Origin of the sequence: Acinetobacter sp. YH12126 (assembly GCF_013418745.1) — a bacterium.
Taxonomy (GTDB): domain Bacteria; phylum Pseudomonadota; class Gammaproteobacteria; order Pseudomonadales; family Moraxellaceae; genus Acinetobacter; species Acinetobacter amyesii.
Window position 1 is genome coordinate 403701 of record NZ_VPBM01000002.1, and the last position, 57671, is coordinate 461371.

At 42.4% G+C, this 57671-nt stretch carries 57 protein-coding genes and 1 pseudogene (1 of these 58 only partly in view); 31 read left to right on the plus strand and 27 right to left on the minus strand.

Annotation, left to right across the window (positions count from 1 at the left end; genetic code table 11):
• Positions 1–668, plus strand: the 3' end of a protein-coding gene (gene argS / locus FTU62_RS01935; RefSeq protein ID WP_180101688.1) for an arginine--tRNA ligase. Its footprint begins 1123 nt before the window's first position; 668 of the gene's 1791 nt are visible here — the last part of the coding sequence; its start codon lies beyond the left edge, outside the window; it ends in the stop codon at positions 666–668.
• A 245-nt stretch (positions 669–913) separates the two neighbouring features.
• Positions 914–1513, plus strand: coding sequence for an SPOR domain-containing protein (locus FTU62_RS01940; protein ID WP_078193250.1), 600 nt, complete (start codon positions 914–916; stop codon positions 1511–1513).
• Positions 1514–1658: 145 nt separating this feature from the next.
• Here FTU62_RS01940 and asd read toward each other — a convergent pair whose 3' ends face one another.
• From asd to FTU62_RS01965, 5 genes and pseudogenes are all read right to left on the minus strand, one after another.
• Entirely contained in the window at positions 1659–2510 is an 852-nt protein-coding gene (gene asd / locus FTU62_RS01945; RefSeq protein ID WP_078193251.1) for an archaetidylserine decarboxylase, read from the minus strand.
• Positions 2507–3355, minus strand: coding sequence for a sulfurtransferase (locus FTU62_RS01950; RefSeq protein ID WP_180008663.1), 849 nt, complete (start codon positions 3353–3355; stop codon positions 2507–2509). The genes asd and FTU62_RS01950 overlap by 4 nt, the downstream gene beginning before the upstream one ends.
• Before the next feature lie 153 nt (positions 3356–3508).
• Positions 3509–4717 (minus strand): nicotinate phosphoribosyltransferase, encoded by a 1209-nt coding sequence (pncB, locus tag FTU62_RS01955; RefSeq protein ID WP_180011649.1) that lies wholly within the window; start codon positions 4715–4717, stop codon positions 3509–3511.
• Positions 4718–4863: 146 nt separating this feature from the next.
• Positions 4864–5364: pseudogene (locus FTU62_RS01960) on the minus strand (ankyrin repeat domain-containing protein).
• A 181-nt stretch (positions 5365–5545) separates the two neighbouring features.
• The gene (locus tag FTU62_RS01965) at positions 5546–7063 is read right to left on the minus strand and encodes a catalase (RefSeq protein ID WP_180101689.1); all 1518 of its coding nucleotides are present in this window, start codon (positions 7061–7063) and stop codon (positions 5546–5548) included.
• Between the two features lie 229 nt (positions 7064–7292).
• Here FTU62_RS01965 and dtd point away from each other — a divergent pair, with 229 nt between their 5' ends.
• Complete coding sequence (dtd, locus tag FTU62_RS01970) at positions 7293–7733, plus strand: D-aminoacyl-tRNA deacylase (RefSeq protein WP_180101690.1); 441 nt, start codon at positions 7293–7295, stop codon at positions 7731–7733.
• Positions 7734–7812: 79 nt separating this feature from the next.
• Here dtd and FTU62_RS01975 read toward each other — a convergent pair whose 3' ends face one another.
• The 3 genes from FTU62_RS01975 to serB all read right to left on the minus strand — a co-directional run bounded on the left by FTU62_RS01975 (position 7813) and on the right by serB (position 10416).
• On the minus strand, positions 7813–8292 hold the full coding sequence (locus FTU62_RS01975) for an SCP2 sterol-binding domain-containing protein (RefSeq protein WP_078190615.1): 480 nt from the start codon (positions 8290–8292) through the stop codon (positions 7813–7815).
• Between the two features lie 156 nt (positions 8293–8448).
• Positions 8449–8781 (minus strand): AciT family ciprofloxacin tolerance protein, encoded by a 333-nt coding sequence (aciT, locus tag FTU62_RS01980; protein ID WP_078190616.1) that lies wholly within the window; start codon positions 8779–8781, stop codon positions 8449–8451.
• A gap of 414 nt (positions 8782–9195) precedes the next feature.
• Entirely contained in the window at positions 9196–10416 is a 1221-nt protein-coding gene (gene serB / locus FTU62_RS01985) for a phosphoserine phosphatase SerB (protein WP_111885109.1), read from the minus strand.
• 77 nt (positions 10417–10493) lie between these two features.
• Here serB and FTU62_RS01990 point away from each other — a divergent pair, with 77 nt between their 5' ends.
• Positions 10494–11750: a hypothetical protein gene (locus FTU62_RS01990; RefSeq protein ID WP_078190618.1), complete on the plus strand. Its 1257-nt coding sequence runs from the start codon at positions 10494–10496 to the stop codon at positions 11748–11750.
• 48 nt (positions 11751–11798) lie between these two features.
• Here the strand turns inward: FTU62_RS01990 and ppk1 are convergent, their stop codons facing one another.
• The 5 genes from ppk1 to mhpT form a co-directional block, all read right to left on the minus strand.
• Positions 11799–13862, minus strand: a complete 2064-nt coding sequence (gene ppk1 / locus FTU62_RS01995; RefSeq protein WP_180101691.1) for a polyphosphate kinase 1 — start codon at positions 13860–13862, stop codon at positions 11799–11801.
• Positions 13863–14064: 202 nt separating this feature from the next.
• Positions 14065–15030, minus strand: a complete 966-nt coding sequence (locus FTU62_RS02000) for a bile acid:sodium symporter family protein (RefSeq protein ID WP_180101692.1) — start codon at positions 15028–15030, stop codon at positions 14065–14067.
• Between the two features lie 73 nt (positions 15031–15103).
• Positions 15104–15754 (minus strand): bifunctional nicotinamidase/pyrazinamidase, encoded by a 651-nt coding sequence (pncA, locus tag FTU62_RS02005; RefSeq protein ID WP_180101734.1) that lies wholly within the window; start codon positions 15752–15754, stop codon positions 15104–15106.
• 70 nt (positions 15755–15824) lie between these two features.
• Complete coding sequence (locus tag FTU62_RS02010; RefSeq protein ID WP_180101693.1) at positions 15825–16214, minus strand: hypothetical protein; 390 nt, start codon at positions 16212–16214, stop codon at positions 15825–15827.
• Between the two features lie 151 nt (positions 16215–16365).
• Entirely contained in the window at positions 16366–17577 is a 1212-nt protein-coding gene (gene mhpT, locus FTU62_RS02015; RefSeq protein WP_180101694.1) for a 3-(3-hydroxy-phenyl)propionate transporter MhpT, read from the minus strand.
• 723 nt (positions 17578–18300) lie between these two features.
• Between mhpT and dapA the strand changes: the two genes are divergently transcribed.
• Genes dapA through purC form a run of 3 tightly spaced genes read left to right on the plus strand, consistent with a single transcriptional unit; the run spans position 18301 to position 20577 of the window.
• Complete coding sequence (gene dapA / locus FTU62_RS02020) at positions 18301–19200, plus strand: 4-hydroxy-tetrahydrodipicolinate synthase (RefSeq protein ID WP_078193262.1); 900 nt, start codon at positions 18301–18303, stop codon at positions 19198–19200.
• A 15-nt stretch (positions 19201–19215) separates the two neighbouring features.
• Positions 19216–19821: a lipoprotein-34 precursor (NlpB) gene (locus FTU62_RS02025; protein ID WP_078193263.1), complete on the plus strand. Its 606-nt coding sequence runs from the start codon at positions 19216–19218 to the stop codon at positions 19819–19821.
• Between the two features lie 36 nt (positions 19822–19857).
• The gene (gene purC / locus FTU62_RS02030; RefSeq protein ID WP_078190626.1) at positions 19858–20577 is read left to right on the plus strand and encodes a phosphoribosylaminoimidazolesuccinocarboxamide synthase; all 720 of its coding nucleotides are present in this window, start codon (positions 19858–19860) and stop codon (positions 20575–20577) included.
• Between the two features lie 336 nt (positions 20578–20913).
• Here purC and FTU62_RS02035 read toward each other — a convergent pair whose 3' ends face one another.
• Positions 20914–22185, minus strand: a complete 1272-nt coding sequence (locus FTU62_RS02035; protein WP_078193264.1) for a replication-associated recombination protein A — start codon at positions 22183–22185, stop codon at positions 20914–20916.
• A 252-nt stretch (positions 22186–22437) separates the two neighbouring features.
• On the opposite strand from FTU62_RS02035, the gene FTU62_RS02040 reads away from it, so the two are divergent.
• Both FTU62_RS02040 and FTU62_RS02045 read left to right on the plus strand, forming a co-directional pair.
• Positions 22438–24234, plus strand: coding sequence for an EAL domain-containing protein (locus tag FTU62_RS02040; protein ID WP_180101695.1), 1797 nt, complete (start codon positions 22438–22440; stop codon positions 24232–24234).
• A 20-nt stretch (positions 24235–24254) separates the two neighbouring features.
• A complete protein-coding gene (locus FTU62_RS02045; protein ID WP_078193265.1) occupies positions 24255–24731 on the plus strand; it encodes a DUF523 domain-containing protein in 477 nt (158 codons plus the stop codon).
• A gap of 27 nt (positions 24732–24758) precedes the next feature.
• On the opposite strand, the gene FTU62_RS02050 is transcribed toward FTU62_RS02045, so the two are convergent.
• Entirely contained in the window at positions 24759–25211 is a 453-nt protein-coding gene (locus tag FTU62_RS02050) for a YcgN family cysteine cluster protein (protein ID WP_180036044.1), read from the minus strand.
• Positions 25212–25378: 167 nt separating this feature from the next.
• Here FTU62_RS02050 and FTU62_RS02055 point away from each other — a divergent pair, with 167 nt between their 5' ends.
• Positions 25379–25537: a DUF1328 domain-containing protein gene (locus tag FTU62_RS02055; protein ID WP_005006601.1), complete on the plus strand. Its 159-nt coding sequence runs from the start codon at positions 25379–25381 to the stop codon at positions 25535–25537.
• Between the two features lie 164 nt (positions 25538–25701).
• Here FTU62_RS02055 and murJ read toward each other — a convergent pair whose 3' ends face one another.
• Together murJ and ampD are read right to left on the minus strand one after the other, a co-directional pair.
• Positions 25702–27243 carry a murein biosynthesis integral membrane protein MurJ gene (murJ, locus tag FTU62_RS02060; protein WP_180101696.1) on the minus strand — a complete coding sequence of 514 codons (1542 nt, stop codon included), beginning with the start codon at positions 27241–27243 and terminating at the stop codon, positions 25702–25704.
• 86 nt (positions 27244–27329) lie between these two features.
• A complete protein-coding gene (gene ampD / locus FTU62_RS02065) occupies positions 27330–27902 on the minus strand; it encodes a 1,6-anhydro-N-acetylmuramyl-L-alanine amidase AmpD (protein WP_180101697.1) in 573 nt (190 codons plus the stop codon).
• A gap of 198 nt (positions 27903–28100) precedes the next feature.
• Here ampD and nadC point away from each other — a divergent pair, with 198 nt between their 5' ends.
• Complete coding sequence (gene nadC / locus FTU62_RS02070) at positions 28101–28946, plus strand: carboxylating nicotinate-nucleotide diphosphorylase (RefSeq protein WP_180101698.1); 846 nt, start codon at positions 28101–28103, stop codon at positions 28944–28946.
• A 95-nt stretch (positions 28947–29041) separates the two neighbouring features.
• Here nadC and FTU62_RS02075 read toward each other — a convergent pair whose 3' ends face one another.
• Both FTU62_RS02075 and rph read right to left on the minus strand, forming a co-directional pair.
• On the minus strand, positions 29042–29251 hold the full coding sequence (locus FTU62_RS02075; protein WP_180101699.1) for a hypothetical protein: 210 nt from the start codon (positions 29249–29251) through the stop codon (positions 29042–29044).
• 150 nt (positions 29252–29401) lie between these two features.
• Positions 29402–30118: a ribonuclease PH gene (rph, locus tag FTU62_RS02080; protein ID WP_078193269.1), complete on the minus strand. Its 717-nt coding sequence runs from the start codon at positions 30116–30118 to the stop codon at positions 29402–29404.
• A 176-nt stretch (positions 30119–30294) separates the two neighbouring features.
• Between rph and FTU62_RS02085 the strand changes: the two genes are divergently transcribed.
• Positions 30295–30972, plus strand: a complete 678-nt coding sequence (locus FTU62_RS02085; RefSeq protein ID WP_111885098.1) for a TetR family transcriptional regulator — start codon at positions 30295–30297, stop codon at positions 30970–30972.
• A gap of 37 nt (positions 30973–31009) precedes the next feature.
• Here FTU62_RS02085 and FTU62_RS02090 read toward each other — a convergent pair whose 3' ends face one another.
• A complete protein-coding gene (locus FTU62_RS02090; RefSeq protein WP_078193271.1) occupies positions 31010–31627 on the minus strand; it encodes a thiol:disulfide interchange protein DsbA/DsbL in 618 nt (205 codons plus the stop codon).
• 182 nt (positions 31628–31809) lie between these two features.
• Between FTU62_RS02090 and ubiG the strand changes: the two genes are divergently transcribed.
• From ubiG to FTU62_RS02160, 14 genes are all read left to right on the plus strand, one after another.
• Positions 31810–32520: a bifunctional 2-polyprenyl-6-hydroxyphenol methylase/3-demethylubiquinol 3-O-methyltransferase UbiG gene (gene ubiG / locus FTU62_RS02095; protein ID WP_078190637.1), complete on the plus strand. Its 711-nt coding sequence runs from the start codon at positions 31810–31812 to the stop codon at positions 32518–32520.
• Positions 32520–33218: an HAD family hydrolase gene (locus FTU62_RS02100; RefSeq protein WP_078193272.1), complete on the plus strand. Its 699-nt coding sequence runs from the start codon at positions 32520–32522 to the stop codon at positions 33216–33218. The genes ubiG and FTU62_RS02100 overlap by 1 nt, the downstream gene beginning before the upstream one ends.
• Positions 33219–33254: 36 nt before the next feature.
• Complete coding sequence (locus FTU62_RS02105; protein WP_078190639.1) at positions 33255–34004, plus strand: YciK family oxidoreductase; 750 nt, start codon at positions 33255–33257, stop codon at positions 34002–34004.
• Positions 34005–34172: 168 nt separating this feature from the next.
• Positions 34173–34592 carry a hypothetical protein gene (locus FTU62_RS02110; protein ID WP_111885093.1) on the plus strand — a complete coding sequence of 140 codons (420 nt, stop codon included), beginning with the start codon at positions 34173–34175 and terminating at the stop codon, positions 34590–34592.
• 232 nt (positions 34593–34824) lie between these two features.
• Positions 34825–34980 carry a hypothetical protein gene (locus tag FTU62_RS02115; protein WP_180101700.1) on the plus strand — a complete coding sequence of 52 codons (156 nt, stop codon included), beginning with the start codon at positions 34825–34827 and terminating at the stop codon, positions 34978–34980.
• 311 nt (positions 34981–35291) lie between these two features.
• Positions 35292–35702, plus strand: a complete 411-nt coding sequence (locus FTU62_RS02120; protein ID WP_180022986.1) for an RcnB family protein — start codon at positions 35292–35294, stop codon at positions 35700–35702.
• A gap of 241 nt (positions 35703–35943) precedes the next feature.
• A complete protein-coding gene (locus FTU62_RS02125; protein ID WP_168379728.1) occupies positions 35944–36354 on the plus strand; it encodes an RcnB family protein in 411 nt (136 codons plus the stop codon).
• A 131-nt stretch (positions 36355–36485) separates the two neighbouring features.
• Positions 36486–37838, plus strand: coding sequence for an amino-acid N-acetyltransferase (gene argA / locus FTU62_RS02130; protein ID WP_180101701.1), 1353 nt, complete (start codon positions 36486–36488; stop codon positions 37836–37838).
• Between the two features lie 338 nt (positions 37839–38176).
• Positions 38177–39139, plus strand: a complete 963-nt coding sequence (locus FTU62_RS02135; RefSeq protein WP_180024668.1) for a sulfonate ABC transporter substrate-binding protein — start codon at positions 38177–38179, stop codon at positions 39137–39139.
• A 26-nt stretch (positions 39140–39165) separates the two neighbouring features.
• Positions 39166–40155: an aliphatic sulfonate ABC transporter substrate-binding protein gene (locus tag FTU62_RS02140; protein ID WP_180101702.1), complete on the plus strand. Its 990-nt coding sequence runs from the start codon at positions 39166–39168 to the stop codon at positions 40153–40155.
• Between the two features lie 33 nt (positions 40156–40188).
• Positions 40189–41364, plus strand: a complete 1176-nt coding sequence (gene ssuD / locus FTU62_RS02145; RefSeq protein WP_168379803.1) for an FMNH2-dependent alkanesulfonate monooxygenase — start codon at positions 40189–40191, stop codon at positions 41362–41364.
• On the plus strand, positions 41364–42179 hold the full coding sequence (gene ssuC / locus FTU62_RS02150; protein WP_180101703.1) for an aliphatic sulfonate ABC transporter permease SsuC: 816 nt from the start codon (positions 41364–41366) through the stop codon (positions 42177–42179). The genes ssuD and ssuC overlap by 1 nt, the downstream gene beginning before the upstream one ends.
• A gap of 10 nt (positions 42180–42189) precedes the next feature.
• Positions 42190–42996: an ABC transporter ATP-binding protein gene (locus FTU62_RS02155; RefSeq protein WP_180101704.1), complete on the plus strand. Its 807-nt coding sequence runs from the start codon at positions 42190–42192 to the stop codon at positions 42994–42996.
• Between the two features lie 347 nt (positions 42997–43343).
• Entirely contained in the window at positions 43344–43964 is a 621-nt protein-coding gene (locus FTU62_RS02160) for a TetR/AcrR family transcriptional regulator (RefSeq protein WP_078190649.1), read from the plus strand.
• A gap of 69 nt (positions 43965–44033) precedes the next feature.
• Here the strand turns inward: FTU62_RS02160 and FTU62_RS02165 are convergent, their stop codons facing one another.
• The 3 genes from FTU62_RS02165 to FTU62_RS02175 form a co-directional block, all read right to left on the minus strand.
• Entirely contained in the window at positions 44034–44600 is a 567-nt protein-coding gene (locus tag FTU62_RS02165) for a 5'-nucleosidase (RefSeq protein ID WP_111886021.1), read from the minus strand.
• Positions 44601–44717: 117 nt separating this feature from the next.
• Positions 44718–45794 carry an aromatic ring-hydroxylating dioxygenase subunit alpha gene (locus tag FTU62_RS02170; protein WP_180101705.1) on the minus strand — a complete coding sequence of 359 codons (1077 nt, stop codon included), beginning with the start codon at positions 45792–45794 and terminating at the stop codon, positions 44718–44720.
• Positions 45795–46053: 259 nt separating this feature from the next.
• Complete coding sequence (locus FTU62_RS02175) at positions 46054–47202, minus strand: TDT family transporter (protein ID WP_180101706.1); 1149 nt, start codon at positions 47200–47202, stop codon at positions 46054–46056.
• A gap of 208 nt (positions 47203–47410) precedes the next feature.
• Here FTU62_RS02175 and ribF point away from each other — a divergent pair, with 208 nt between their 5' ends.
• The 5 genes from ribF to FTU62_RS02200 all read left to right on the plus strand — a co-directional run bounded on the left by ribF (position 47411) and on the right by FTU62_RS02200 (position 53017).
• Positions 47411–48412 (plus strand): riboflavin biosynthesis protein RibF, encoded by a 1002-nt coding sequence (gene ribF, locus FTU62_RS02180; RefSeq protein ID WP_180101707.1) that lies wholly within the window; start codon positions 47411–47413, stop codon positions 48410–48412.
• Positions 48413–48475: 63 nt separating this feature from the next.
• The gene (gene ileS, locus FTU62_RS02185) at positions 48476–51322 is read left to right on the plus strand and encodes an isoleucine--tRNA ligase (RefSeq protein WP_180101708.1); all 2847 of its coding nucleotides are present in this window, start codon (positions 48476–48478) and stop codon (positions 51320–51322) included.
• Positions 51315–51854 carry a signal peptidase II gene (gene lspA / locus FTU62_RS02190; RefSeq protein ID WP_180084480.1) on the plus strand — a complete coding sequence of 180 codons (540 nt, stop codon included), beginning with the start codon at positions 51315–51317 and terminating at the stop codon, positions 51852–51854. Before ileS ends, lspA begins: the two co-directional genes overlap by 8 nt.
• Positions 51847–52329 (plus strand): peptidylprolyl isomerase, encoded by a 483-nt coding sequence (locus FTU62_RS02195; RefSeq protein WP_078190656.1) that lies wholly within the window; start codon positions 51847–51849, stop codon positions 52327–52329. The genes lspA and FTU62_RS02195 overlap by 8 nt, the downstream gene beginning before the upstream one ends.
• A gap of 145 nt (positions 52330–52474) precedes the next feature.
• On the plus strand, positions 52475–53017 hold the full coding sequence (locus FTU62_RS02200; RefSeq protein ID WP_180084481.1) for an NADPH-dependent FMN reductase: 543 nt from the start codon (positions 52475–52477) through the stop codon (positions 53015–53017).
• 299 nt (positions 53018–53316) lie between these two features.
• Here FTU62_RS02200 and FTU62_RS02205 read toward each other — a convergent pair whose 3' ends face one another.
• The 4 genes from FTU62_RS02205 to FTU62_RS02220 form a co-directional block, all read right to left on the minus strand.
• Positions 53317–54609, minus strand: a complete 1293-nt coding sequence (locus FTU62_RS02205) for a glutamate carboxypeptidase (protein ID WP_180101709.1) — start codon at positions 54607–54609, stop codon at positions 53317–53319.
• Positions 54610–55146: 537 nt separating this feature from the next.
• Complete coding sequence (locus FTU62_RS02210; protein WP_180101710.1) at positions 55147–56436, minus strand: glutamate carboxypeptidase; 1290 nt, start codon at positions 56434–56436, stop codon at positions 55147–55149.
• A 488-nt stretch (positions 56437–56924) separates the two neighbouring features.
• Positions 56925–57320 carry a tautomerase family protein gene (locus tag FTU62_RS02215; protein WP_078194522.1) on the minus strand — a complete coding sequence of 132 codons (396 nt, stop codon included), beginning with the start codon at positions 57318–57320 and terminating at the stop codon, positions 56925–56927.
• A 35-nt stretch (positions 57321–57355) separates the two neighbouring features.
• Positions 57356–57532, minus strand: coding sequence for a hypothetical protein (locus FTU62_RS02220; RefSeq protein ID WP_171263829.1), 177 nt, complete (start codon positions 57530–57532; stop codon positions 57356–57358).
• Positions 57533–57671 lie beyond the last annotated feature (139 nt).

The window sequence follows — 57671 nt, forward strand, 5'->3', positions numbered from 1 at the left end:
ATATCTGGGGTTCAGACCACCACGGTTATATCGCACGTGTGAAAGCAGCGATTGATGCGCTTGGCTATGATTCTAAAAAATTGACTGTGCTATTGGTTCAATTTGTGAGCCTATGGCGTGGCGGCGAGATGGTTCAAATGTCATCTCGTTCAGGTCAATTCGTGACTTTACGTGACTTACGTAAAGAAGTGGGCAACGATGCTGCTCGTTTCTACTACGTCATGCGTAAATCAGAACAACACATTGACTTCGACTTAGACCTTGCTGTGTCTCAAAGTAAAGACAATGCGGTGTACTACATCCAATACGCACACGCACGTATCTGCCGTATGCTCGAAAAAGCTGCTGCGACAGACGTTCAATTCTCTGCTGAAGCTGCACGTCAATTTGCAGCTAAACTTGAGTTAGAAGCTGAAACTGAAGTTCTTGCTAAACTTGCGGCTTACCCTGAAATTGTGATTCGTGCAGCAAACAGCTATGAACCACACCAAGTGGGTAACTACTTGAAAGAATTAGCGGCGTTGTTCCATGGTTGGTACAATGAAAATAAAGTCTTGGGTGATGATGCAGAACTGACTCAAGCACGCTTATTACTGTCTGTAAACGTACAGCAAGTTTTACGCAATGGTCTTGAATTATTGGGTGTGAGTGCGCCTGAATCAATGTAAGCCATTCTTAGTATACGTTAGAATCCGTCCATGTATGAACCATATACATTGACGCCTATACAGGCTCTTTATGAGCCTGTATTTTCATGGATATTCAGTCATCTTTAAATGAAAACTTGAAGATGTTGAAATTGTGAAAATTAAACATAAACAGCATGACAGTCATGTAATATATAATAATCAGAACTTGGTTTTGGGTCAGTTCCCACTAGGTTCGTAACAATTACAATTAAAGAGGTTTCCTCGTGTTTGGAAAAACGCAACGCGGTGTATCAGAGCGGCCAAATCAGCCTAAAAAACCATTGATTCCTGCATGGTTAGGTACACTTGTGATCATTTTAATCGTGTTGAGTTTCTTAGTGGCCTTGATGTTATGGAAACCATGGGAGCCGGTAAAACCGAAAGGTCAAATTACCTCTGAACACTACCAAGAAGAAACCAATAAAGATTACCGTTTTTATGATCTGTTGCCTCAGCAACAAGTCACCCCGATTCCAGATCAAGCTGTGCCTGAAACAGATACCAAAGAAACCGTGGTGATCGTTGAAGCACCTGAAACGGATACCACTACACCGACTGAGCCGGGTATTGAAGCCACAGAAACAACACCTGCCCCTGCAAGCTATATTTTGCAAGTGCGTAGCTATGATGACCCTGACCAAGCCGATGCCCGTCGTGCAGAAATTATTTTAAATGGCTTATCTGCCGATGTGATCCAAAGTAATGAGAATGGCAAAGTTTGGTATCGCGTCGTGTCTGGCCCCTATGATTCACAAGAAGCTGCTGTGATTGCACAGCAAACTTTACGTCATAGCAGTATCGACTCGATTGTCGTAAAACGCTAAATTTTGCAATAAAAAAAAGCGCCTGATGGCGCTTTTTTTTATTCATTCCTTTAATAAGGGGAGGTTAGAAGGGATTCTTTTTTGAATACATCAGCTTAGCTCAAAAACCTCTCCCTAACCCTCTGCTAAAAGGAGAGGGAATTCATTAAATGGTATGCCCTAAAGCTTCGCCCATCACCACAGTCGAGTTGGCTTTAAAGGTCGCATCCCATTGCATTTTGTTTTCTTCAAACAACACAACCGCTGTTGAACCTAAATAGAAACGGCCCAATTCTGCACCTTTTTCTAAGAATAAATCGTGTTGATTCAGTTCCAAACGCCCTGTCGGTTTAACTTTACCTGTAGCCACGGTTTCAATACCTGCCACGATCATTGCACCTACCAGTACGACCGCCATACGACCAACTTCTGTATCAAATAAGCAGACCATGCGTTCATTACGAGCGAATAAACCCGGAATATTTTCAGCAGTGGTTTGGTTTACAGAGAATAATTCACCCGGTACATACAAAGTTTCTGTCAATGTCCCTGCAAATGGCATATGTACACGGTGGTAGTCTTTTGGAGACAAATAGACCGTAGCAAACTGACCATTTTTAAACGGCTCAGCCAATTGTGGATCGGCAATCAGGTTTTCAACAGTGAACTTCTGCCCTTTGGCCTGAAATACATCACCATTTTCAATTTTACCCAGTTGAGAAATTGCACCATCTGCGGGTGAAACAACACTGTTGGCATTTGCATCAACTACACGTACGCCTTCTTTTAAAGAACGAGTGAAAAATTCATTGAATGATTTAAATTTTAAGGCATTGCTTTGCTCAGCAATCGACATGTCGATGCCATACTGTGCTTTAAATGCGGTAATCACAGCATTTTTCACCACAGGGTTTTCACTCGCAGCCAATTTACCGACGATACGTGATAATTTGTGCTGTGGAACAACACGCTGAGCTTGAATAAAAATTTGTTTTTTTAACTGAGATGTAAGGCTCAAGACGGCAACTCTCCGGTGATCACAGGACTATCGAGTCGGTTGCCCCACTCGCTCCACGCACCATCATAAGCTCGAATATTCCAACCGAGTAAACGTCCCAGTATATAAGCTAGGCCCGACCGATGATGGGACTGACAATATACCACCACAGGTTCGTTTAAATTGAATCCCAATTGTTCTAAGCGTTGTTGTGTGCGTTCTAAAGGATGCAATTTTAAATGATTTTCCCGGTTAAGGGCAGTACTCCATTCGAAATGTCGTGCCCCCGGAATGTGACCGCCGCGTCGCGCAGCCAAACGTAGGCCTGTATATTCATCTTCGGTACGGCAGTCCCATACTTGGATCTGCTCCTGCTGTACACGAGCCAATAGCTCATCATAATCTGTTTGATACTGAGCACGCGCCTCTGCACTTACTTCAACCAATGGGCTCACGGGTTCAAATTGCTCAATTTCAGACGAGGTCGGTAAGCCTGCCCCTAGCCAAGCATGGATGCCACCATTGAGGAGACTGGTATTTTCAAAACCGAGGCAATGTAAGTTCCAAATCAGTCGACCAGCCCATGCCCCACCTTCATCGTCATACACTACTACATGATGTTCTGGACTGATATTCAGATAGCTGATGAGCTGTTCTAAACCGGCTTGGTCAGGTAAAAGCCCCATCGCTTGTTCTTCTTGGCGCACTAACAGTTTCGGCTGCACATGCAGTGCATGTGGAATATGCAATTGGTCATAAACCGAACGACGACTCAAATCGACGATCCGTAGTTTTTCATTACCAAGATGTGGAACCAATTCTTCCGCTTCAATCAGCAGACCAAAATTCAGTGTAGATGCTGTCATCGTTGTTCGTGTTGTATTTTGTGCGATTAAATTCGATCTTAGCATAAGTCATTTTCACTATTATTCTGAATTTTTGCATTCCTTTAGCAATATTTTAGATATAAAAAAGCCGAATCATTGATTCGGCTTTTTTATTTTTATCTAATGCTGTGTTTAAGCGCTAACTTCAGAGATGTCAAACACCTGACGTAGATACGCTAAGAAAGTATCATTATCCGTCATGGTTTTACCCGGACTGTCGGAAATTTTTGCCACAGATTGACCATTACATTCAACCAACTTCAGCACGATATTCAGTGCAGTTTGTCCCATATCATTGGTCAAGTTGGTGCCAATACCAAAACTCACTTGGAAACGGTCTTTAAAGTAATTGTGTAAATCCCAAGCTTTTTCAATGTTCAAGCCATCACTAAAAGTCAGCATTTTGGTTTTACTGTCAATTTTAAGCTTTTTGTAATGTGCATAGGCTTTATCGCCCCATTCATACGGGTCGCCACTGTCATGACGTAAACCGTCGAATAATTTGGCAAAGTACAAATCGAAGTCACGTAGGAACGCATCCATACCGACAACGTCCGTTAAGGCTATTCCTAAGTCACCGCGGTATTCCTGCACCCATGTTTCTAGCGCAGACTTCTGGAAGTTACGTAGACGAACATCAAGCGCTTGGAATGCTTGTAGGAACTCATGCGCCATCGTACCAATTGGAGTAATGTTCAAGTCTTTGGCAATCAGAACATTACTTGTACCGCGGAAAATATACGGTGAAGCCTGATTTAATTCTTCAATTACATGCTTTTGCCATGCATAACTATAACGACGACGCGTGCCAAAATCAGAGACCAAGAATGGTGGATCGTTTGGATTTTGCCGTGCTTCATACTGCTTCAGCAAGGCAATCTTATGTTGCAAACGGCGCTCACCTTCGGCTAAAACTTCGGGTGTACGAATACGTTGGAAATATAATTCATTGACGATGGCTAAAACAAAGATTTCAAACATCATCGCTTGAACCATTGGGCCTTCTACCCAAATGTCGAGTCGACCTTCATCATCAATACCCGCTTTAATAAAACGGCGTTTAAGCTGAAATAATTCAAGATAATCAACAAAATCGCTTTTAATAAAACGTAAACTGCGTAAATACTGCAATTCATCTTCTTTAAACTTCAACTGACAAAGCATGTCGAGCTGCATGTTTAAATCATCCAAAATTTCAACCAGTGGATAGGCTGTATCGTCCAAGTTACGGCAGCGAAAGTGATACACACTATGGGTTTGCGGAAATTTGTGTAACACCACCTGAAGCATGGTGAATTTATACAGATCTGTGTCTAATAAGGATTGGATGATTGGAGACATAAAGACTTTCAGTTTTTATCAACTCTTTGCATTAAAGCATACTTTATTGATAAAAAGCCGATTGATTTAGTGGAATAACTTATAAATCACCGCGATTCATCGACTTTTTTCATTTTTTTTGCTGAAGCTGAGCGCGATCAAGCTCACTATTTTTTGAGTAACTGTCGATATTTTTCTTCTTGACCAAATTCACGCGCAAACTGTTCTGCAGTCTTTTGCCCCATTTTTTTGGCATTTGCATCGCAATCCACTTGGCGTAATTGCTTTGCAATCGCCCATTCTAATTTAAACATGGCACCCATCAATGCGGTGTTGCCTTTATTGTCACGTGCGCAGCGGTCTGCACCTTGTTCCAGCAAACGAGTCACAATATTTTGATGACCATAATAGGTCGCCATCATCAGTGGTGTAAAACCCGAAGCATTGCGCACATCGACCGGAAAACCGTGCTTAAGAAATTCATTGATGACTTCTTCATTGCCAGTTTTGGCTGCAGCAAAGAAAATTGCGATCAATTCCTATTGTGAGGTCATCTGATCGCTTGCAGTTGCTTTAGCGGGGGAGATATCTTCCGCGATTGCCACGTTTGCGAATGCGGAACCAAACGCTAGAAGACTGGCTAAAGTCAAATGTTGCATAACTTTCATGATGAACTCCAACAGAAATCGAATGTAGAATTGAATTAGAAATAATTCATTTCATAAAAATGAATATTTAAGGAGTGCCTATGAAACTCCCCCTAGGGTGCAGGAAAGGTATGGAGCTTCATAGGACTTTTTTGAGGTAACGTTCTAGACCCTAGTTACCAATCCTTAAGACTGATCGAAATTAGTCTTTCAGTTGTGCTGCTTTAGCTTTTACAGTTGCAAGGTTACCGTTTACTGCTTTAGTCATACGCATACCGTAGTCTGCATCTGCTTTGTAGAAGTAAGACAACATGATGTGCTTGGTTTCAGAATCTTTTACGTTGCCAAGATCCGCAGCCAAGTTCATGATTAAATCGTCTTTTTCTTTAGCAGAGTATGAACGGTAAAGCTCACCCGCTTGCTTGAAGTTTTGCTCTTTGGTACCGATCTGTTGAACTGTGCCTGTCAGCGGAGTTTGAACAGCGCGTGCTTTCTCAGTGGCAGCTTTAGGCACTTTACGGCTTGGCTCGTAGTTCACGTCAGAATCACGCTCGCTAACATTCATGTAGCCATCTTGGTTGTTGTTGTTTACAGCAACTAATGGACGGTTGACTGGAATTTGCTGGTGGTTCGCGCCTAAACGGTACATTTGAGTATCTGAGTAAGAGAAGATACGACCTTGTAATAGACGGTCTTCTGAAGGCTCGATACCTGGAACTAAGTTACCTGGAGCCAATGCCACTTGTTCAGTTTCATTGAAGAAGTTTTTCGGCATACGGTTCAGCGTTAACGTACCGACTTTAGTTTCTGGAACTAGGTTCGTCGGCCAGATTTTTGTTGGATCAAGCGGGTCAAAATCAAAGCTGTTTAAATCTTTAGGATCTAACACTTGGATATAAAGATCCCATTTCGGGAATTTGCCCGCGTTGATGTTGTTATAAAGATCGTTAGTCAAGTGATTAAAATCTTTACCTTGTTGCTCAGCAGCTTCTTTAACGTTCAGACCTTTCACGCCTTGTTTAGAGCGGAAGTTGAATTTAACGTATTTGTATTCGCCTTTGTCGTTATAAAGCTTGTACGCATGTACACCAAAGCCGTCTTGTTCGCGGTAGCTGGTAGGCACGCCTTGGTTACCATACACATAAGTCAACATGTTGGTTGCCCATGGCTGGCTAGACAAGAAATCAAATACGCGGTTTGCGTCTTGAACGTTGTTGATTGGGCTAGGCTTCATGGCATGGATGAAGTCTGGGAATTTGATCGCATCACGGATGAAGAATACTGGAGTTTGGTTACCCACTAAGTCCCAGTTGCCTTCTTGTGTATAGAACTTGATCGCAAAACCGTGCGGGTCACGTAAAGTTTCTGGAGAACCTTTACCATGAATTACAGTCGAGAAACGTAAGAAAACTGGAGTCTTAGTACCTGCTTTGAACAATGAAGCAATGGTGAGATCAGATAAATCTTTAGTTGCAACGAATTCACCATAAGCACCTGTACCACGGGCATGTACCACACGCTCAGGAATACGCTCACGACCAAAACGTTGTAATTTTTGAACCAATTGTACGTCTTGAAGTAGAACTGAACCATTTGGACCCGCAGTAATCGAGTTTTGGTTATCGCCTACTGGTGCACCATTGTCTTTAGTTAATGGCGCTGCTTGAGTTGCCGCTGTTGCTGTTGCTAACATCGCAACCAATAAAGAACGCTTAAACATCGTCTTAATCTCTCTGTTAAATACCTTTCCTGCCCCGCAAAGATACTGATATTTAATAAATAGATAAAACAGATTATTTTTATAAATTCAATCGCATTATTAGATTTATAAAAAATATACATTTCATTTTCAAATGTTTGAGCCCAAAATTTTCTAAACATCGCTTCGAAAGAATGCTGTCTTTGCTACAATCCCTGCCCTATGTTCAATTTTCTACTCGGAAGAATTTATGCGGGCCTTGTTACAACGTGTTTTGGAAGCCAAAGTGGTAGTCGATGGTGAGATCACGGGTGAAATTAATCACGGTATTTTGGTGTTTTTAGGACTTGGCAAAGCTGACGATTTAGAAAAGGGCAAAAAACTGATCGATAAGATCTTGAAATACCGTTTTTTTGATGATGAACAAGGCAAGATGGGCTGGAATGTCAGTCAAGCTGGCGGCGGTATCCTCTTGGTGTCTCAATTTACTCTGATGGCACAAACGCAAAAAGGCCTGCGCCCTGATTTTGGCCCTGCCATGCCGCCAAGCGATGCCAAAGCACTGTATGAACAGCTGGTCGATTACACCAAGCGCCAATATGACCATGTACAAACAGGTATCTTTGCTGCCGACATGAAAGTGCATTTAGTTAATGATGGGCCGGTCACTTTTAATTTAGAAATTGAATAAAAACTAAGTAATAAAAAAGCCCTCAAAAGAGGGCTTTTTTTTAATCCTCCCGCTTAAGGAGGAGAACAAGGCGTAAATCTTACTTACCTGTTTTTTCTTTAATAAACGCACGTGCGATTTTGATTTTTTCTTTAACCGGTTTTGGAAGTTTAGGTGGAATTAACTTCGCCACTTGGTTAAACCAAACCAGTAAACCAAAATCACCTTCCATTTTAATACTGCCATTTTGCATACCCGTCATGAATGCAGTGGGGTCACCTTTCATTAGGGTTTTCACGCCCTGTTCACTGTCCGCAAATTGCAAAATAAAGTCTGCTTTTTCAGCATCGCCTGAAACAGTATCAATCTGTCCATTATTTACAATAATTTGACGTGCAACACCCAAATCTGTACCGATTTGAATACGGAATTGACGTTCATGAACCAATTCAATGAATTTAGGGCTAGTACGTGCAAGCTGTTTCATACGAAGCGCTAAACCTGCCACGAGTAAATCAAGTGGATCCGTACTGACATCAACTAAAGGTAGTTTTACGACAGGAATTGATGATAGTTTCATGACTTAAAGCCTATTGTAATTGTTGGAAAATTGACTGGCTTCATCCTACCATAACTTGGCTTTTGAGAAGTAAGGCTTTGTATCTCAAATCGGACTAATACGTTCATAAAAAAATGCGCCCTCAGGCGCATTTTCATTGAAATTTTGTTCTGGCACTTATCGGCTCGAACATTGCTGTTCTTCATCATATACAGGCGTGTGCTCTATACATTGGCGCTTTGCCATCGCACGCTCTGCACGGCGGTCTTCACGTAACAATACTAAAGTGAATACCACCATTGCGGCCATTAATGCCGTTAAATAACTATAAGTCACTGATAATTCAAACATGGTTTGTGTACCAAATCGAATTACTTCAATGAGTCCCCACACCAGCATCCCCGCCAGCATAAAACTTAACCAGCGACGATAAGGCGAGAAGAAAACAGCAATCACAGCCGCCGATACCAAGCTCAGGCCAACGATTGTTGCTAAATTCGCTGTTAACATAAAAACCTCCGTCATTTGACAACTGACATCTCTTGTCTTACAGGATGCTGAGCCGTCTCACTACTGTATCTTCAGTAAATAGATTTGGTCGATCTCAATCTCTTGCAAGCATTATGCTGAGTTTTTTGCATAAAAAAAGTCTCGTTTTTTGTCCATGCGACACACCTTGTCGCAACATTATTTTGTCATTACATTTTTTCTTTTTAAAGAATTTCTAGAACAATGATGGCATCTCGTTTCGAGTGTCATTACAAAAAAAACAGCTGGTTTTAGGCTAAAAAAATTAATTTTTCGAATGCTGTTAATCGTTGTTTTTATCGACAATTTTCTTCTACCGTTCATCGGATGAGCTGAATTCTTGGCATAAAAAAACGCAGCCTTTTGGCTACGTTTTTGACTGTGCCTTAAATGGTTTTAAGCACGATTTAAATCTTTATCATGCACACCAAGCAGGTAAAGAACACCATCTAGACCCACGCTTGAAATGGCTTGATTGGCATTTTGACGCACTAAAGGTTTCGCACGGAAAGCAACGCCTAAGCCGGCTAAAGACAACATTGGCAAATCATTCGCACCATCACCGACTGCAATGGCTTGTTCTAATGAAATCCCCATTTCTTCAGCGATTTGTGTCAATAAGAAGGCTTTGCGAGCACCATCCACAATATGGCCTTTCACTTCACCCGTTACCGCGCCATCTTGGACGTCCAATACATTGGCATGGACTTCATCGATACCCAGTTTTGCTTGTAGATATTCAGCAAAATACTGAAAACCACCTGACAAAATAGCCGTGCGATAGCCCAGTGATTTAAGCGTTGAAATCAGACGTTCCGCACCTTCTGTAATGGTCAGACGTTCTGCAATCTTAGGCAATACCGAAGCATCCATACCTTTGAGTAATGCCACACGTGCACGGAAACTTTGTTGGAAATCAAGTTCACCTTGCATAGCACGTTCAGTGATTTCAGCCACTTGAGCGCCAACACCCGCTTCAATTGCCAATTCATCAATTACTTCTTGCTCAATCAGCGTCGAGTCCATATCAAAGCAGACCAAACGACGATTACGACGGTAAGCATTGTCCTCTTGAACGGCAACATCTACCCCAAGTTCAGTAGATAGACGTAAACATGCTGCACGCATCGCAGTGGCATCCAACATTTGGCCTTTTAAACCAAATTGAACGCAGGCACGGCGCGGACCTTCGCTCGATCCATCTAACTCTGGACGGCCAGATAAACGAGTCACAGTTTCGATATTGAAGCCTTGGCTCGACACAATATTTGTAACTGCCTGTAAATGAGACGCCTGTAATTCTGGCGCAAGTGCCGTAACGATATAGCGTGTGCGGCCTCCCTCATTTACCCATTGTTGATATTCTGTTGTAGAGATTGGTTTAAAGCGCACAGTTAAGCCAATATCATGTGCTAAAATCAACATCTCCTTCATGGCTAATGCTGTCGCAGTCTGGTCTTCCGACGAAACAACAATACCTAAAGTCAGCTGATTGTGGATGACTGCTTGTCCGACATCTAAAATCTGTAAGGAATGTGCGGACAAAACCTGCATTAATCGTGTAAATTGATTAGGTTGGTCAGGTCCTAAAAGTGATATAAGAATGATTTCTCGCATGAATTGACTCGGGTCTGAGCTACAACTAATGTAAGAATCATAATCTAAATTGAATAGAAATGCCTTGGAAGTTTACGTTGAATGCGCCTAGACAAGGGCTATTTGCTAGCCTATTAGTAGTTTGTTTTGCTTTGCATACCTTTTTATTGGTATTGGCAACAACCCACCAACTGAACGAAAACCGTGCCAGTCAGGGACAACTGATGACCAGTCAATTGGTTACAGACAGCCTATCTGAGCTTGAGCCGGCCAATACCGTATCATTAGCCTTACTTGCTGACCGCTATGCAACCAACCCGAGCGTGGCTTCCATCCGCATCTTAAATGCCAATAATCAAGTCTTGGCTACAGGCGGTTTGACCAAAACCCGTGACGGTGAAATCTTTGTTCGTGATGCGCTGCAAAACGAAAAGAAAGTCGGAACGGTTGAAATCACCTTAATTAAACCAAGTATTGGTGAAATCTTACGTACGCAATGGGCCGCGATTCTATTTTCATTATTCCTACATGGCTTGTTGTGGTTAGCGTATCGTGCCATTGCTCGCCCTAGTCGTACTGAATATTTAGCGCGAATCAACAATGAATCACGTCTAAAACATGAAATTCAAACGCTAGCGCAGGCTTTAGAACAAGAAAAACATAATGCCGCTGTGGCGATTGCTCAAGCGCAGCAAAATGCGCAAGCCAAAGCAAAACAGCATAAAGACATGAAACCAGTGGTTCTCGACAGCAACAGCTTGGCATTAAATATTCAATTTTATGATCCGAAACAGCTGCTCGATAGCGTCAACAAAACCGTGTCTGTGCCGTATTTTAATCTCTGCCAAATTTTCTTAAATAAAACCACAGAACTCTGTGTTCAACATTATAAATTGAACAGTTCTGACATCAGTACGGTACATAAGTTTGATGAACATGGCGCAACCATCAGCATGACCGCTGACACTCCAGATGCGCTGCGTTGCCTCACCATGATCAGCTCAGTATTCCAATTGCTTTCAGATGTTTTATATAAACGCTACCGTGAAGAAAAACGTTTCGTTTTACAAACCCGTAGCGCGATTTCAAGCTCTGTCGAAGCCATGCAATTGTCTTCTGTGCAAGCGGCTGAACGTTTAGTCCAACAATTGGTTGCTAAAGAAAGTGCCATTCATGTGCCGACAACTTTGCTCAAAGAGATTTCAGATCATTTCCAATTGGTCAGTTTGCCAAATCCGACCAATGTGCTCACTCGTCATGCATTTATGCTCAATGGGATGGACAGTGATGCCGCTGAATTGGCTCAAAACTTCAGAACTGAAATTTTAAAATCCAAACAGTCAAAAGCCTCGTAAAGGTTTGAGCGAAATCAAAAATCCCGACTTAAGTCGGGATTTTTTGTCTTAAAAAGTCGAAATTTTCTGTGCAATCAAATATTTTTGCGCATTATGCGGTTCGGCACCTGCTTCAACCGCGACTTTCTCCCATTGCCCATTCGACTGCATTTCCCATGCATTTTGATTATCTTCCAAATAGTTAAGTAAACAATCTTTCATAATGCGTTTTTTCAAACGGCTTTCCAAAATGGGAAAACAGGTTTCGACCCGTGAAAATAAGTTACGTCCCATCCAATCAGCACTGGCACAGTACAATCGTTTTTCGCCTGCATGCTCAAAATAATACACTCGAGTATGCTCTAAGAAGCGTCCGACGATAGATCTCACATGAATATTCTCAGACATGCCTTTGACCTGAGGAATCAAACAACAAATCGAACGGATAATTAAATCTACAGATACCCCTGCTTGCGATGCACGATACAAAGCAGCAATCAGTTGCGGTTCCGTGAGTGCATTGACCTTCACAATAATTCGTGCGTATTTTCCCGCTTGTGCGGCAACAATTTCCTGTTCAATCAGTTTCAGTAATTCAGTATGCAGAGTAAATGGTGCATGCAGTAAGGCTTTCAGCTTCGCCATCTTGCCCATACCGGTCAATTCCTGAAACATGCGATGCACATCTTCGCAAATATCGGGATGCGTTGTCATCAGGCCATAATCGGTATACATCCGCGCATTGCCTGCGTGGTAGTTACCTGTTCCCAAATGGGCGTAGCGTAACAGCTGATTATTTTCACGGCGTACAATCAAAATCATCTTGGCATGGGTTTTATAGCCCACAATGCCATACACCACGACAGCGCCCGCTTCTTGCAATAAGTTGGCCACGGTAATATTGGATTCTTCATCAAACCGCGCCCGAAGTTCGATGACGGCGGTTACTTCCTTGCCGTTGCGTGCCGCCTCCGCTAAAACTTGTACGATGTCCGAATCTGGCCCACTACGATAGAGCGTTTGCTTAATGGCTAATACCTGAGGGTCTTTTGCAGCTTCACGTAATAAGTTGATGACCGGTTGAAAGGAGTCAAACGGATGATGTAACAACACATCTTGTGTTTTTAATACATCAAAAATCGCGGTTTGTTTACGAAAAACTTTAGGAATAATCGGTGTATAGACCGGATATTTCAGTTCAGGTCGATTAAAACTGGTACTGAGACGCGATAAATTGATCGGGCCGTCAATGCGATAGAGCTCCTGCTCACTCAAATCAAATTCATCTAACAAATAATCAATAATGCTTTGCGGACAATCATCTTCAATTTCTAAGCGAACTGCCCGACCAAAACGCCGTGAAGACAATTCATCTTTTAATGCCACCGCCAAGTCATCCACATCTTCAGCCAGAACTAAATCTGCATTGCGTGTCACTCGAAAGGCATAACAGCCCGTCGCTTTCATCCCCGGAAATAGGTCATTGATGTGTTGCTGAATAATGGCGGTCAGGAAAATTTGTGTCTCTGCACTGCCTTCAACCTCGGCGGGCATTTTGATTAAACGCGGCAATGAGCGTGGCGCAGGCACAATTGCCATTTCAATGGCACGACCAAAGGCATCTTTGCCTTCTAGACTCACAATAAAGTTGAGGCTTTTATTGACCAAGCGTGGAAACGGATGCGATGGATCTAAGCTAATTGGTGTTAAAACTGGTTGAACTTCTTTACTAAAATAATGGCTAATCCACGCCCGATGTTTTTCTAAAATATCTTTAAATTGAATAAAGCGAATGCCTTCACTTTGTAATGCAGGCAATACAGCATGATTGAGGGTGTGGTATTGCTGTGCAACCGTGTCATGAATCACTTGGGAAAGTTCATCTAAGACCACTTCAGTCGGAATGGCATCTGGCGTCCGTGCAATCGCATTCAAATCTCGTTGTTTCATCAGCCCCGCAATGCGAATTTCAAAGAATTCATCTAAATTGCGTGAAAAAATGATGAGAAAATTCAAGCGTTCAAGTAACGGTAAACTTGAATCGAGTGCTTGAGCCAAGACCCGCCGATTAAAATCTAAAAGCGACAATTCACGATTATAATAGGTCTCTGATGAATGCTGAAAATGTTGCATACCCTCTCAATGCTGCTTGAAACAGTCTATATCTAAAGTGGTTGCCGGCATGTTAGGCATGCGGAGATGACACTTATGTTACAAATAGCATTAATCAATTAAAAAAGCATGCAATTCCCTAAAACACTGTTCATCAAATCGTAAAATTTATTTTCGACATAAAAAAAGAGGGAGATTACCCTCTTTTTTACTGAATTGTTTTTTATGCAGGCTTGTCTTGTTCCGATGCTTTGGGCTCACTCGTCCGTGCTGCCCAATAGGTTGCCAATGCAGGACCCGAGATATTGTGCCACAAACTAAAAATCGCACTCGGCACAGCGGTCAAAGGTGAAGCAGCAAAATGGGTCGCCGCCAATGCCACACCCAAACCTGAGTTTTGCATCCCGACTTCAATTGATACTGCTTTACAGTCTGCATAGGGCAATTTAAATATTCGGCTGGCCCAAAAACCCAATAGATAGCCCAAGCCATTATGTAAGGCAACTACCCCAAGAATCAGTAAACCTGATTGCAAAATCTGTGTTCGGCTACCCGCAATGATTGCCGCCACAATCGCCACAATTGCCACAACAGAAACCAATGGCATGACCTGTATATAGGCATCCACTCGGTGCTTAAATACAGTTCGAATCATTAACCCCACAATGATCGGAAATAAAACCACTTGTAAAATTGAAACCAACATCGATGCCGCATTAATTTCAATCCATTGGCTTGCCAGCAAATAGAAAATCGCAGGGGTTAAAACCGGTGCCAGTAATGTCGAAACAGAGGTACAGGCAACAGATAATGCGGTATTGCCTTTTGCCATATAGGTGATGACATTAGAGGCCGTTCCACCCGGACAGCAACCGACAAGAATGACCCCGATCGCGATCTCTGTCGGCAGTTGTAATAATTTACATAAGAAAAAAGCCAATCCCGGCATCACAATAAACTGTGCCAAAACCCCGATCATCACAGCTTTCGGACTTTGCAATACACTTTTAAAATCTTGCAGTGTCATGGTCATGCCCATACCCAACATAATGATGCCTAGCATCCATGGGATATATGCTTTTAACCAAACAAATACATCGGGAAAAAACATGGCGAGCGCTGCAAACAGCACCACCCAAATCGCAAATGTTTTCTGCAAAAATTGAGTGAATTTTAAGAAAGCCGACATAGGCATCTTCCATTTAAAAACAGGGACAAAAAAAGGCACACCCTTGTGCCTTTTCTCAACTGAGCCCACTGGGTCATGCCAAAGATAATGCCTGTGCATGCTGCTGCACAATATCTTTCAGGTAAATACGCTTCACCCCATTCGCCAACATGTCTTGCCATGCATGCTGTAAGGAACCCTGTAAATCGATCCCTTTGGTCAAATCAGCAATCACAAAAGTTTCAAAACCAAGCTTACGCGCATCCATTGCCGTCCATGCAACACAAAAATCCGTGGCGATCCCCACCACAAAGACTGTATCAATACCGCGTTCGCGCAAATAGCCCGCCAAACCTGTTGAGGTTTTCTGATCTGCTTCCATAAAAGCAGAGTAGCTGTCGATATCCTGATGAAAACCTTTACGGATAATCAGCTGCGCCGTTGGTAAATTTAAATCAGGATGCAATTCGGCATCCTGTGTGCCTTGTACACAATGCGTCGGCCACAATACTTGCGTTCCATAATTCAGCTCTATGCTGTCATAAGGTACATGCTCAGGATGATTTTCAGCAAAAGAGATATGGTCGGCTGGATGCCAATCTTGAGTCAGCACAATATTCGTAAAGTATTGCCCCAGTTGATTAATCCCTGGAATAATTTGATCGGCATTGGCAACAGCCAACTGACCACCCGGGGTAAAACCATTTTGTACATCAACCACAATCAGCGCTGTATTTTTTTGCATATCTCTCCATCCGTTGTCATGCATTTTCGGCGACTCTACTGATTCGCTCATATTTTAAAAGCCTTAGTATTCAGTCCTGTGCGTAAAAATAAAATGACTGTCCTTCCTGACAATACCGATACTTGGGCAAATGCTCAACCAAACGTTGTGCAAAGCGTGGGTAAATACGGGCTTTTCGCCGAGTCGAAGCATGAAAATAAAAATATCGCGGTTGATGTTGAAAGATATATTTTAATAAATGGCTGCGTGTCTGTTGCATGACCTCAAATGCATTAATATTTTCAGCAACATCTTCTAGGGTAGGTTCATCGGCAAAGGCTAACCACGCATTTTTTCTCGGCTGTTGGCGATTTCTTTGAAATACAGGTTTGAGTTCCAAGATCAGTTCGTATTGATGTAGATACAAACTGAATTCACGTTGATCAACTTTAAAAATTGCGATCAGTTTTCTTGCTGACATAGCCCCTCTACGTTGATTTTTTATTTTCCCATTCTGCTGCATTTTTACATAAAATACGTTTATTTATCTTGGCTTAAAGCATTAGTGCGACTTCTATTGTCGCCATAAAAAAGCCCGCATGATGCGGGCTTTTTTTGATATAACATGTTCCTTATGATGGAATACGACGTACCAATAACAACATAAATATTGCAGAGATTGCAATACATGGAATTGCCGCGGTAATCACCCCTGCCGCACCAAAACCTGCTGCCAATAACTGACCCGCAATTGCAGGGCCTAACATTGCACCGACACGACCAACGGCTGAAGCGACACCAACACCCGTACCACGTAACTGTGTTGGATACACGATACCACCGAAGGCATACAATACACCTTGGCAACCAATCACGAATGCACCGACTAAAGCTGACGCCATGTACATTTGGGTCAATGAACCTGCACCATTCAGCGCAAATAGACCTGCCAAAATACCGCCGTACATCAAAATGATCACATAAGCTTTCTTCCAACGGTCAGTCAACATACCTAAAATGATCGTACCAATGGTTGCACTCACCATGAAGTAGAACTGCGCAGTTGCACCATCTTTACGAGTGAAACCGAGTTCGGTGAACAACGACGGTAACCAGCTCAACATGATGTACACCACCATCAAGGTGAAGAAGTAGCTCACCCAAATTGAGAAAGTACGTAAACGGTTTTCTGTGTTAAAGAGGTTTTTGAAAGCACCTTGTTGCACTTCGCCATTGGCGGTCGCTTGAACCGCTTGATCTTTGGCTTTCAAGAATTCACGCGATTCGGGCAGGAACCAAATCATCAATGGAATCACAATAATCGGTAATAAACCGCCTAAATAGAAAATATTTTTCCAGTTTGCACCGAAGTCCGTCATTGCAACTAATGACAAGATTGCCGCACCCACAGGCATACCACAGTACATCAAACCGACTGCACGGCCACGATTTTGTGGCGTTACCGCTTCAGATGCCAAGGTAATTAAAATTGGCATTGCTGCACCTAAACCTGCACCTGCAAGAAAACGTACAGCGAGTAAGCTATGGAAGCTATTTACCCATACCGTACATAAGGTAAAGATGGCGAACATCCCTGTAGACCAAATTAATACTTTTTTACGGCCCATTCGGTCTGCAATCCGACCACCCAACAAAGCACCAGGTAATAATCCTAAAATACCGGCACTAAAAAACACCCCTAGCTGCGAGCTATCCAGCCCGAAATATTCACGAATCCCTGCTGCTGCAATACCTGCAGCCTGAATATCCAGACCTTCGATTACGGCAATAAGGAAGCAGATTGCTACCGTGACAATAGCATGCTTATTATCTGACTTTTCCATTGGAGAATCCTTGTTGTCATCAGCGTTCAAATTAAGTCGCATCATCGCTGAGCCTTATAAAGGATATAACTACCAATAAGTTGAAGCCTTTCGTCCAAAATTGGATTACGTGCATGGTGTAATAGTTTTTGTGCTTTAAGTCACAAAGTCGTAAAAACAATTAAAAATTTAAAATAAAAAAATATGAATCGTGCAATGAACAGTCAAATCAAGCGATCTTTTTAAACACTCATAAAAACATGTCTATTTCTATTAGATATAAAAAAGATTATTACCCAAGTTTTTAACAATCATTTGTAATAAAACCCGAGCGAATTGATATAGTTTTTAAATCTTTAGTCATTGTTATTTAATCTTAAATTCTGATTAAAAAGCACGGAATACACATAGATCAACCTTTTGCTGATGATTTAATCAATCCCATCAACCATGCCAACCCTCTCGATTGAATAACACATTTTCAAGATTCAGCCCTTGCTGAACAATTTTCAGGCTGCAAAAAAACCGCTATTTTACACTTGATTGTTTTAAGTTTGATTTGTATAAAGAATTTTATGGCTTTGACCAAAGCATATTGTTCTTATGCGTTTGATCAGTCATAATTTGCGTAAGCATTATTCAATTTGGGTATAGCCCAATGAACATGCTACAAATCAAAATTCGAAACCATCCAGAAATCAATATTTCATCTTGTCGGATGGACAAATAGGATAGCTTTTCAAAATGACTCAGCAAGCTCAGACCATTCAAGGTTCAATTGTCGCAATCGTCACCCCAATGTTTGAAGATGGCAGCGTAGATTGGAAGAGCCTCGAGAAGCTGGTTGAGTGGCATATAAAGCAAGGCACCAATAGTATTGTTGCTGTAGGGACTACAGGTGAAGCTTCTACCTTGAGCATGGCCGAACACACTCAGGTGATCAAAGAAATCATCCGTGTGGCGAACAAACGCATTCCAATTATTGCCGGCACAGGTGCAAACTCAACCCACGAAGCGATTGAACTCACCAAAGAAGCCAAAGAATTAGGTGCAGATGCAGCATTATTAGTTACACCATACTATAACAAACCTACCCAAGAAGGCCTGTATCAACACTACAAAGCGATTGCTGAAGCTGTTGATTTACCTCAAATTTTATACAATGTACCTGGCCGCACCGGTGTAGACATGCACAACGACACCGTGATCCGTCTTGCTGATATTCCACAAATCGTGGGCATTAAAGACGCCACTGGCGATGTTCCTCGTGGTCAAGAACTCATTGAAGGCCTTAAAGGCAAAGATATGGTGGTGTACTCAGGTGATGATGCAACGGCTTATCAGTTAATGGGTTTAGGTGCTAAAGGCAACATTTCGGTTACTGCGAACGTGGCGCCAAAAGAGATGAGCGAAGTGTGTGCAAGCGCTTTGGCGGGTGACGCAGTTCAAGCCGAGCAACAAAACAATACTGTTGCAAATTTACATCAAATTTTATTTTGCGAATCGAACCCAATTCCTGTGAAATGGGCACTTCATGAGATGAACCTGATTGAAACAGGCATTCGCTTACCATTAACACCCCTTGCAGAACAATATCGTACTCCGCTTCGTGAAGCACTCATCACTGCGGGCGTTATCAAATAAAGAAGAGCAAACATCATGCAATTACGTTTAGGACTTAGCCTGGCACTTTCAGTATTTACATTAGCCGGTTGTAGTTCACTTGCCTTTAATAATGGCACACTGGACTATAAACAAACCACAGATGTTGAACCGCTGAAATACCCTGAAGGGTCGATGGTTCGTCCTGCAACGCCTTTGTATCCTGCTCCATCTGTTGACCCACTAGCAATTGAGCATGCACCAAAGCTTGAAAATAAGCGCGGCAATCGCTATGCCCTTCCGCGTCCAGCTGCGGAAAAAAATAATGTCGTTGCAGATTCCTCAACAGACAGTACAAATATTAGCCGCCCTCAACTATTGGTGGATGGAAATCAAAATCCACTGATCAAAGTTGAAGGAAATTCTGCTACAATTTGGCAATACACACTTGCTACCCTCAGCAGCCTTAACCATACCATTGTTGGTCAGAGCAAAAACCGTTACGAAGTAACCGTCAAGGTCGATCAGCAGACCTATGTCTTAAGACTTTCTTCTGTAGGTTCAAGCAATAACATCGCTGTGTTCAATGCCGATAACAGTTTTGCAGACAAAGAAAAAGCTGCAGATCTGTTAGCTCAGATTTACCAAAATTGGCCAGCCTAGTCGTACTAGGCATTTTTTCTCGAAAAAGGTTCCCTCATGTTAAAACAAACCTTGCTCTATACTGGTAAAGCGAAATCTGTTTATGAAACAGATAGTTCTGACCACCTCATCCTAGTTTTCCGTGACGATGCTTCTGCATTCAACGGTGAAAAAATTGAACAACTGGATCGCAAAGGTAAGGTGAACAACCGTTTTAACGCCTTTATTATGGAAAAATTGGCTGCGGCTGGTATCGAAACTCATTTCGAAAAACTTCTTTCTCCAACTGAAGTTTTAGTGAAAAAATTAACCATGGTTCCTGTAGAGTGCGTAATTCGTAACTATGCAGCAGGTTCACTTTGCCGTCGTTTAGGCGTTGAAGAAGGTAAAGAACTTACTCCGCCAACTTTCGAATTGTTCTTCAAAGACGATGCGTTAGGCGACCCAATGGTGAATGAATCACAAGCGATTGCATTAGGTTGGGCGACTGCAGAACAACTCGCTCAAATGAAAGAATTGACTTATAAAGTAAACGAAGTACTTAAAGGTCTATTCGATGCAGGCAACATGCTGCTTGTTGACTTTAAACTTGAATTTGGCGTGTTCCACGACCGTATCGTACTAGGTGACGAATTCTCTCCAGACGGCTGCCGTCTATGGGACAAAGACACTAAGAAAAAACTCGACAAAGACCGTTTCCGTCAAGGTTTAGGCGGTGTAGTTGAAGCTTATGAAGAAGTTGCTGCACGTTTAGGTATCGACCTTTCTGATATCTAAATCGTCCATCGATTATAAAAACCGAGCTCTTTAGCTCGGTTTTTTAATGAAATATTACTCGATTAATCCATGATCGAAAAAACAAATGTTAACCATAAAAAACCTCTGTTTCACATTTACCCACGTTCACACTAAGATAGCTACATATCAGGCAGCACCAGGATCTATACTTCTCCAATGTGTATGCCGACCAGATTTTCCATCTACCCTCTAGGATGTATCTCCCCCAAAGACATCCTATTTTTTCAGCCCAGCTCGCCTTGAGTTGGGCTTTTTTTTGCATGAAATAGACATAAAAAAGGGCGCCGAAGCGCCTTGCCATTATGATCATTCAAATCATTGTTGCTGTTGTTGCATCCAACGGCGTTGCTGTAAACGCTCACCTTCGACTTCACGTTTATTGCGTGCAGACTCATACAGCTTAGTGCCTTTCAGTTCAGGCGGCATATAGTCTTGCATGACAAAATGTTCAGGATAATTATGTGGATATAAATAGTCCACGCCATAGCCTTGCTCTTTCATCAATTTGGTTGGTGCATTTCTCAAATGTAGTGGCACAGGTAGATTCGAGGTTTTTTCTGCCAAATCTAAGGCTTTGTTGATGGCCAAATAAGTACTGTTACTTTTAGCACTGGTTGCCAAATACACCGCACATTGCCCCAAAATGATTCGACATTCAGGCATACCAATTGCCTGCACAGATCGGAAACATTCTCCAGCCAGCAATAATGCATTTGGGTTGGAATTACCAATATCTTCTGAAGCAGCAATCAACATACGACGTGCAATAAAGACGGGGTCTTCACCACCTTTGAGCATACGTGCCATCCAATACAAAGCGGCATCTGGATCACTGCCTCGAATCGACTTAATAAAAGCCGAAACTAGATCATAATGCTGTTCGCCCGATTTGTCATAGCGTGCAATATTTTGCTGCGCAACTTTGACTACCACCGCATTGTTAATGATATTTTCTAAATCTGGTTCAAACGTACTGGCGATTAAATCTAAAAGATTTAATGCTTTACGAGCGTCACCTGCGGCAAATTGAAATAAAGCTTCATATTCTTCGATTTGAATATAACGCTCTTTTAAAAACGAATCTTGGTGAATGGCTTGATCCAGTAAGCGCTGAATTGCGTCATTATCCAGAGCATTTAAGGTATACACCTGACAACGCGACAATAAGGCATTATTAACTTCAAATGAAGGGTTTTCTGTGGTTGCACCAATCAGAGTAATTTTGCCCTTTTCAACCGCATTCAGTAAGGCATCTTGTTGTGACTTATTAAAACGATGAATTTCATCAATAAACACCACAGGTGTCAATAAATCTCCACCATCGGCGATGATTTCACGTAACTCTTTCACTCCAGTATTGAGCGCAGATAAACTAATAAATGGTCGGTCAACGGCCTGCGCTAACAACAATGCAATTGTGGTTTTACCTACACCCGGAGGTCCCCAAAAAATAATCGATGGCAAATGCCCTTGGTCAATCATCTGGCGTAACGGTGCATCTTCACCCAGAAGGTGATCTTGTCCAATAATTTGAGATAAATCATGAGGACGCATGCGTTCAGGAAGAGGAATTTGGCTGTCTGACATCTTATTATTTCGTTTCCGGCAATTGGGGACGTTTTTTCTATTCTAACACTGCCTTGGCAGAATCTTTGCTTTATTCGGTATTCAATTTAGGAGGGTGGTTTAATGTCGTTATTTAAGTATCTTGCATGTAAAAAAGCTTAGGCGAATGTTAACTATAATGTAACAAGACATCCTAGCCCTTATTGATCAAATTAAAGTATCATCGGCAAGATATCCCATTTTAGACTTGCCTGACCCAATTGGACAGATTGTATGAAGCAATCAACAAAGCAAAAGCGAATCGTTCAAGTTCAACAAGGCATTGATCTACCTATAAATTTATTTCAAAAAATGCCCCAAGCCAAGAATATACAATTACAAGATAATCAATTCGCTGAATTACGAGAAAAACTGAATAGTCGTAATCAAATGTTAGATGCCAGTGTCGACTGTATAAAATTATTAAGTCTAGACGGTCATGTTCTGCATATGAACCGCGCGGGATGTTTAGCTCTGGGCGTATCTCCAACTGAAACTGAGTTTGGTATGTCTTGGCATAAATTACTGCCTGAAGAAGTCCGTGACGCGTGTTTGAATGCTTTTGCCGAAGCCAAAGAAGGTAAAATATCTCGCTTTGTCGGCATGAGCCAAGTAGCAGATGAACCCTTGGCTTATTGGGATAATATGCTCAGCCCAGTATTCAACGAATATGGCCAAGTCAAAGAAATCCTCTGTGTATCTCGTGATATTACGGTACAGCGACTGGCAGAAAATAAACTTCAACGCATCATTGAACAAGATGATTTAACAGGTTTATTAAACCGCCGTGCGTTTAGTCGAATATTTAAAAGCCACTTAAAAGTGGCGCGAGAACATCAGCAACAACTGGGTTTATTATTAATCGATCTAGATTATTTTAAGCATATTAACGACACCTTAGGTCATAGTGCTGGAGACCATTTACTGCATACCCTTGGGCAGCGTTTTCAGCACTGTTTTGATACAAATATTGTAGTTTCACGTTTAGGTGGCGATGAATTTGCCATTTCTATTCCAAATTTAAAATCGCAACAACAATTACAGAATTTTGCCAGCATCGCCTGTCAGCAAATGGACATGCCGATTTTCTATAATGGGCAAATTATCAATATTGGTATGAGTATTGGCTGTGCGATCTACCCTCGCGATGCGCAAAATACCTCCAATTTACTTAAATGTGCTGATATTGCGCTAAATGATTTAAAAAGCAGTGGTCGTGGTGGTGTACGAATGTTCAACCATACTATGTTAAAAACCCTTGAAAATACTACTCGCCAATTAACGCTTGCACGCAGCTTGATTAAGTCCAATCAAATTATTCCGTTTTATCAACCCAAAGTTCGTCTTTCTGACAGTCAAGTTATCGGCTTTGAAGCCTTGTTACGTTGGTATGATAAAGACCAACAATTACAATTACCTTCTCAAATTTTTGCTGCATTTCAAGATTATGAATTGGCTTCACGCATTAGTGAAACAATGCAAATTAAAATCTTTCAAGATATTCAAAAATGGATTGAACTTGGACTGCAACCGCTACCGATTTCTATAAATGCTGCACCTGTAGAATTTTTACGTGATGATTATGCGGAAAAACTACTGAATCGCTTAAAGCAGTTTGGTATATCACCAGATATTATTGAGGTCGAAATTACCGAGCAAAGCCTGTCAGAACGTGGCTCAAATTATGTGATTCGCGCTCTCCATTTATTAAAAGAGCATGGCATACACATTTCTCTAGATGATTTTGGTACAGGTCATTCATCATTAACACGTTTGAGTAATTACCCTGTCGACTGTATTAAAATAGACCGTAATTTTGTGGAACGCATGCATACCGACTGTTCAGCACTTGCCATTGTCAAAGCGATTACACAAATTGGTGCGAGTGTTTCCCTGAATATATTAGTCGAAGGTATAGAGAAACCGGAACAGGTCGATACCTTAAAAGAATGTAATTGTCATACTGGACAAGGTTTTTACTTTTATCGCCCGCTCAGTTATGACCATGCGATGGAACTTTTGAGTCACTAAAACTTGTGGAGCATGACACGATGACACTGAAGTATTTAGTCAGTGCCTGTCTGGCAGGCCAACCCGTTCGTTATGATGCCAAATCGAATACACAACAAGCGATTTGCCAACTGATGCAGACTCACCAAGTCATTACGGCCTGCCCAGAAATGATGGGCGGCCTGAGCTGTCCACGTTTTCCTGCAGAAATTCAAAATGGTCAAGCCACTGATGTGCTCAATGGTACAGCTCAAGTTAAAGATGTTTTGGGGACAGACGTTAGTGCTGAATTTATTGCAGGTGCTCAACGAATGTTAGAATTGGCCCAATTACACAAAGTTGATGTTGTTGTCTTGAAAGATCGCAGCCCGTCTTGCGGCAGCCATTATATTTATGACGGCAGCTTTACCCGTACGAAAATTGAAGGCTATGGAGTAACCACAGCACTCCTCAAACAGCACGGTTTTCAGGTTCTGTCAGAACAAGACTTTCTGGCTATGATACAAGATCAACTCTAGATCCAAGATAGAGCGTATCTGTGTCCTTTAGCGTACCCAACGTACAATATAATCTTCAATATCGTCAGGGTTGACGTCTTCTTCACTGATGCAACGCCCTGCGGCAGACTTTCTTGCCTTCAAAATACTGTCACGATTTCCCGTCACTAGATGATGCCAACGTGGTAAATCTTTACCCTCAGAAATTCTACGATAAGCACAGCTCGGTGGTAGCCAATGAAATTGGTGAATCTGATGTGGCGTCAGCTGTATACAGTCTGGAACATGTGATTGACGATTTGGATAATCGGAGCAAGATGCCTTTTCACAATCTAAAAGTTTGCATGCCACTTTGGTGTAGGCAACCTCATGAGTATCTTCATCTTCAAGCTTAATTAAACAGCAAAGTCCGCAACCATCACAGAGTGACTCCCACTCCAAATGGGTGAGTTCAGTCAAAGCATGCTTTTTCCAAAAATGTGGGCGTAGAGTATCGGTCATCTTCTCGCTCGCAACAAAGGTGGCAGGCATATTAACTGAACCTGCACATTAATTCTTTGTTTAAGTTACCGAATATTGAACATTAAATAAACAAAAGACTACAGAGTAGGTTTTTTTAGCCTCTTATAATGAGCATACAGAATAAAAAATCACATGGAGATAAAACTATGTTCCGCTGGGCTATTATTTTCGCTGTAATTGCATTGATTGCGAGTCTGCTAGGTTTTGGTGGTGTGGCAGGCTTATCCAAAGACTTTGCTGTTATTCTTTTGGTTATTGCAGTTATTCTCGCAATTGTTGGTTTCCTCTCTCGAGGAAAAGTTTAGGCGACGGATTGTATGTCGTTTTAAACTACAAATTACCCCCCCTTAGACTCATGGATAAGAAACGTAGGTTTTTATCATCTTGAGTGTCAATGAAAAAAATAAGAGCCTATGTGCTCTTATTTTTTTACATCCACGTAAACTTACTACGTTGTATGGTTTTAGCTTTATGGTTTTAAATGACGTGGTCTAAAGCCTGTTGCAATTAAGGCGATACCATAAGCAGCAACACCAATCACACATAAGATGATCACTTCCGCGACACGCATCCACGCAGACACATCACCGTTGTACCATGTTAAGCCGTACCACAGTGCAGCAATCATCACAGCATTGGCAATCGCAAACTGAATCACCAACTTTTTCCAATGCGCCCCAAAACGGAAAATATTGCGCTTATGTAAATAGAAATACAGCATCCCTGCATTCACTAAAGCGGAACCCGATGATGCCAATGCCAAAGCCATATGCTCAGCATGCCAATCAATCAGTTTAAAGAATCCAATAAACACCACATTAAGAATGGCATTGGCTGCGACCGCCATTAAACCTACACGTACTGGAGTTTTGGTATCTTGTTGCGCATAAAACCCTGGTGCAAACACTTTAATGAGCATGAATGAAATCACACCGGCACTCATACATTGCAATGCCAATGCGGTCATCTGTGTATCTTCAAAGCTAAATTGACCACGTTCAAATAAGGCCTGAATAATAGGTGTAGAGAGCATGAAAAGCGCAATACTGGCAGGCACACCCACCAAGATAATGACCTTAGCTGCCCAATCAATCATACGGCGGAATTTGTCCTGATCTTGTTCAGCGTGGCGTGCAGACAATGACGGTAAAATCACGGTACCAATAGCTACCCCAATCAAACCTAAAGGTAGCTCGGTCATACGTTCAGCACTATATAGCCATGATACTGAACCATCTTGCATGAAAGACGCCCAAATGGTGTTCAACAGTAGGTTGATCTGCGTCACTGAGACACCAAACAGTGCTGGCAGCATCAACTTCATGATGCGATCAACACCTTCGTGTTTGAAGTCAACTTTCGGTGGAATCAGTAATTTTTTACGCCACAGCTCTGGAATCTGAATCGCCAATTGCAAGAATCCTGCCGCGACAACAGACCAACCCAAAGCCATAATTGGCTCAGCCATATAAGGGGTTAACCACAGCGCACCGGCAATCATCGCGACATTGAGTAACACTGGAGCGAACGCAGGTGTACTGAATGAGCCATAACTGTTCAAAATACTGCTGGCAAATGCCGTTAAGGACATAAACAATAAGTAAGGAATCGTTAGGCGGAACATATCGGTAGCTAACGCAAACTTGTCTGCATCATCATGGAAACCCGGTGCATAGATATAAATAATGGCAGGTGCCGCAACCATCGCGATGAACGTCAAACTAGTCATCACCAGACCTAAACAGCCAAAAACACGGCTAATCAGAATCTGGACTTCGGCATGGGTTCGACTGGTTTTATATTCAGTCAATACAGGAATAAAGGCTTGTGAAAATGCCCCTTCTGCGAATAAGCGCCTAAAAAAGTTAGGAATACGAAAGGCAACCACGAAGGTATCGAAGTCTTTACCTGCACCAAATACATTTAACAGGACAATATCCCGTACCAGTCCCAATACACGGGACAACATAGTCATTGCACTGACAATGACTGTCGAACGCCAAAGCGCCATCGGTATTTCTCACTTTTGAAAGTGCGCCTATTGTAATGAAACTCGTCAAGGAATTTCATTGGTTTATTAAACGCAGTATGTATTGTTTATTTGTTTTTAAAATGATGCAGCTGTTGACGAAAAGTGTTCCACTCAAAAAATGGACCTGGATCAGTTTTACGTCCCGGTGCAATATCTGAGTGTCCGGCGATATGTTGTTGAATTTTAGGATAAGCCTGTTGTAAACACGCCACGACCTCGGTCAGCACGGCATACTGTGCAGCTTCAAAAGGTAAATCATCACTTCCTTCGAGTTCGATGCCTATCGAATAATCATTGCATTCTTTTTGTGCTAAATAGGTTGAGCGACCTGCATGCCAAGCTCGATCATTAAAATTGACAAACTGTAGAACTTCGCCTGTGCGCAGGATCAATAAATGTGTCGATACTTGCATCCCTTCAATAGTTTGAAAATAAGGATGTTTCGACCAATCCAACTGATTTTGGAAAAATTGTTCGATATAACCACCGCCGAACTGAGAAGGTGGCAAACTAATATTATGAATGACGACAAGCTGAATTTCGGTATCTTCAGGACGCTGGTTAAAATTCGGTGATGGAATTTGACGCGCACCTAGCAATTGCCCATCCTGCACCTGAAATGTTGTTGCTTGTGACATAAAAAAATCCTGTGTCTAAGCCGGCCTGCAATGCTGCAGATCAAAACGCCGAGCCCTACTTGAAAGGTTTAATGCTAAAACTTTCACATTGAAATCTCAATTCAAGTCTGTGAAAGGAGTTAAAAATCGCTCATTTTTCATGAACAATGCTAATATAGCGCGCACATTTTCTCGGGTTAAAAAGATACGGAATTTCTTATGAGCATATCGCAATCTTTGCTTGAACAATCTATCCAAATCAATATTCAACACGCACTACAAGAAGATATTGGCGAAGGCGATATCACAGCCCTGTTAACTCCAGAAGATGAACAAGCGACCGCAACAATTATTAGTCGTGAAGATATGGTGCTAGCAGGGCAACCGTGGGTCAATGCGCTCATTCAAACTTTTGATGCAAGTGTACAAGTCACATGGTTAAAAAATGATGGGGAACGTGTCTCAGCAGGTGAGGCTTTCTTAAAATTAGCAGGTTCTGCGCGTAGTTTACTCACGGTTGAGCGTCCAGCCTTAAATTTTATACAAACATTATCTGCAGTAGCGACTAAAACTGCTGCCTATGTCCAGCAGCTTGAAGGTTTGAATACTCGTTTACTCGATACCCGTAAAACCTTACCAGGCCTACGTATTGCACAAAAATATGCAGTTGCTGTCGGAGGTGGTCAAAACCATCGCTTAGGTTTATTTGATGCGTTTTTAATTAAAGAAAATCACATCATGGCAGCAAGTGGCATTAGCCAAGCTATTGCTAAAGCGCATACCATTGCTCCGGGTAAACCCGTTGAAGTGGAAGTAGAAACTTGGGACGAACTCAACCAAGCGTTGGAAGCAGGTGCGGATATTGTGATGTTGGATAACTTTAGTCAGCAACAAATGATTGATGCCGTCAAACATGTGAATGGTCGCTGCAAACTTGAAGCCTCAGGCAATATCACTATTGCAAATTTACGTGAAGTGGCAACGACAGGGGTCGATTATATTTCGATGGGTGTGCTTACCAAAGATGTCACAGCGATTGATTTATCAATGCGCTTTAATGCCTAAGCTTTAGACATACTCTAAACGTAAATAAAGGGTGCTGTTGCACCCTTTTTGATGCTTACTAGCATGACTTAATCATCATCTTGCTGTTGTTTAACTCATTCAGTTTCATGTTCAGAATCCTTTTCATGCGCCAAATCGTCTTCATGCTGCTCGCGCTCATCTTGATCATCGTCCTGATCTTTTGAGTTTTCACTTTGTTCAGAAAAACGACCACCTTCTCGCTCTTGACCCTGATTCCCCAAAAAATCACAACCACTGATCAAAAATACGCTGAATAAAGAAAAATACATCATCCAATTTTTCATTTTTAGTCCTTCAAAGCATTCTGATCCTATTAATTTGGGTCAAAGACACGCTACTGAATAGCCGATTCTTGTTGGATTTTCTATATTCAGCGCATAAAAAAACGCATCCGAAGATGCGCTCTTTATTCAGTTTAAACTGAATCAAACAACTTACCAGCCTAAAGCTTCTTGTTGTTTTTTGATCAATTCTTGAATGCCTTTTTCAGCCAATTCAAGCATTTCATTACACTGTGCACGCGTAAATGGTTTGTCTTCAGCTGTGCCTTGAAGTTCAATGAACTCACCTGCTTGTGTCATGACCACATTTAAGTCAGTTTGGCAGTTTGAATCTTCTTCATAGCAAAGATCAAGTAAAGCTTCGTCTTGATACATACCTACAGAAACAGCTGCAACTAAGCCTTTAAGCGGATCTTGTTTGATTTTTTTATTTTCAAGCAAGACATTCATTGCATCGACCAAGGCAACTGCTGCACCTGTAATTGATGCTGTACGTGTACCGCCATCTGCCTGAATCACATCACAGTCGATGCTGATGGTATTTTCACCCAATTTTTTCAAATCGACCATCGCACGTAAGCTACGACCAATCAGACGTTGAATTTCTTGAGTACGACCGCTTTGTTTACCACGTGCCGCTTCACGGTCAGTACGTGTATGTGTTGAACGAGGTAACATACCATATTCAGCAGTCACCCAACCCTGACCTTTACCTTTAAGGAAACGCGGTACTGAGTTGTCGACACTTGCAGTACAAAGAACTTTTGTATGACCAAATTCAACCAATACAGAACCTTCCGCATAACGTGTGTAGTTACGGGTAATTTTTACTTCACGTAATTGATCTAATGCTCGTTGGTCGATACGCATGATGAGTCCTTAATCTGACAAAATTGATTGCGGTACATTATAACAGAAGGTACAGCCAGATTCGGGACGCATTCGTGTGCATTTACAAAATCCATTCAACCAAGTTTTGATAGGACCGTCGTACGTCATCAGGAAATTTGTTAGACTGAAGCCACGCAATATTCAGGACGAATTGCATGTCGATACGGGAAGAACGTAAGCAACAAAGTCGTAAAGCTATCCTTGATGCAGCGCTTGCATTGAGTACCACAGGCCGTTCTTTTAGCAGTCTGAGCTTACGCGAAATTTCCCGTCATGTTGGCTTGGTCCCCGCTGCATTTTATCGCCATTTTCAAGACATGGACGAACTCGGTTTGGAACTAGTCGACCAAATGGCCCTGCACCTTCGGAATGTCCTCAATCAACTGAGTCAGCAATGCTTTCAAGCACCAGATGCACGCACACGACAAAGTCTGGATTATTTATTTCATGCCGTTGAGCAATTTCCTGAGGCATGGATGTTTCTTATTGCTGAACGTTGGGGTGGTTCAGCATTCTTAAGACAAGCCATTACTCGTGAGTTTAATTTTCTCAGTACCGATTTGGCCCATGCACTGGCTCAAGTTGAAGCGACTCAACATATTCAATCCGAACAAGACCTCAAAGTATTGGGACAAATTTTGTTTGAATTGGCCTTAAGTTGGGCAATGCAGTGGATTGACTTACATCGACATATTGACCTTCCACAACGTACTGATGCGCTACAACAATTTCGCCGCCAAGCTCAGACTCAAGTTCAGCTCTTATTTCGTGGCATCTTACATTGGGATCGATCTTTGGCTCAAATCTCTGATCCACAAAATTTATCGCCATAAAAAAGCCGCATCTTGTGCGGCTTTTTTATGACATCTGTTATTTCGCTTTGCGTTCTTTATCAACAAGGAATTTCACGATTTCAACGGTACGTGCATCTTCACCTTGTACGATGTATTTACCATTGACGGTAATCGCAGGCACGCCGCTCAATTGATATTGAGCCGCTAAGTTTTTCGCTTGAGCAATTTTTGAAGACACAGCAAATGATTTAAATGTGCTGTTAAATTTCGCTTCAGGAACACCATAACGGGTGTAGAACTTAGCAAATGCGCCTTGTTCTAAGATATTTTTTTGACCCACATGAATGTCATGGAACAATTGTAAATGTGCTTTTTGACGAACACCCAGTGCTTCCGATGCATAGTAAGCACGCGCGCCTTGTTCCCAAAGTGGATTCATTGCTGCAGGTGTACGGACAAAACGTACATCTTTAGGCAATTGCTTTAACCACGTTTGCATATGCGGTTCTAATGTAAAACAATGTGGGCAGCCATACCAAAAGAACTCACGGACTTCGATTTTACCCGGACGTTCGACTTTAATCGGTTTTGGAATAACCGTGTAATCAGTCCCCGCGACAAATTGTGCTGCCATCGCACTGCCGGAAAAAGCCAAAATAGCTGTTGTAATCGTGCCTAAAAGGAATTTTTTCATTGAACTTATCGTCCTCAAAATCATTATGATTAGTTTATGGCAACACTATAAATCAAATCTGTCGATTTCGTTTTCATTCTGTGAACTTTTTTAAGGCTTTTATCGCTTTTTTTTCAGGACGCGCTACACTAACTCCCATAAACTTTTTTCTAAAATATAAAGACTTGATTGAGGTGCAACCGATGTCGCAATTGAATGTTGATCCACAAGAAATTGCCAAATTTGAAGCTTTTGCAGCCATATGGTGGGATCAGCATTCTGAGTTCCGCCCTTTGCACATGATTAATCCCCTGCGTTTGAACTGGATTGATGAGCATTCAAATGGTATCACTGGCAAGAAAGTATTAGATGTGGGCTGTGGCGGCGGTATTTTAGCTGAAAGCATGGCACGTCGCGGTGCGCAAGTATTGGGTATCGACATGGGCGAAGCGCCGTTGAATGTTGCACGCTTACATGCCGAACAAGAAAATGTACAAAATATTGAATATCGCCAAGTACCTGTAGAGCAATTGGCAGAAGAGCAAGCAGGTCAATATGACGTCGTCACCTGTATGGAAATGCTCGAACATGTACCTGATCCAGCATCAATTATTTTAGCGTGTCAAAAACTGGTAAAACCGGGTGGTCATGTATTCTTCTCGACCATTAACCGTAATCCTAAAGCCTATTTGTTTGCGATTATTGGAGCGGAATATGTTTTACGCATGTTGGCGAAAGGCACTCATGATTATTCAAAGTTTATTAAACCTTCAGAATTAGCTCATGATATTCGTCAAGCCGAGTTAAAACTCAAAGATATGACAGGTTTACATTATAACCCGATCACCAAACGCTATTGGCTCGCACCAAATGTGGATGTGAACTACATGGTTCATACGGTGAAAGAAGCCTAATGAAAGCTGTACTCTTTGATCTTGACGGTACACTGATTGACACCGCGGCTGATTTTATTCGTATTATTCAAGACATGTGCCGTGACAAAGGCATTGCGGTGGTCAGTGCAGAAGACATTCGTGTACAAGTATCTGAAGGCGCGCGTGCGATGGTCAAACTGGTCTATCCAGAGTTAGACGTTGAAGATCCTGTCTTTCTGGCACATCGTCAACGCTTTCTAGATCTGTATGGTGCTGATATTGCAGTTGATACCGATCTGTTTGAAGGCATGTATCCACTACTCGCAGAGTTAGAACAACATCAAATTCCGTGGGGCATTGTCACCAATAAGCCGCGTTCACTCAGTGAAGCGTTGCTCAAAGCGTTGAATTTGACTGAGCGCTGCTCGGTATTGGTTTGCCCAGACGATGTCAGTAAAACCAAGCCAGACCCAGAGCCGATGTATTTAGCAGCCAAGCACATTCATCTAGATGCTCAAGACTGTATCTATGTCGGTGATCATCCACGTGATATCGATGCCGGTCGTAATGCGCAGATGTACACAATTCTAGCGGCTTATGGCTATTTACCTTTACAACACAAAGATGACTTAACAGCTTGGCATGCAGATTGTATAGTGAAGACTGTTGCTGAATTGCATGAAGTCATTCATGATTTGGTCATCAAACCGAAAACGCTCAACACAGCGACTTTATAACGATAGAACACAACACAATAAAACGAGGAGGTACGGATGAAATATTCAGAATATCAACCTCGCCCCGATCTGCTTAAAGATCGCATTATCCTGATTACAGGTGCGGGCGATGGTATTGGCCGTGCGGCTGCCCTCAGTTATGCCTTACATGGCGCAACCGTGGTCTTACATGGACGCACACTGAATAAACTAGAAGTGATTTACGATGAAATTGAAGGCTTGGGTGCCCCCCAACCGGCGATTTTACCGCTACAACTGTCTAGTGCCTCTCCTCGTGATTATGAGCTATTGGTCGACACCTTAGAAAAGCAATTTGGTCGCCTAGACGGCATTTTGCATAATGCCGGGATTTTGGGTGAGCGAACTGAACTAGAACATTATCCTGTGGATGTTTGGGATGATGTTATGGCGGTGAACCTTCGTGCGCCTTTTGTACTGACTCAAGAGCTAATGCCATTACTGCAAAAATCTGAGCATGCCTCAGTGGTCTTTGCCAGTTCGGGTGTGGGACGTGAAGCCCGTGAACGTTGGGGCGCGTACTCGGTCTCAAAAATTGCCATTGAAGCCGTGAGTACATTGTTCGCCAAAGAAAATGAACACCCCAATATTCGTTTTAACTGCATTAATCCCGGTGCGACACGTACTGCCATGCGTGCAAAGGCGTATCCAGACGAAGATCCAAAAACTTTGCCTACGCCTGAAAGTATCATGCCTGCGTATTTATATTTGATGGGTGATGACAGCTTGCATTTAACCGGTGCCAGCATAGATGCTCAAGATGAATAAGCTGAAAGCCAATTTAAAAAAGGAAGCGCGAGCTTCTTTTTTTATGTATTGAATGCCTACAAGACATCATTAACCGACTGATTTCGCGGTGTCCACGCGAAAGTCGACTTGAGTTTTTAGCAAATTTGCCGATACTTGGGGCATTCTTTAAAAACATTGGATTGATACATGTCTGACTTTAGCAATATTACAGTGACTCCAACTGAGGATGGCATGGTTAACCTACTGGTCGATGGTCAACCAATTTCAGCAAAATATGGAATGAAATTCGACCCGAGTATCGTGGATGATTTAAAAGGCTTAGACGTCGGTCAAAATGCAAAATTATTTGAACAATTTATTTTTTCACATACTGACTTAAACTTTGAGCATGCCTATTTCTATGTCACTTGCATTCAAAAGCAAGAAGCAGGCTTTCAAGTGATCACTAACTTTGTTTATCGCATCATTGCGCAAGATCAAGCACCGTTTGAGCATGTGATTACCAAACAAGGTGCAGCAATGACACCTGAAGATATTAATGAATTTATTCAAGCTCATATTCAAAAATCATTAACGGATTATACCGACCTGAAATACGCATACTAATTACGTTCCAAGTGACACATTTAGAACTAAAAAGGGCCATTTGATGCCCTTTTTTTAAACTCTTAGATTAGCATTTGAAATTCAACAAGCTTTGATCAATAGACAGCTTCATTACCCAACCTGCCATTGATCGTATTTTTAAATTATTTTTATAATAATATTCGGTTTTTCAAATTAAATATAAAAGCATAGACTGCTTGCCATGACATAGACCGACGGCAAGGAGACCCAAATGGCTGATCAAACACGCAAAATTGAAACCATTCGTTCAATTGAAACCTTACAACTGACTGAAAATTTGATCTCTGCAATGGACGATGCCGAGCAAGCTGAATATGTGGCTCAAGCAATTTATTCACTCCAATGCCTAAACGAGCAGTGGTACTAAAACCCGAAGTTACTCAACATTTTCAGTCTTTCATCTCTCCCCTCATTTGCCTGTCAAGACTTGATGGGCTGTTTTGATCGTGCTTACAATAGACCTCAAATTTAATCAAAGCTGAATTGCAAGGATAAAAAGCGCGCATTATCGGACCATCTCTTCCAAGATGGAAAGATTGTTCTCAGCGCGAAATTTATCGCCTAATATCCGCAATCTCTTCGTTTTATTTAAAGAAATATTCATCTTTCTTCACAGTTTCTCTGCATTTAATGCGTACAGTAGTGATATTGAAGATAAATTACTCATGAGGGTTGAACATGAAAAAGATTTTGCCAATTTTGGCTATTTCTTTCAGTGCTTTAATAGCAAGCAGCATCACGTCTGCAGCGCCTCACTTCAAGAACGATGAACGTGGCTTTGATGGCCCACGCGGCAATGCATATGGTCAAATGAAAAAAGATCGTGATTACCGTGGTTATCAGGACGATGACGATCTTGAAGATCGACGCCGTATGCGTGAACAACGTGGAGTCAAACGTTTGCAACAACATAAATGGCAAACGGGCTATGTGATGCCACAGCATTATCGTGGTAATGGTTATAAAGTCGATTATAAAGACCATAACTTACCTAAACCATCGCGTAATCAGCAATGGTATAAAATCAATAATGACTACATATTGGTCAACTCAGATAGTAACAGTATTCTGAAAATTTTAGGTATGTAAGCCGTTTTGAATTTAATTTCGCCATATTTTAAAGCCCAGATCAACTCTGGGCTTTTTTTATGAGGTTTTTTTAATGTTTAACCGCAAAAGCTGATGCTGCCTAGCGTTCAGATCATTTACACACCTTCAAATTTCCTCCATACATTTCACAATTCAACTATATTGCCCCCACGCTTTCTCTGAACTTTCTCGCTAATTTTGAATCATCGAAAAACAGATTAGAAATGTATAGAGGTGTCCCATGAACAAAATCGTATCGAGTTTAGTTCTTTCCGTATCGGCTTTGATGGCAACAACAGCAGCCATTGCTGCGCCAGACCATCGTCAAGATGACCGCCGTTACCATCCGTCATACCAACATCAAGACAACCGTTGGGACAAAGATCACCGTCCGAGCAATTGGAATAACAACAACCGTTATGACAATAATCGCTACGACCGTAATGACTTTCGTCGTGTAAATCCAAGCCGCGATTGGCGTGTTGGTCAAAGCTTTCCTCGTTATTTCGATTCAAGCCGCTACAAAGTGAGTGATCGTGAAGCGCGCCGCTTACCGAACACCGGTCGTTATCAACAATGGTACAAAATCAATGGTGACTACGTGCTAGTCAATGATCGTACCGATCGCATCATTCGCATTAAGAATGGCTAATCATTCGACGATCTCTTAAATCCCTTTCCCAACACCTGAACACTGTTCAGGTGTTTTTTTATATTTGCTTTCCGCTGTCATATGTTTTTGTTTAGAATCATCCATACCAGAGCGAATAAACAGGCATAGGCATGCAAACGAATATCACTGAACCATCTTCCAGCACAACCTTACAGTATGTGCATTGGTTCCGTCATTCTGCACCCTATATTAATGCGCATCGCAACAAAACCTTTGTCATCATGTTTGATGGTGAAGCGCTGCAACATGAAAATTTTCAACATATTATTCACGATATTGCCTTATTACACTCGCTTGGTATTCGTCTAATTTTGGTGCATGGTGCCCGTCCGCAAATCAATCATAATTTACAAAGCAGCGGCATCCAGACACCATTTCATCATCATCGTCGCATCACCACTCGCGAATCTTTACCTGCTGTGATGAATGCTATTGGCTCCATTCGTCTGCAAATTGAAGCCCTCCTATCTATGGGTTTAGCCAACTCACCGATGTACGGCGCGCGTATTGATGTGGTCTCAGGTAATTTAGTCACGGCAAAACCGTATGGCATTCGTGACGGTATCGATTTTCAACTGTCTGGTGAAGTTCGTTCCGTCGATATCGATGCAATTCAACGTCATTTAGAGAGCCAAAACATTGTGGTGCTTGGGCCGACAGGTTATTCCACTACAGGTGAAGTGTTTAATTTATTGGCTGAAGAAGTTGCGACCAAAACCGCGATCAGTTTAAAAGCGGATAAGTTAATTTTCTTGGGCAAACAACACGGTTTGCACAATGAACATGGGCAGCTACAACGCGAAATTACACCTCATCAACTTGATCAGCATATTTTGCAATATCAAGATTCTAATCCCGATATTGCCCTGCATTTAAGCGTTGCTAAAGATGCCTCGTTACAAGGCGTACACCGTGTTCATCTTATTTCATATGCCTATGATGGCGCATTGATCGAAGAATTGTTCACACGTGACGGTTCTGGCACCATGATCACCGATGCGCATTATGAAGAAGTGCGTACTGCCGATATTCAAGATGTGGGTGGCTTAATCAATCTCTTACGCCCTCTCGAACAAGAAGGTATCTTGGTTTATCGCTCACGCGAGCGTTTGGAAAATGAAATTGGACAATTTGCAGTGATTGAACGTGACGGTACGATTTTGGCTTGTGCTGCGTTGTACCCGATTCCTGTCACAGGGGATGAAAAACGTTCTGCTGAAATCGCGTGTGTGGCTGTGCATCCGGGGTATCGAAAATCAAATCGTGGTAGCCAAATTTTGCATTATTTAGAAGAAAAAGCGCGAGATTTAGGTATTGAACAATTGTTTATTTTGACCACACGGACAGCGCATTGGTTCCTTGAACAAGGTTTTGAACAAGTCAGTGTCGATGACTTACCGAATGCCCGTCAGGCCTTATATAACTACCAAAGAAACTCATTGGTTTGTAAAAAGTCACTTTAAAGTGGCTTTTTTTATGCGCTGAATAGCATTATTTTGCATAAGGTTATGCCGAATCCCTTGGCTATCCCCTCAAATCACTTTGCAAGCCATAGAATAACCATATCTACCATTTAAATAACCCAAATAAATAAAATAATTTCAATAACTTAAAATAATACTTCGACACATTATATGTTTTTCTAAAATCATAATTTCTCATAAGTTTTGCTGATATTTATTTATCTTTTTTCCTGATTTTAAATTTAAGTTTTCTTATTTTTTTCGAAAAAGAAAACTCTTTAGCTTATGTGTTCATAAATCAACAGTTCTGCAAATTTAGACCTTTATAGGAGCAACACATGCGTACGCACAAAGCAAAACTTTGGACAAAAACACTTGTACTGTCTACAGCTGTTGTGGGTGCCATGATGATGTCGGGCTGTGGCAAAAAAGAGGCTGAAGAAAATGTCACCTTAAATATCGGCTTCCAAAAATATGGCTTATTGCCAATTTTAAAAGAACGCGGAACCTTAGAAACAGCCTTAAAAAGCCAAGGTGTAAATATCAAATGGGTGGAATTTCCTGCGGGTCCACAGCTGCTTGAAGGTCTCAATGTGGGCAGTGTTTCATTTGGTGAAGTCGGTGAAGCACCACCTATCTTTGCTCAAGCTGCTCAAACCGATTTGGTTTACATTGCCAACCAACCTGCTGTTCCAAAAGCAGAAGCATTAATTGTGCAAAAAGATTCGGCTATTCACAGTATTCAGGACTTAAAAGGTAAACGTGTGGCCTTAAACAAAGGCTCAAACGTGCATTACCTGTTGCTCAAGTTGTTGGAAGCTAATCAGCTTAAATTTAGCGACATCAATGTCGTGTATTTACCGCCTGCCGATGCACGTGCTGCTTTTGAAAAAGGTGCCGTTGATGCATGGGTAATTTGGGACCCGTTCCTTTCCGCCGCTGAGCATCAACTTAATGCTCGCACCATTGCCAATGGCGAAAACTTGGTGAAGAACTACCAGTTCTATTTGGCCGATCGCAAATTTGCTCAGGAAAATCCAAAAGTCCTGCAAGCTGTGGTGAATGAGTTGAATTTGACCACGCAATGGGTCTCAAAAAATCAAGATGAAGCGGCCAAGTTACTCGAAGGCAAAACCGGCTTAGGTCTAGATGTACTTAAAACATCAATTTCTCGCTTAGGCAATCAAGTGACGCCGATTACTGCACAAGTGGCGCAGGAGCAGCAGCAAGTCGCTGATGCGTTTTATAACGAAAAATTAATTCCAAATAAATTAAATATTGAGTCGGCCATTATTAAATAAGCCGACTACAGCATAAGGGCGATGCCATGCGTATTCTAAGAACATTTTCCATACTGACTTTAGCCACTTTGGGCCTTGGACTCAGTGCCTGCCAAAAACAAGAAACAGCACAGCAGGATGGTGAAAAACCAGCTGAAACAGCCGTAAAAACCTTGGTTATCGGTTTCCAAAAATCAGCCTTAAATTTACTGGTTGCCCGTGAACAAAAGCTCTTTGAACAACAATTTCCCGGCGCTCAGATTAAATGGAAGGAATTCCCTGCTGGCCCACAAATGTTAGAAGCCCTTGCCGTCGGTGCGGTGGATTATGGCTATGTCGGCAACACCCCGCCTATTTTTGCCCAAGCTGCCAATAAAGACCTGAATTATATTGGCTATGAAGTGGTGCCTGAACAGTCGCTTGCTGTCGTGATTCCAGCGGATAGCTCAATCAAAACCATTCAAGAATTACGTGGCAAACGCGTTGCTGTACAAAAAGGCTCGAGTGCACATGAGTTATTAGCCAAAACTTTAGAAAAAGCCGGTTTGACTTGGAATGACATTCAACCGATTTGGATTCCACCAGCAGATGCACGTGCCGCATTTGATAAAAAATCAATTGATGCATGGGCCATTTGGGACCCGTTTTTATCTGCAGCGGAGTTGGATGCTCAGGCTAAAGTGCTGATTCAATCTGGTGATTTTCCAAAGACCTATTCATTTTATGTGGCAAATCCAAAAGTCGTTCAAACGCACCCTGATGCCCCAGCTAAATTTTTAAAGGCCCTAGACGCTTCCGATCAGTGGATTGTGAAGAACCAAAATGTGGCTTTAGAGGTTTATCAAAACAGCACTGGGCTGCAAAAGAATATTGCTGCGCAAGCCTTTTCTCGCCGATCTAAACCATCTCCTGTGCGCTCGCTGACACCCGAGGTCATACAAGCACAGCAAAATATTGCGGACTTATTTAAACAAGTCCAACTGATTCCAAACAACATTCAAGTCCAAAAGCAAGTTTGGACACCTTCATCACATTGATACCCGAGCCATCAAAAATACAAGGAACTGAACATGAAAATTTTCTGGTTTATCCCTACCCACGGTGACAGTCGCTACTTAGGAACAAGTAAAGGTGCACGCCAAGTCGATCATGCCTACATGAAGCAAATTGCGGTAGCGGTGGATAATCTTGGCTATGAAGGCGTTCTGATTCCGACAGGTCGTTCATGTGAAGATCCATGGCTTACAGCTGCAAGCTTGATTGATGCCACTAAAAATCTAAAATTTCTAGTCGCTCTACGTCCGGGGGTGACAACGCCTGCACTGACTGCACGTATGGCAGCAACATTTGACCGTTTATCTGGCGGTCGAATCTTACTGAATTTAGTTACAGGCGGTGATGAGCAAGAACTCAAGGGTGATGGTGTCTATGAAGATCATGCGACGCGTTACCAAACTGCCGCGGAATACACCACGATTTGGCGTGAAATTTTAACCCGTTCACATACTGGTGAAAGCTATACCTTCCATGGCGAACGTCTGAGTGTGGACGACGCAAAATTACTTTATCCACCGGTACAAAAACCGTATCCACCACTATGGTTTGGCGGTTCTTCAGAGGCAGCTGTTGAACTGGCAACGGATCAAGTTGACACCTATTTAACTTGGGGTGAGCCACCTGCTGCGGTAAAAGAAAAAATTGCAGTGGTGCGTGAAAAAGCCAAAGCCAAAGGACGTGAACTGAATTATGGCATTCGTTTACATGTCATTGTGCGCGAAACCAATGAAGAGGCATGGAAAGCAGCTGAAGAGCTGATCCAATATGTCGACGATGCCACCATTGCAGCCGCGCAAGCCAAGTTCAAAACCATGGACTCTGTTGGTCAACGCCGTATGGCTGAACTGCACAACGGCGACCGTAGCAAATTAGAAGTATCGCCAAACTTATGGGCGGGTGTTGGCCTGGTTCGTGGTGGTGCAGGTACGGCACTCGTTGGTGATCCTGAAACGGTAGCCGCACGTATCCAAGAATATGCCGATCTAGGAATTAGCACCTTTATTTTCTCTGGTTACCCACACCTTGAAGAGTCTATTCGTTTTGCAGAATTGGTGTTCCCACTACTGCCATTGGAAACACGTCAGAAATTGGTTCAACCTAACTTAACAGGCCCATTTGGTGAGATCGTCGCGAACAACTACACCCCAGATGAAAATAAAAAAGCTGAAAAGATTCAGGAGCCGGCCTAATGTCCAAAACTGTTTCTGTTGAAACCTTCAAAGCACCGAAGGTTTCACGTGGAACACAACTCGGGCAGCGTTTGCTGCCTTGGTTGTTTCCTATTGCATTAATTATCGGGTGGCAAATTGCCTCTGTTACAGGGCTGTTAGAAAGTCGCATTTTGCCTGCGCCAAGTGCGGTGGTGGTGGCCTTTTGGAATTTACTGATCAGTGGTGAACTGTGGAAGCATGTTCAAATCAGTGCGGGTCGTGCTTTGGTTGGGCTTTTAGTCGGTGGTGGATTAGGTCTTTTTTTAGGGCTGCTGAATGGTTCATCCAAAACAGCATCGACGCTACTTGATACCACGCTGCAAATGATCCGTAACATTCCTGCTCTTGCCCTGATTCCCTTGGTGATTTTATGGTTTGGGATCGATGAATCGGCCAAGCTTTTTTTAGTTGCTATTGGCGTATTCTTTCCCATTTATATCAACACCTATCATGGTATTCGCTCTGTAGATCCTCAACTGATTGAAATGGGCAAAAGCTACGGTTTGAGTGGCTGGCAACTGTATAAAGAAATCATTCTGCCGGGAGCGATGCCGTCTATTTTAGTTGGTCTGCGTTTTTCACTCGGGCTCGTTTGGGTTCTGTTGATTGTGGCAGAAACCATTTCTGCACAAGCCGGCATCGGTTATATGACCATGAACGCACGCGAATTTCTACAAACCGATATCGTCTTGGTCGGGATTTTATTGTATGCCCTACTCGGTAAATTGGCCGATGTACTGGCTGTTGCCTTAGAAAAATATTTACTCCGTTGGCACTCGGGTTACCAAAAATAAGGAGCATGTGATGACCGATTTAAGCATAAGCCGTCATGCAGACGACTCAACCCAACCTCAGCGTTCTTCAGTCGAGGATATCAACCCCCATGCGGTGTTGGGCGCAGAGATCCTGATTGAACAACTACACAAATTTTATGGCGATGTTAAAGTCCTTGAAGACCTTGACCTACATATTCAACCCGGTGAATTCTTGGCGATTGTCGGTCGTAGTGGCTGTGGTAAAAGTACCCTGCTTCGCCTCATCGCCGACTTAGAAAAACCGAGTTATGGCGAAATTAAATTTAAGTCTGCACGTCATATTCGTGAAGGCATCACCAGTGATGATATTCGTGTGATGTTCCAAGACCCTCGCCTCCTGCCTTGGCGTAGCATTGAGAAAAATGTGCAACTCGGTTTAAGCAAAGACCAACATGCCAATGCCACAGCACTCCTCGAGAAAGTTGGTTTAAAAGACAAAGCAGGGCTTTGGCCAACACAGCTATCAGGGGGGCAACGTCAACGTACTGCACTGGCACGTGCTTTGTCACATAAACCACGCATTTTGCTGCTAGATGAACCACTGGGTGCGCTCGATGCCTTGACACGTTTAGATATGCAGAATTTGATTGAAAAACTCTGGACTGAACAAGGGTTTACCGCGATTTTGGTCACGCATGATGTAAGTGAAGCCGTGCAGTTGGCAGACCGTATAATCTTGCTCGATAAAGGCCATATTGCCAAAGAATTTCATGTCGATTTGGCCCGCCCACGAAAAAAAGGCATTGAATTTACTGAACTTGAACAACAAGTCTTACAAGCGGTGTTGGCCACTTAAGCTGTACTTGTGCAGGAAATCATCACTTAAACCGTGTGACTTCCTGTACTATTCAAGAACAATATCGCAACAAAACCATGTTTAGCATTGAGGGTAGATTTATCGCCTGTTGACAAATACATCACAAAAATTACGACAAATCATATAAATCCATGACTAAAAATAATGATTTATTTAAATTTCACCCTAAAATGATTATTTGAAATATTATGGCATTCGTCGTATTTATTTGACCGTTGAATAGAATAAACTGCCAAAATTCATAAAATTAAAAACGATGATTGTGCACAAATCTGTTGATTTGCCGTACAATTCAATATTCCCTTTTCATTTTCTTAAAAGAGCTAATGGAACAAAAAAAGAGTACCCAGAAACGCCACCAGTTGCTTAATGCAGCACTGGATGTCTTTTCCCTGTATGGCTTCAATGGCGCCAGCTTGGATGAGATCGCACAGATTGCAGAAATGCATAAATCGAATATTTTCTATTACTATGAAAATAAAGAAGCGCTTTATGTTGAAGTTCTGACAACGGTTCTACAAAAGTGGCTTGCTCCGCTACAAATGTTGGAAGCAGACCTTGAGCCTGAAGAAGCGATCACCAATTATCTATTGCAGAAAATTGAAGTATCTCGTACGCAACCGAAAGCCTCACGTTTGTTCGCACTTGAAGTCATTCAGGGCGCACCACACATTCTTGAAATTTTAAAAGGCCCACTAAAAAAATTAGTGAAACGCAAAGCCAAAGTCATCAGCAACTGGCAAGAGCAAGGTAAAATTTCAAAAGATATTGATCCAGAACTTTTAATTCTGAACATTTGGGCAATTACGCAAAACTATGCTGACTTTGCAACCCAAATGGAAATGGTCACTGGAAAAACCTTACGTAATCGCAGTATGCAACAACGGATTATTCAACATACCGTTCATATGATGCTTTACGGTGTAATTCCACGCCCAGAAAAGTAAATTGAATTGGGTCGAATTGGCATACGACCATAGCATTCTATGGTCGCCGACCGAAATTAGCTAAATGCCTTATTTGACTGTTTGATATAATTTCAATAATTTCTTTGCGCCGAATAATAAATTTTCTTCCCAATCCAGATGCGCTGTGTCATTCGCACCATCGGTAATATATTTTACCGATACAAAGCGAACACCCAGTTTTTTACATACTTTAGCGATTGCGTAGCCTTCCATATCGACAAGATTACACGGTACTTTCGGCAGCCCAGTTTCAAAGCTGTCGCCTGTACCACAAATTCCTTTAGGCAAATGGCTAAACATGCTCTCTGGCTGAATTTCAGCAGGATGATCGGTATCCATCGGCGTCACCCCCACATCAAAACCCAAAGGCGATACATCCATATCCCGTTGTACAAATTGAGCTACTTCAACCAAAGCATGTGCATCAAAATGTGAACTTCCCGCAGTGCCCAAATTCAGCAAAGTATGACATCCGGTTTTTTGAATCACATCAAAGGCTTTAAATGCGGCATTGACTTTACCAATACCACTGTAATGCACTTCAATGCCTGCAGCTTCAAACAAGCCTTTAGATTCACTCGGCAGTGCCATAATTAAAGCGATTTGCTGACGCATAGCGGTCTCCTCAAATTGATGCCTTCATATAGCATACATTTGCACGTGCGCAGAAAAAATCAGCTTCAAAAATCACATTGCTCAGAAAATAAATTCCTCACGCAGATTTGAATGCTATCAAATTTGAAATTGCATCGGCCGCTTGCCAATAAATGACGGTGCCAATTGTTGGTCATGACGTAAGGCATCTAAAATCTTCTCTAAGGCAATATGCGCCATATCCCCTCGTACACTATGCGAATGGGTCATTGGCATATGCTCGATCCCAGCTCTTCGCGCTGACAAAATTTTAATGTCTTGTTTGTTGACCACCCAAGTATAGGCACTCACAGCTGGCATCAATGCCTTAGACAACAATTTTGGAATCGGAAATTTATAACTGACACAGGTATAAACCCGTGACTCATACGGCCCCACAGGGCTAATCAGACTATTAAACACCATACCCGACGGCTCTCCCCAATGGTATTCCACCAAGGTAATATTCGGTGCGATAAAACTGTCGCGGTGGACTTGTTCAGCACCATGCGGATTGGTCAGCCATGGCATCATGCCAACATCTGCATCATGGTCATGATAGTCAACAACCACTTTGCGCGGCCCAACATCTATAGTGGCATCCACGGCTTTTCCCGACTCTGAACGAAACCAGCCTTCATGGACAAATATGGTATGGGTCACATCCATAATATTTTGTGCAACAGCGCCCATCTCGCCATCATAACTGCCGACCATGTAATAACTGACCCAGCCGGCTTGATCATAAAACGGTAATTTAAATATTTCTGGGCGTTCCTGTTTGGGCTTTTCACCGAGATAAATCCATACCACCCCATCTTGCTCACACACATCAAAACTACGCTGTTTAAATGGATGCGGTTTTTCTGGAAAAAACTGCCCATTGACACTGGGAATATGCGCCACATGGCCATCACCCTGATACGACCAACCATGATATGGACATGTCACGCAGCCATCAGTCATTTTACCCTGAGACAAAGGCACACCACGATGCACACATTGATCGAGCAATGCAGCGGCTGTTCCATCTTTTTGTCGGAACAGAACAATTTTTTTACCATACAGGGTGGCTGAAAAAGGTTGATCTTTTTTGAGTTCTTTAGAGGTACAAGCGACGTACCACTCTTCTAATAATCCTTTGGCATCATCCCAAAAACTGGTTTGATTACACATAATTCGATCCTTATTTTTATCTTTTTTGTTTTAATCCATATGCCTTGCTCTAGTTCCTATACTTCAAGCAAGTTTATATCTCGAAGCCAATTGATCTCTCGAAAATACGCGCAAATTTTATACATGAATGTTTTGCTTGGATAGCAAAATAACGTAACTGCATCACACGCTTGCAGAAGCTCTATATTTGTTTGCTGAAATCCGTCAAAGCCAACGCGCAATAGTTTTCTTCAACGGATTTACATTCACCCGACATCATTTAAGATGCGCGCTGAGCATCACAATACGCTTTTAAACACGGAGAAAAAAATAAGCTGCCGCGATAAAACCCTTGTATGGTTTTCAGCATCACCAATGTCCAAAGCGTACAGAGCAATACTGCAAAAAAAGTACCGAACTGTTCAATAGCGTGTAACTGCGTTTGTTCCGCCAAATGGATGACCGCCAAACTAAAAACGCCGAATGGAAACGTCATCGCCCACCACCCGAGATTAAAGGGTAAATCTCGTAAATGTTTTAGCGTGATGAGTATAGCGACTCCAAACCACCATACACCAAATCCAAGTAGAACAAGGGCTGCAAACACACCGCCTTGAAGTAACACCTGTCCTAAATCAACCAAATTTACTGCTGTCAAAATACGAGGGGCTTGCTCTCCCAAAAGTACCAGCGCTAACGCCCCTGTCCCAATCGGTCCTAAGGCCAACCAACTGCTGATTGCCATCTCCTTGCTTGGCAATTGATGTAAAGCCAGACGCAGCAACAAGATGCTTAAGATGGCAAAGGCTGGAAATACTGAGATTCCCCAAAGCAGATAACTCCCCAGCAAAATATGGACAGCATGGGCCTGTGCAGGTAAATGCGCCAACAATAAACCGCCTGAACTGGCAGCCACCTCGCAAGCCACTATCGGCAATAACCATACTGCGGTCATGCCTTGCAGCGCATGTTGCTGACGACTAAACATCAGAAAGGGAACACACCATGCAATCGCAATTGCCATCAACACATCGACATACCATAAATATTCAGCCCATGTGATGATGCTTACGCCCAAAAACTCAGTGTACAGCGTGGTGCCAAATTTCAATGCGCCATTGATCAGGGTTGCCAGTGCCATGGGGATTGCCCCAAGAAATAAACTCATCACCGGATGCTGGAAAATCTGCTTGGCTTCTTGTGGATACAAGATCCATCGGCTGAGATACATCCCACTAAACAATATGAACAACACGATGCTGATCTGCCACAACCCTGCTCCGATGGACCACATCCACTGCGGCGCCAACGCTATAAATGGTAAAATGAGGGCCACCACACCTGTGCCCATCACCGCCGTAAACCAGTTTGGGGTGAAATGACGAATCAAGTCTTGTTTATGCTGGAGTTGATAAAATGGCATTTTCATCGCATGATGCTCATCAAAATGGAATGTCTATAGTTTAAGCACACCATTAAATAAGAAAAATTGATTAATATTTATTTTTATAATTTATTTTACTGATAATAAATTCATCTCTGCATAAAAAAACTTGAGTAAAAACACAACAACAAGACGAACGCAGAAGATTATGGCAATATATAGCCCTCAAACATTTTCAACAATTGATTCGCCCATGAAGCTGCTCCGTCTGAATGCTTTAGCGCCCCACTTAGAACTCCCCAAAACTGCCGTGACCATTGGCAATTTTGATGGCGTACATTTGGGTCATCAAGCGATGGTCAGCCAGCTCAAAGACATAGCACAGCAACAAAACTTAAAAACAGCTGTGATGATTTTTGAGCCACAACCACTTGAATTCTTTAAAGCTTATGACGCTCCACCTCGAATCAGTTCACTACGTGAAAAAGTCGAATATTTAACTGAACTGGGCGTCGACTATATTGTGGTGGCGAAATTTGACAATGCCTTTCGTAATCTCAGCGCTGAAGAATTTGCCGATATTTTAAAAAATAAGCTCAATACACAAAGTTTAGTTTTGGGCGAAGATCACCACTTTGGCAAAAACCGTCAAGGCAATAGCGAATTTTTACGCCAATACGGCTTCCAAGTCACAGCCCTGCAAAATGTCGAAGTCGATGGCGAACGTGTCAGTTCAACACTGGTTCGTCAGACATTACAAGCAGGCGACCTTGCCCATGCCGCAAAGCTTTTAGGTCGTCCTTATAGCATCACAGGTCGTGTACAGTATGGTGATCAAATCGGTCGCACGATTAATTTTCCTACCATTAATGTGCGTTTAAACCGTCATAAACCTTGTTTAAATGGCATTTATGCAGTCGATGTCATTTGTGAAACCGAATCTTTAACAGATAAAGTAAAAAGCGAAAATGCTGACAAATTAGGGGTTGCAGGTTATGCACCCTCTGCCCTGTTTGGTGCAGGGCATGTTGGTACGCGTCCCGCGATTAAACAGGAACATCCTGAATGGCGATTAGAAGTACATTTTCCTGATGTTTCTGCTAATCTGTATGGCCTGTTAATGCGGGTGACGTTCTTGAACTTTTTACATGGCGAAAAGAACTACCCTTCGCTTGAAGCACTGAAAGCGGGAATTGATGATGACGTCGAAAAGCTCCTTGAGTTTCGAGGTCAGCACCCTCATTTCCCCTTTTAAACCCCGATTATTTATTGTAAAACGCGTCAGTCAACGGGCTGATAAATTTGGAAGACAACTTGCATGAGCGATAAGCAAACTCCTGAAAATGCAGTGGATTATAAAGCCACGCTAAACCTCCCAGGTACTGAATTTGCGATGAAAGCAAATCTCGCAGTACGTGAAGCGAAATGGTTAGAAGAGTGGTATGCCGACAACATTTATCAGCAGATTCGTGCATCGCGTATTGGCAAGAAAAAATATGTGCTTCATGACGGCCCTCCATACGCAAATGGTCAAATTCACTTAGGCCATGCGGTAAACAAAGTTTTAAAAGACATCATCATCAAAAGCCGTGTAATGGACGGTTTTGACGCACCGTATGTACCGGGCTGGGACTGTCACGGTCTTCCAATCGAACTGAAAGTTGAAGAAAAAGTCGGTAAAGTCAGCGTAAAAGTAGATGCATCAACTTTCCGTAAAGCGTGCCGTGAATATGCCTACACCCAAGTCGAATTACAGAAAAAAGACTTCGTGCGTATGGGCGTATTTGGTGATTGGGACAACCCTTACCTCACCATGAACTTCAAACAAGAAGCCGACATCGTTCGTTCGCTCGGTGAAATTGCCAAAGCAGGCCATATTGAGCCGGGTCTTAAACCAGTCAACTGGTGTTTGGACTGTGGTTCTGCCTTAGCTGAAGCTGAAGTGGAATACGAAGACAAAAAATCAGATGCGATTGACGTTGGTTTTAGCGTTGTTGATTTGGCTGATTTATCTGCACGCCTAGGTGTTACAGTTAGCGATTCTACAGATATCGTAATCTGGACAACCACGCCTTGGACTATGCCTGCCAACCAAGCGGTTGCTCTACATGCTGAACTTGAATACCAATTGGTGAAAGCAACTGGCGAAGACAAAGCAGCGCAAAACTTCATCCTTGCAAAATCATTGGTTGAATCTGCAACGCAGCGTTATGGTTTTAACGCAGTTGAAGTAATTGCTGAGTTTGCAGGTGCAAAACTTGAAAACCTAGTACTACAACATCCGTTAATTGCTGAACGCCAAGTACCAGTAATCTTAGGTGAGCACGTGACTGATGGTAGTGGTACAGGTGCTGTACATACCGCGCCAGGTCATGGTGTGGACGACTATAAAGTTGGCTTACAGTACAACCTGAAAGTTGACAATCCTGTCGGCGGCAACGGTGTATATTTACCAACTGCGCCAATTTTTGCAGGCGAACACATCTACAAAGCCAATCCAAAAATCATTGCTGCTTTAACCGAAGCAGGCAAACTTTGGGCACATGTGGTGATCAAACATAGCTATCCACATTGCTGGCGCCATAAAACACCGATTATCTTCCGTGCAACACCGCAATGGTTCATCAGCATGGATGCAAAAGGTTTACGCCAAGGTGCATTGAACGCGATTGAAAATGACATCAGCTTCGTACCGGATTGGGGTAAAAACCGTATCCAATCGATGATTGAAGGTCGTCCAGACTGGTGTATCTCACGTCAACGTACATGGGGCGTGCCAATTCCATTCTTCGTGCATAAAGACACCAACGAACTTCACCCGCGTACGCCTGAGCTGATCGAAAAAGTGGCGAAGCTGATTGAGCAAGAAGGTATTGACGGCTGGTATAACCGTGATGCGTCTGAGTTTATCGGTGTAGATGCAGAGCAATACAATGCAGTTCGTGACACTCTAGACGTTTGGTTTGACTCTGGAACAACACACTTTGCAGTACTCCGTGAACGTGAAGAATTGCAAGACCCTGCTGACTTGTACCTTGAAGGTTCTGACCAACATCGTGGCTGGTTCCAGTCTTCATTGTTGACGTCTATGGCGATTAATAACCGCGCACCTTACAAAGGCTTATTGACTCACGGCTTCGTTGTTGACGAAAAAGGCCGCAAAATGTCGAAGTCGATCGGTAACGTGATCACTCCACAAGACATCATCAAAGACATGGGTGCAGATGGTCTACGTTTCTGGATCGCCTCTGCAGACTACCGTTATGAAATGACTGCAGGTAAAGAAATCTTTAGCCGTGCATCAGATGGTTACCGCCGTATCCGTAACACATTGCGTTTCTTGTTGGCTAACTTGAATGGCTTCAAACCATCGACGGATGCGTTGCCTGTTGATCAATTGATCGCGCTTGATCAATACATCTTGCAACGTGCTGCGGAAGTACAGAAAACCATTCAGCAAGCCTATGAAGATATGAACTTCCATATCGTGACCAGCGCATTGACCAACTTCTGTATTAATGACTTGGGTGGTTTCTACCTCGACATCATCAAAGACCGTCAGTACACCACTAAGGCAGACTCAGCTGCGCGTCATTCTGCGCAAACTGCGTTGTATCACTTGGTTCAAGCCTTTGTCCGTTGGATGTCTCCAATCTTGAGCTTTACCGCACAAGAAGCTTGGCCGTTAATTCCAGAGCAATCTGAGAAATATGTATTTACTGCGGAGTGGTATGACATTCCTGTAGCCTCTACAGCAAATTTAGTGACTGAAGCTGAATGGCAAACCTTGATCACCGTTAAATCTGCAGTGAACAAGTTTATTGAAGCTGCACGTACTGCAAAAACTGTGGGTTCAAACTTGTCTGCTAAAGTTGAACTTTGGGCCAATGCTGAGCTGAAAGCTGTTTTAGACAAATTCGGTGAAGAACTGCGTTTTGTCCTCATCACTTCTCAAGTGATTGTCAATGAGTTTGATGCAGCGCAAGGTGAAGCCTCTGACCTTGATGGTTTAAATGTCAAAGTCTCTGCTGCTGACGGTGAAAAATGTGCACGCTGCTGGCATGTATTGCCAGATGTGAATACACATCACGAACATCCAGGTCTTTGTTCTCGTTGTATTATTAACCTTCCTACAGGTCAAGGCGAAGAGAGAAAATATGCCTAATCCACAAGAAAAAAAGGGCTTCTTTCAATTCTACCCACACAATTTAGTGTGGGTGGGCTTATCCATTGTTGCCATTATTTTGGATCAATGGACCAAATGGATTGCAAGTACACATCTGAACTACGCAGATCCTGTACCTGTCATGCCCTTTTTAAATTGGACATTACTACATAACTATGGCGCAGCCTTTAGTTTCTTGTCCGATGCCGGTGGATGGCAACGTTATTTCTTTACTTCACTCGCAGGACTTGTGTCTGTCATTTTTGTATTTTGGCTCATGCGTATGCCAAAAAACGTGAAAGTTTTACCACTTGCGATTGCCCTGATTTTAGGTGGCGCAATCGGCAACTTAATTGACCGTGTATCTTTAGGTTATGTGGTGGATTTCATTCACGTGTATTACAACAACAGCCACTTTCCTGCATTTAATATTGCAGACAGTGCCATTACTTTAGGCACGATTCTGCTTCTTATCGATACGTTTTTCTTAGAAAAACACCGAATTCAACGTGCGGAAGCGCAAAATGACTGATTTTATCAATCCTAACGAGGAAACTCGTATTGAAGAAGGCTCTAAAGTAGACCTTCACTTTTCTGTTGCTATTGAAAATGGCGTAGAAATTGACAATACCCGTAGCCGTGCTGAACCTGTCAGCCTTGTCATGGGTGATGGCAGCTTATTACCGGGTTTTGAGAAAGCTTTATTCGGTTTACGTGCAGGTGACCGCCGTACCGTGAGCCTTCCTCCTGAAGATGCTTTTGGTCCATGGAACCCAGAAAACGTACAAAAATTTGATACCGTCAAATTTGAGCAACGTCCTGTTGAAGGCCATATGATTGAGTTTGAAGATAAAGCCAAACAAAGTCTGTATGGAGTAATCAAAACCGTAGGTGAAGACATTACCGAAGTGGATTTCAACCACCCTCTAGCTGGTAAAAATATCACCTTTGAAGTTGAAATTTTCAAAGTGACCCCTGCCGGTCAACAAGGCGTGAAACTGATCTAAGTTTCAGCAAATAAAAAGCTCCTTCGGGAGCTTTTTTTATCACTATTTTTATAACTATCAATCGACTCGATACATTTTCTGTATATGCAACGGACCGTTTTCATATTAATTTAATGCAAGACTTTAAAACAAGACAGGAAATACGATGAAACTTCATATTATTGTCGGCAGTGTCCGCGAAGGCCGTACGGCAATTAAGATTGCCAACTGGCTACTTTCAGAAATCGAAAGCTATGACTACAGTACCGTAGAAACTGAAATTGTCGATTTAAAAGAATGGGATCTGCCTATTTTTGCAGGCGCACATCCACCATTAACCGGGATTTATGACCAACCCAAACAACAAGCATGGGCAGATAAAATCGCGCAAGGTGACGCATTTATTTTCATTAGCCCTGAATATAACCACGGCTACAGCCCTGCGCTCAAAAATGCATTGGATTACCTCGGTAAAGAATGGGCCGGAAAACCTGCGGCATACGTTAGCTATGGTGGCACCAATGGTTCACGTTCGATTGATCAAATTCGCCAAGTGGCAACCCAATTGGGCTTAATTGACAGTAATGCTGTGGTTGAAATTCGTGACATTTTCACGCGCAATCAAACAGATAAGTTCGAACCGAATGATTTTGACAACAAAGCGGTTAAGGGGATTTTCAAAAAATTACTGCAATATGTGAGTACTTAATTCTTGCCGTTCGCGTGATAGATGCCGCCTTTTGTAGGTTCAGGCTTAGATTATTTTCAGCAGATGGCAGCTATACGCCATGCATCATCCACGATAAAGTTAAAGCATACAGACACAGGAAGTTTCTAGAATAAAAAGAATGGAACATGCAGGAAGCGATTGATTTGACAGGAGTTGAATCTTAGCAATATACGAAAAAGCCCCAACAGGACGTTGGGGCTTTTTCATTTCGTTCTGTATGCTTAATCATAATGAAGCCCACCTAGGTAGGCTCCTTCTAATCATTGCGATATAGAATATTATCTTGCTTTCGACACATCCACAATTAATCGTGTTGCCAAATACAAACGCGGAATAATACTGTCTTTTAAAATATATTCTGCATTGCTTGAGTGAGCCCCATCTCCTGATAATCCCATTCCCTCAATTACAGCAGCTTTCGACTTTACTCCAGCAAAAGCAGCATCAGTACCGCCTCCTGTTGGAGTCAAAGAAACAGTCAATGGAATGTTTAACTCATTTTTATAGATGTCTTGCGCTTTTTCAGCCAACTTTTTAGAGGCATCATTTACAGCCAACGGTGGACGGCGGACTTCAAATTTCACACTGACTTGGCTATCTGATAACTTTTTATTTTTGATTTTCTCATTTAACGTTTTTTCCACGGCCTCAAAGTCTTGGACACGTAGTGCTCTGACATCCGCCTGTGCAGCAGCATGTTCTGGAATGACATTGCGTGTTTTACCCGCTTCCGCCACAGTCCAATTCAGCTTTAACCCAGTGTTAGGATCAGATAGATTTTGCATTTGTGCGATTTGGTGAGAGAGCTCAGTGAGTGCATTCACCCCTGCCTCAGGTTTCACACCGGCATGTGAAGATTTTCCTTTAATTTCTAAATAGGCTGCGCCAATGCCACTGGTTGCCAGACGTAAGTTACCATCTTTACCGCCCCCTTCAAAAGACAACACCACATCCTGATCTTGTGCTGTTTCTGTAATCAACTTACGTGAGGCAGGTGAGCTGATTTCCTCATCTGAATTCATCAAAACAGTGATCGTGCCATAGTCTTTATAATTCAATTTTTTAAGGGTATTCAAAACATGCAAAATTGCAGCTACCCCTTGTTTATCATCAATGATACCTAAGCCATAGACCTGATTACCGTCAATTTTAAACGGTTGGTTTTTAAGCATTCCCCGTTCATAAACCGTATCCATATGCGCGATCATCATGATTTTACTTTTACCTTGACCTTTCAATACCCCTTTAACTATTGGTCCCATTGTCTCAGGTGTATCGTCCATGCGATAAATATCTGTACTTTCGATCACACTCACTTCAGCACCGACATTCTTCAACTGATCTGCCACCACTTTGGCCATTTGATTCAGGCCTTCAAGATCCTTACTGCCGGATTCAATATTGACCAAGGTTTTCAAGGTCTCTAAATAACTTTGCTTTTGACTTTCCGCAACTTGCATAATCTCTTGTGGAGATGCTGCCCGACTTGCTGAAGCACTAAGCGCAATGACGCAGCCTAATGCGAGCTGAAGTTTTGATGTCGTCCGTTGTTGTGTAAGTGTTCTTAGCATCGATCTTATTCCCTGTATATTTTTCATTATGAATTTTTAATGTCTGATAAATTAATTCACCATTCAACCAATTAATCGCAAAAATATGTAACACCGCTGATGAAGATTTTAATCTCATCAAAACCAGCTTCCCGCTGTTTTAAAACAGGTTTAGATCGATTTGGGTCAATAGTTCTATCGGTCGATAGCCTTAATGCTGTGCAATACATTGACGCGACGGACAGAATGATAATTTAGGTGTTGTACGTTTTGGCTTACATCAGATGCGGATAATAGACACTATTCACGTTATTGGATTACTTTTATATTAAGGTCATACAGCGACAGGATGTCACTGAACATAAAACAACAATGATAAGACAATGAGCAGGAAGCTTAACGGTAGGACAGGAGTTATACCGCTAGAATGAATCCGAAAAAGCCCCGACAGGATGTCGGGGCTTTTTTCATTTCAAATGCTACATAAGAATAGCTCTAACATGAGCCACAACCAAACTCAGGGCAATGGCTCATTAGATCTCACCCAATCGGATACGATTACTTTTTAGAACTCTCCACAATTAAACGGGTCACCAAGTACAAACGCGGTACGATAGAATCTGTCAAAATATATTCAGCTTTATCTGAATGTAATCCATCACCTGACATGCCTAGTCCCTCAATGATCGCGGCTCTCGAACTAACCCCAGCAAAAGCGGCATCAGTACCACCACCCCAAGCGGTCGTTTCAACTTTCATCGGCAGCTTTAATTCGTTTGTGTAAATCTGCTGGGCTGTCGCGGCCAATTTTTTGGCTTGTGGACTGGCTTCTAAAGGTGGTCGACGGACTTCAAATTTGACCTCGACCTGACTTTCCGCCAATTTTTTGGTTTTGACTTTTTGCTTCAATGTTTTTTCCAACTCAGCAAAATCTTGTGGTTTTAAGGAACGAGCATCTGCCTGCGCTGTCGCATGGTCAGGAATCACATTTCGGGTTTTTCCAGCCGTCGCAACAGTCCAATTCAGCTTTAAACCCGTTTTCGGATTGGATAGATTTTCTAATTGTTGAATCTGAAAAGCCAGTTCTGTCAAGGCATTGACCCCTGCTTCAGGTTTTACCCCCGCATGCGAACCCCGCCCTTTAATATCTAAATAAGCCGCACCAATCCCACTAGTGGCTAACATCAAACTTCCCTCTAAACCACCGGTTTCAAAGGAGAGGACAACGTCCTGATTTTGAGCTGTATCCATAATCAATTGGCGCGAGCCGGGTGAACTGATTTCTTCATCTGAATTAATTAACACCGTAATGGTGCCGTAATCTTGGTACTTCAGCTGTTTCAGCATATCCAAGACATGAATCACTGCAGCAACACCTTGCTTGTCGTCCAAAATACCTAAACCATAGGCTTTATTACCATCTATACGAAACGGTTGACCTTGTAATTGGCCCTTTTGATACACCGTATCATTATGTGCCAACAACATAATGTTCGTTTTACCTTTGCCTTTCAGTACCGCTTTTACAATCGGCCCTGTCTGATCTGGCGCACCATCGAGTTTCATGATGTCTTTGGGCTGAATCACGTTCACCTCAGCCCCTGTGGCTTTTAATTGCTCTGCGACCACCTTAGCAATTTGATTCAAACCCTCAATATCTTTACTGCCGGATTCAATATTGACCAAGGTTTTCAAGGTCTCTAAATAACTTTGCTTTTGACTTTCCGCAATTTGCATAATCTCTTGTGGAGATGCTGCCCAACTTGCTGAAGCACTAAGCGCAATAACGCAGCCTAATGTGAGCTGAAGTTTTGATGTCGTCCGTTGTTGTGTAAGTATTCTTAGCATCGATCTTATTCCCTGTATATTTTTCATTATGAATTTTTAATGTCTGATAAATTAGTTCACCATTCAACCAATTAATCGCAAAAATATGTAACACCGCTGATGAAGACTTTAATCACATCAAAACCAGCTTCCTGCTGTTTTAAAAGCGGTTTAGATAATATGGATGCATAGATCTAACGGTCGATAGCCTTAATGCTGTGCAATACATTGACGCGACGGACAGAATGATAATTTAGGTGTTGTACGTTTTGGCTTACATCAGATGCGGATAATAGACACTATTCACGTTATTGGATTACTTTTATATTAAGGTCATACAGCGACAGGATGTCACTGAACATAAAACAACAATGATAAGACAATGAGCAGGAAGCTTAACGGTAGGACAGGAGTTATACCGCTAGAATGAATCCGAAAAAGCCCCGACAGGATGTCGGGGCTTTTTCGTTTAGGCTTCATGAAAGCAACAATCCATGTATTTGCACAGACTAAACATCCACCTGAAAACCTAAATCAACATCACAGGCGGCTTGACCACCTCGAATCCCCCAATTTTCTAGAGGGCTTTCACGTAAGGTAATGATGATATGGTCTGCTGGAATACCAAATTCCACCAAATTTTGCACCAGTAATTGATATAACTTACGCTTGGTTGCTAAGGTTCGTCCCGCAAAACAATCAATGGTGATATGCGTAAAGCGCTCAGGCTGCGTCAAATGATCAAACACCTGAAACCGATGTGGCGCATGCACTTGCAAACGTATATTGCGGTCATATCGAGGCAATTGAAAACTCTGTTGTATGGCGTCAAAGACAGCATTTATCAGCTGTTGCTCTTGTTCTATGCTGTATTGCATCCGTATATCGATTTGTGTTGCAGGCATGCGCGAAACTCATTGTTGTTATTTAGATCACTACACTAGCAGGATTTAGCGACGTTCTGCTGTAGGCATTTACCTACAGCACTTGCAGTATTTACGCCTGTAGCCTCAACAGCAACGCGCCTATAGTAAGAACATACAGAGACAGGATGTCTTGCAATAAAAATAAATAATGCACATGCAGCAGGAACGCTGATCGGTATGACAGGAGTCATATCTTTAGAATGAATCTAAAAAGCCCTCGATAGGATGTCGAGGGCTTTTTTCATGTCGTCATTCATTCAACGATCGCGCTCTATTCGTCGAAAAATCGCAATTTATCAACAATACTTACATCGCAACAGTAAAACTGTA

What these genes read in the sequence shown, in the direction of transcription:
- murJ (WP_180101696.1), bottom strand. Translation starts at nt 27,243, where the DNA reads ATGGCGCTTTGGCGTTCGACAGTCATTGTCAGTGCAATGACTATGTTG.
- FTU62_RS01950 (WP_180008663.1), bottom strand. Translation starts at nt 3,355, where the DNA reads ATGACAGCATCTACACTGAATTTTGGTCTGCTGATTGAAGCGGAAGAA.
- aciT (WP_078190616.1), bottom strand. Translation starts at nt 8,781, where the DNA reads ATGTTAACAGCGAATTTAGCAACAATCGTTGGCCTGAGCTTGGTATCG.
- ssuD (WP_168379803.1), top strand. Translation starts at nt 40,189, where the DNA reads ATGAAAATTTTCTGGTTTATCCCTACCCACGGTGACAGTCGCTACTTA.
- FTU62_RS02025 (WP_078193263.1), top strand. Translation starts at nt 19,216, where the DNA reads ATGCAATTACGTTTAGGACTTAGCCTGGCACTTTCAGTATTTACATTA.
- FTU62_RS02115 (WP_180101700.1), top strand. Translation starts at nt 34,825, where the DNA reads ATGGCTGATCAAACACGCAAAATTGAAACCATTCGTTCAATTGAAACC.
- pncB (WP_180011649.1), bottom strand. Translation starts at nt 4,717, where the DNA reads ATGTCTCCAATCATCCAATCCTTATTAGACACAGATCTGTATAAATTC.
- FTU62_RS02110 (WP_111885093.1), top strand. Translation starts at nt 34,173, where the DNA reads ATGTCTGACTTTAGCAATATTACAGTGACTCCAACTGAGGATGGCATG.
- FTU62_RS02035 (WP_078193264.1), bottom strand. Translation starts at nt 22,185, where the DNA reads ATGTCAGACAGCCAAATTCCTCTTCCTGAACGCATGCGTCCTCATGAT.
- rph (WP_078193269.1), bottom strand. Translation starts at nt 30,118, where the DNA reads ATGCGTATCGACCAACGAGCATTAGATCAATTACGTGAAGTAAAAATT.
- FTU62_RS02210 (WP_180101710.1), bottom strand. Translation starts at nt 56,436, where the DNA reads ATGCTAAGAATACTTACACAACAACGGACGACATCAAAACTTCAGCTC.
- FTU62_RS02160 (WP_078190649.1), top strand. Translation starts at nt 43,344, where the DNA reads ATGGAACAAAAAAAGAGTACCCAGAAACGCCACCAGTTGCTTAATGCA.
- FTU62_RS02200 (WP_180084481.1), top strand. Translation starts at nt 52,475, where the DNA reads ATGAAACTTCATATTATTGTCGGCAGTGTCCGCGAAGGCCGTACGGCA.
- FTU62_RS02220 (WP_171263829.1), bottom strand. Translation starts at nt 57,532, where the DNA reads ATGACTCCTGTCATACCGATCAGCGTTCCTGCTGCATGTGCATTATTT.
- dtd (WP_180101690.1), top strand. Translation starts at nt 7,293, where the DNA reads ATGCGGGCCTTGTTACAACGTGTTTTGGAAGCCAAAGTGGTAGTCGAT.
- ileS (WP_180101708.1), top strand. Translation starts at nt 48,476, where the DNA reads ATGAGCGATAAGCAAACTCCTGAAAATGCAGTGGATTATAAAGCCACG.
- FTU62_RS02215 (WP_078194522.1), bottom strand. Translation starts at nt 57,320, where the DNA reads ATGCCTGCAACACAAATCGATATACGGATGCAATACAGCATAGAACAA.
- argA (WP_180101701.1), top strand. Translation starts at nt 36,486, where the DNA reads ATGCAAACGAATATCACTGAACCATCTTCCAGCACAACCTTACAGTAT.
- FTU62_RS02195 (WP_078190656.1), top strand. Translation starts at nt 51,847, where the DNA reads ATGACTGATTTTATCAATCCTAACGAGGAAACTCGTATTGAAGAAGGC.
- nadC (WP_180101698.1), top strand. Translation starts at nt 28,101, where the DNA reads ATGAGCATATCGCAATCTTTGCTTGAACAATCTATCCAAATCAATATT.
- ubiG (WP_078190637.1), top strand. Translation starts at nt 31,810, where the DNA reads ATGTCGCAATTGAATGTTGATCCACAAGAAATTGCCAAATTTGAAGCT.
- FTU62_RS02170 (WP_180101705.1), bottom strand. Translation starts at nt 45,794, where the DNA reads ATGTGTAATCAAACCAGTTTTTGGGATGATGCCAAAGGATTATTAGAA.
- pncA (WP_180101734.1), bottom strand. Translation starts at nt 15,754, where the DNA reads ATGCAAAAAAATACAGCGCTGATTGTGGTTGATGTACAAAATGGTTTT.
- FTU62_RS02100 (WP_078193272.1), top strand. Translation starts at nt 32,520, where the DNA reads ATGAAAGCTGTACTCTTTGATCTTGACGGTACACTGATTGACACCGCG.
- FTU62_RS02085 (WP_111885098.1), top strand. Translation starts at nt 30,295, where the DNA reads ATGTCGATACGGGAAGAACGTAAGCAACAAAGTCGTAAAGCTATCCTT.
- lspA (WP_180084480.1), top strand. Translation starts at nt 51,315, where the DNA reads ATGCCTAATCCACAAGAAAAAAAGGGCTTCTTTCAATTCTACCCACAC.
- ampD (WP_180101697.1), bottom strand. Translation starts at nt 27,902, where the DNA reads ATGTCACAAGCAACAACATTTCAGGTGCAGGATGGGCAATTGCTAGGT.
- FTU62_RS02140 (WP_180101702.1), top strand. Translation starts at nt 39,166, where the DNA reads ATGCGTATTCTAAGAACATTTTCCATACTGACTTTAGCCACTTTGGGC.
- FTU62_RS02045 (WP_078193265.1), top strand. Translation starts at nt 24,255, where the DNA reads ATGACACTGAAGTATTTAGTCAGTGCCTGTCTGGCAGGCCAACCCGTT.
- FTU62_RS02165 (WP_111886021.1), bottom strand. Translation starts at nt 44,600, where the DNA reads ATGCGTCAGCAAATCGCTTTAATTATGGCACTGCCGAGTGAATCTAAA.
- FTU62_RS02105 (WP_078190639.1), top strand. Translation starts at nt 33,255, where the DNA reads ATGAAATATTCAGAATATCAACCTCGCCCCGATCTGCTTAAAGATCGC.
- serB (WP_111885109.1), bottom strand. Translation starts at nt 10,416, where the DNA reads ATGCGAGAAATCATTCTTATATCACTTTTAGGACCTGACCAACCTAAT.
- ssuC (WP_180101703.1), top strand. Translation starts at nt 41,364, where the DNA reads ATGTCCAAAACTGTTTCTGTTGAAACCTTCAAAGCACCGAAGGTTTCA.
- FTU62_RS02135 (WP_180024668.1), top strand. Translation starts at nt 38,177, where the DNA reads ATGCGTACGCACAAAGCAAAACTTTGGACAAAAACACTTGTACTGTCT.
- dapA (WP_078193262.1), top strand. Translation starts at nt 18,301, where the DNA reads ATGACTCAGCAAGCTCAGACCATTCAAGGTTCAATTGTCGCAATCGTC.
- ribF (WP_180101707.1), top strand. Translation starts at nt 47,411, where the DNA reads ATGAAGCTGCTCCGTCTGAATGCTTTAGCGCCCCACTTAGAACTCCCC.
- FTU62_RS02175 (WP_180101706.1), bottom strand. Translation starts at nt 47,202, where the DNA reads ATGAAAATGCCATTTTATCAACTCCAGCATAAACAAGACTTGATTCGT.
- FTU62_RS01975 (WP_078190615.1), bottom strand. Translation starts at nt 8,292, where the DNA reads ATGAAACTATCATCAATTCCTGTCGTAAAACTACCTTTAGTTGATGTC.
- ppk1 (WP_180101691.1), bottom strand. Translation starts at nt 13,862, where the DNA reads ATGCAACATTTTCAGCATTCATCAGAGACCTATTATAATCGTGAATTG.
- FTU62_RS02040 (WP_180101695.1), top strand. Translation starts at nt 22,438, where the DNA reads ATGAAGCAATCAACAAAGCAAAAGCGAATCGTTCAAGTTCAACAAGGC.
- FTU62_RS02000 (WP_180101692.1), bottom strand. Translation starts at nt 15,030, where the DNA reads ATGTCGGCTTTCTTAAAATTCACTCAATTTTTGCAGAAAACATTTGCG.
- purC (WP_078190626.1), top strand. Translation starts at nt 19,858, where the DNA reads ATGTTAAAACAAACCTTGCTCTATACTGGTAAAGCGAAATCTGTTTAT.
- FTU62_RS02075 (WP_180101699.1), bottom strand. Translation starts at nt 29,251, where the DNA reads ATGAAAAATTGGATGATGTATTTTTCTTTATTCAGCGTATTTTTGATC.
- FTU62_RS01965 (WP_180101689.1), bottom strand. Translation starts at nt 7,063, where the DNA reads ATGTTTAAGCGTTCTTTATTGGTTGCGATGTTAGCAACAGCAACAGCG.
- FTU62_RS02055 (WP_005006601.1), top strand. Translation starts at nt 25,379, where the DNA reads ATGTTCCGCTGGGCTATTATTTTCGCTGTAATTGCATTGATTGCGAGT.
- mhpT (WP_180101694.1), bottom strand. Translation starts at nt 17,577, where the DNA reads ATGGAAAAGTCAGATAATAAGCATGCTATTGTCACGGTAGCAATCTGC.
- FTU62_RS02010 (WP_180101693.1), bottom strand. Translation starts at nt 16,214, where the DNA reads ATGTCAGCAAGAAAACTGATCGCAATTTTTAAAGTTGATCAACGTGAA.
- FTU62_RS02155 (WP_180101704.1), top strand. Translation starts at nt 42,190, where the DNA reads ATGACCGATTTAAGCATAAGCCGTCATGCAGACGACTCAACCCAACCT.
- FTU62_RS02125 (WP_168379728.1), top strand. Translation starts at nt 35,944, where the DNA reads ATGAACAAAATCGTATCGAGTTTAGTTCTTTCCGTATCGGCTTTGATG.
- FTU62_RS02050 (WP_180036044.1), bottom strand. Translation starts at nt 25,211, where the DNA reads ATGACCGATACTCTACGCCCACATTTTTGGAAAAAGCATGCTTTGACT.
- FTU62_RS02205 (WP_180101709.1), bottom strand. Translation starts at nt 54,609, where the DNA reads ATGCTAAGAACACTTACACAACAACGGACGACATCAAAACTTCAGCTC.
- FTU62_RS02090 (WP_078193271.1), bottom strand. Translation starts at nt 31,627, where the DNA reads ATGAAAAAATTCCTTTTAGGCACGATTACAACAGCTATTTTGGCTTTT.
- FTU62_RS02120 (WP_180022986.1), top strand. Translation starts at nt 35,292, where the DNA reads ATGAAAAAGATTTTGCCAATTTTGGCTATTTCTTTCAGTGCTTTAATA.